This window comes from Clostridioides sp. LIBA-7602 (genome assembly GCF_056688945.1).
Genome location: NZ_CP196991.1, coordinates 3,806,314 through 3,863,984, shown reverse-complemented (window position 1 = coordinate 3,863,984; position 57,671 = coordinate 3,806,314). Strand labels below are relative to the sequence as shown.

At 28.0% G+C, this 57,671-nt stretch carries 52 protein-coding genes, 1 riboswitch and 1 other annotated feature (2 of these 54 only partly in view); of the genes, 45 read left to right on the top strand and 7 right to left on the bottom strand.

The annotated features are described in order from the left end of the window. The 23 genes from ACTG45_RS17955 to ACTG45_RS17845 form a co-directional block, all read left to right on the top strand. Window positions 1-283: the 3' end of a DUF881 domain-containing protein gene (locus ACTG45_RS17955; protein ID WP_479919522.1), read on the top strand. The gene continues 398 nt to the left of window position 1, outside the view; only the last 283 of its 681 coding nucleotides appear in the window; its start codon lies beyond the left edge, outside the window; it ends in the stop codon at window positions 281-283. Beyond that, window positions 276-1,655 (top strand): GspE/PulE family protein, encoded by a 1,380-nt coding sequence (locus tag ACTG45_RS17950; RefSeq protein WP_479919521.1) that lies wholly within the window; start codon window positions 276-278, stop codon window positions 1,653-1,655. The genes ACTG45_RS17955 and ACTG45_RS17950 overlap by 8 nt, the downstream gene beginning before the upstream one ends. A 171-nt stretch (window positions 1,656-1,826) precedes the next feature. Next, window positions 1,827-2,912, top strand: a complete 1,086-nt coding sequence (locus tag ACTG45_RS17945; protein ID WP_479919520.1) for a type II secretion system F family protein — start codon at window positions 1,827-1,829, stop codon at window positions 2,910-2,912. A gap of 52 nt (window positions 2,913-2,964) precedes the next feature. After that, window positions 2,965-3,315, top strand: coding sequence for a type II secretion system protein (locus ACTG45_RS17940; RefSeq protein WP_479919519.1), 351 nt, complete (start codon window positions 2,965-2,967; stop codon window positions 3,313-3,315). Between the two features lie 188 nt (window positions 3,316-3,503). Then, a complete protein-coding gene (locus ACTG45_RS17935) occupies window positions 3,504-4,226 on the top strand; it encodes a pilus assembly protein PilM (RefSeq protein ID WP_479919518.1) in 723 nt (240 codons plus the stop codon). Next, window positions 4,227-4,670, top strand: coding sequence for a hypothetical protein (locus ACTG45_RS17930; RefSeq protein WP_479919517.1), 444 nt, complete (start codon window positions 4,227-4,229; stop codon window positions 4,668-4,670). It abuts the gene before it with no gap. Window positions 4,671-4,684: 14 nt separating this feature from the next. Then, on the top strand, window positions 4,685-5,269 hold the full coding sequence (locus ACTG45_RS17925; RefSeq protein ID WP_479919516.1) for a hypothetical protein: 585 nt from the start codon (window positions 4,685-4,687) through the stop codon (window positions 5,267-5,269). Between the two features lie 252 nt (window positions 5,270-5,521). After that, a complete protein-coding gene (locus tag ACTG45_RS17920) occupies window positions 5,522-6,559 on the top strand; it encodes a YecA family protein (RefSeq protein ID WP_021386268.1) in 1,038 nt (345 codons plus the stop codon). Window positions 6,560-6,639: 80 nt separating this feature from the next. After that, complete coding sequence (locus tag ACTG45_RS17915; RefSeq protein WP_021386207.1) at window positions 6,640-7,005, top strand: hypothetical protein; 366 nt, start codon at window positions 6,640-6,642, stop codon at window positions 7,003-7,005. Window positions 7,006-7,009: 4 nt separating this feature from the next. Continuing rightward, entirely contained in the window at window positions 7,010-7,327 is a 318-nt protein-coding gene (locus tag ACTG45_RS17910; RefSeq protein WP_021386273.1) for a hypothetical protein, read from the top strand. Window positions 7,328-7,374: 47 nt separating this feature from the next. Further along, a complete protein-coding gene (locus tag ACTG45_RS17905) occupies window positions 7,375-8,979 on the top strand; it encodes an NAD(P)/FAD-dependent oxidoreductase (protein WP_479917626.1) in 1,605 nt (534 codons plus the stop codon). Window positions 8,980-9,103: 124 nt separating this feature from the next. Beyond that, window positions 9,104-10,732 carry a Na/Pi cotransporter family protein gene (locus tag ACTG45_RS17900; protein ID WP_021386231.1) on the top strand — a complete coding sequence of 543 codons (1,629 nt, stop codon included), beginning with the start codon at window positions 9,104-9,106 and terminating at the stop codon, window positions 10,730-10,732. 490 nt (window positions 10,733-11,222) lie between these two features. After that, window positions 11,223-12,572, top strand: a complete 1,350-nt coding sequence (locus ACTG45_RS17895) for a glucose-6-phosphate isomerase (RefSeq protein ID WP_479919515.1) — start codon at window positions 11,223-11,225, stop codon at window positions 12,570-12,572. Window positions 12,573-12,725: 153 nt separating this feature from the next. Next, a complete protein-coding gene (gene htrA / locus ACTG45_RS17890) occupies window positions 12,726-13,805 on the top strand; it encodes a serine protease HtrA (RefSeq protein WP_021386234.1) in 1,080 nt (359 codons plus the stop codon). 344 nt (window positions 13,806-14,149) lie between these two features. Beyond that, window positions 14,150-15,058, top strand: coding sequence for a trans-4-hydroxy-L-proline dehydratase activase (locus ACTG45_RS17885; RefSeq protein WP_479919514.1), 909 nt, complete (start codon window positions 14,150-14,152; stop codon window positions 15,056-15,058). A gap of 4 nt (window positions 15,059-15,062) precedes the next feature. Continuing rightward, the gene (gene hypD, locus ACTG45_RS17880; RefSeq protein WP_479919513.1) at window positions 15,063-17,432 is read left to right on the top strand and encodes a trans-4-hydroxy-L-proline dehydratase; all 2,370 of its coding nucleotides are present in this window, start codon (window positions 15,063-15,065) and stop codon (window positions 17,430-17,432) included. A 308-nt stretch (window positions 17,433-17,740) separates the two neighbouring features. Beyond that, window positions 17,741-18,544: a pyrroline-5-carboxylate reductase gene (gene proC / locus ACTG45_RS17875; protein WP_021386204.1), complete on the top strand. Its 804-nt coding sequence runs from the start codon at window positions 17,741-17,743 to the stop codon at window positions 18,542-18,544. A gap of 854 nt (window positions 18,545-19,398) precedes the next feature. After that, window positions 19,399-22,155, top strand: a complete 2,757-nt coding sequence (locus ACTG45_RS17870) for a sigma-54-dependent transcriptional regulator (RefSeq protein WP_479917623.1) — start codon at window positions 19,399-19,401, stop codon at window positions 22,153-22,155. Between the two features lie 131 nt (window positions 22,156-22,286). After that, complete coding sequence (locus ACTG45_RS17865) at window positions 22,287-22,766, top strand: PTS sugar transporter subunit IIB (protein WP_021386221.1); 480 nt, start codon at window positions 22,287-22,289, stop codon at window positions 22,764-22,766. A 15-nt stretch (window positions 22,767-22,781) separates the two neighbouring features. Further along, the gene (locus ACTG45_RS17860) at window positions 22,782-23,204 is read left to right on the top strand and encodes a PTS sugar transporter subunit IIA (RefSeq protein WP_021386238.1); all 423 of its coding nucleotides are present in this window, start codon (window positions 22,782-22,784) and stop codon (window positions 23,202-23,204) included. Window positions 23,205-23,243: 39 nt separating this feature from the next. Continuing rightward, entirely contained in the window at window positions 23,244-24,035 is a 792-nt protein-coding gene (locus ACTG45_RS17855; RefSeq protein WP_021386174.1) for a PTS mannose/fructose/sorbose/N-acetylgalactosamine transporter subunit IIC, read from the top strand. Then, a complete protein-coding gene (locus ACTG45_RS17850) occupies window positions 24,022-24,828 on the top strand; it encodes a PTS system mannose/fructose/sorbose family transporter subunit IID (RefSeq protein WP_079747075.1) in 807 nt (268 codons plus the stop codon). Before ACTG45_RS17855 ends, ACTG45_RS17850 begins: the two co-directional genes overlap by 14 nt. A gap of 51 nt (window positions 24,829-24,879) precedes the next feature. Beyond that, entirely contained in the window at window positions 24,880-25,935 is a 1,056-nt protein-coding gene (locus tag ACTG45_RS17845) for an SIS domain-containing protein (protein WP_479919512.1), read from the top strand. A 94-nt stretch (window positions 25,936-26,029) separates the two neighbouring features. On the opposite strand, the gene feoB is transcribed toward ACTG45_RS17845, so the two are convergent. Both feoB and ACTG45_RS17835 read right to left on the bottom strand, forming a co-directional pair. After that, on the bottom strand, window positions 26,030-27,976 hold the full coding sequence (gene feoB / locus ACTG45_RS17840; RefSeq protein ID WP_479919511.1) for a ferrous iron transport protein B: 1,947 nt from the start codon (window positions 27,974-27,976) through the stop codon (window positions 26,030-26,032). Between the two features lie 17 nt (window positions 27,977-27,993). Beyond that, the gene (locus ACTG45_RS17835; protein WP_021386230.1) at window positions 27,994-28,212 is read right to left on the bottom strand and encodes a FeoA family protein; all 219 of its coding nucleotides are present in this window, start codon (window positions 28,210-28,212) and stop codon (window positions 27,994-27,996) included. A gap of 206 nt (window positions 28,213-28,418) precedes the next feature. Here ACTG45_RS17835 and ACTG45_RS17830 point away from each other — a divergent pair, with 206 nt between their 5' ends. The 17 genes from ACTG45_RS17830 (at window position 28,419) to rgaR (ending at window position 48,724) form a co-directional block, all read left to right on the top strand. Next, complete coding sequence (locus ACTG45_RS17830; RefSeq protein WP_021386209.1) at window positions 28,419-28,928, top strand: Gx transporter family protein; 510 nt, start codon at window positions 28,419-28,421, stop codon at window positions 28,926-28,928. 77 nt (window positions 28,929-29,005) lie between these two features. Then, complete coding sequence (locus ACTG45_RS17825; RefSeq protein ID WP_021386276.1) at window positions 29,006-29,167, top strand: aspartyl-phosphate phosphatase Spo0E family protein; 162 nt, start codon at window positions 29,006-29,008, stop codon at window positions 29,165-29,167. 149 nt (window positions 29,168-29,316) lie between these two features. Beyond that, entirely contained in the window at window positions 29,317-29,982 is a 666-nt protein-coding gene (locus tag ACTG45_RS17820; protein WP_479917617.1) for an MgtC/SapB family protein, read from the top strand. A 66-nt stretch (window positions 29,983-30,048) separates the two neighbouring features. After that, a complete protein-coding gene (gene pepF, locus ACTG45_RS17815) occupies window positions 30,049-31,833 on the top strand; it encodes an oligoendopeptidase F (protein ID WP_479917616.1) in 1,785 nt (594 codons plus the stop codon). Window positions 31,834-32,089: 256 nt separating this feature from the next. Next, window positions 32,090-32,923, top strand: a complete 834-nt coding sequence (locus ACTG45_RS17810; RefSeq protein WP_479917615.1) for a phosphate ABC transporter substrate-binding protein — start codon at window positions 32,090-32,092, stop codon at window positions 32,921-32,923. Window positions 32,924-33,158: 235 nt separating this feature from the next. Next, window positions 33,159-33,242: riboswitch (cyclic di-GMP riboswitch) on the top strand. 573 nt (window positions 33,243-33,815) lie between these two features. Then, window positions 33,816-34,493 carry a response regulator transcription factor CmrR gene (gene cmrR, locus ACTG45_RS17805; RefSeq protein WP_021386246.1) on the top strand — a complete coding sequence of 226 codons (678 nt, stop codon included), beginning with the start codon at window positions 33,816-33,818 and terminating at the stop codon, window positions 34,491-34,493. A 71-nt stretch (window positions 34,494-34,564) separates the two neighbouring features. Next, a complete protein-coding gene (locus ACTG45_RS17800) occupies window positions 34,565-36,580 on the top strand; it encodes a sensor histidine kinase (protein ID WP_479919510.1) in 2,016 nt (671 codons plus the stop codon). Between the two features lie 49 nt (window positions 36,581-36,629). Further along, window positions 36,630-37,310: a response regulator transcription factor gene (locus tag ACTG45_RS17795; RefSeq protein ID WP_479917613.1), complete on the top strand. Its 681-nt coding sequence runs from the start codon at window positions 36,630-36,632 to the stop codon at window positions 37,308-37,310. Between the two features lie 327 nt (window positions 37,311-37,637). After that, on the top strand, window positions 37,638-38,555 hold the full coding sequence (gene pstC / locus ACTG45_RS17790) for a phosphate ABC transporter permease subunit PstC (protein ID WP_021386196.1): 918 nt from the start codon (window positions 37,638-37,640) through the stop codon (window positions 38,553-38,555). 1 nt (window position 38,556) lies between these two features. Further along, entirely contained in the window at window positions 38,557-39,381 is an 825-nt protein-coding gene (gene pstA / locus ACTG45_RS17785) for a phosphate ABC transporter permease PstA (protein WP_021386214.1), read from the top strand. A gap of 18 nt (window positions 39,382-39,399) precedes the next feature. Further along, window positions 39,400-40,164 (top strand): phosphate ABC transporter ATP-binding protein PstB, encoded by a 765-nt coding sequence (pstB, locus tag ACTG45_RS17780; RefSeq protein WP_044213975.1) that lies wholly within the window; start codon window positions 39,400-39,402, stop codon window positions 40,162-40,164. Between the two features lie 27 nt (window positions 40,165-40,191). Then, complete coding sequence (gene phoU, locus ACTG45_RS17775) at window positions 40,192-40,845, top strand: phosphate signaling complex protein PhoU (RefSeq protein ID WP_021386251.1); 654 nt, start codon at window positions 40,192-40,194, stop codon at window positions 40,843-40,845. A gap of 159 nt (window positions 40,846-41,004) precedes the next feature. Continuing rightward, window positions 41,005-41,877 carry an FUSC family protein gene (locus ACTG45_RS17770; RefSeq protein ID WP_479917607.1) on the top strand — a complete coding sequence of 291 codons (873 nt, stop codon included), beginning with the start codon at window positions 41,005-41,007 and terminating at the stop codon, window positions 41,875-41,877. Between the two features lie 83 nt (window positions 41,878-41,960). Next, the gene (locus ACTG45_RS17765; RefSeq protein ID WP_021386247.1) at window positions 41,961-43,397 is read left to right on the top strand and encodes a [Fe-Fe] hydrogenase large subunit C-terminal domain-containing protein; all 1,437 of its coding nucleotides are present in this window, start codon (window positions 41,961-41,963) and stop codon (window positions 43,395-43,397) included. Window positions 43,398-43,442: 45 nt separating this feature from the next. Continuing rightward, on the top strand, window positions 43,443-44,273 hold the full coding sequence (locus ACTG45_RS17760; RefSeq protein WP_021386271.1) for a polysaccharide deacetylase family protein: 831 nt from the start codon (window positions 43,443-43,445) through the stop codon (window positions 44,271-44,273). A gap of 311 nt (window positions 44,274-44,584) precedes the next feature. Then, window positions 44,585-44,845, top strand: a binding site (T-box leader). 76 nt (window positions 44,846-44,921) lie between these two features. Continuing rightward, window positions 44,922-47,588: a valine--tRNA ligase gene (locus tag ACTG45_RS17755; RefSeq protein WP_479919509.1), complete on the top strand. Its 2,667-nt coding sequence runs from the start codon at window positions 44,922-44,924 to the stop codon at window positions 47,586-47,588. A 425-nt stretch (window positions 47,589-48,013) separates the two neighbouring features. Next, on the top strand, window positions 48,014-48,724 hold the full coding sequence (gene rgaR, locus ACTG45_RS17750; protein ID WP_021386188.1) for a two-component system response regulator RgaR: 711 nt from the start codon (window positions 48,014-48,016) through the stop codon (window positions 48,722-48,724). Window positions 48,725-48,989: 265 nt separating this feature from the next. Here rgaR and ACTG45_RS17745 read toward each other — a convergent pair whose 3' ends face one another. After that, window positions 48,990-49,313 carry an AzlD domain-containing protein gene (locus ACTG45_RS17745; protein WP_021386202.1) on the bottom strand — a complete coding sequence of 108 codons (324 nt, stop codon included), beginning with the start codon at window positions 49,311-49,313 and terminating at the stop codon, window positions 48,990-48,992. After that, window positions 49,303-50,019: an AzlC family ABC transporter permease gene (locus ACTG45_RS17740; RefSeq protein ID WP_479919508.1), complete on the bottom strand. Its 717-nt coding sequence runs from the start codon at window positions 50,017-50,019 to the stop codon at window positions 49,303-49,305. Before ACTG45_RS17740 ends, ACTG45_RS17745 begins: the two co-directional genes overlap by 11 nt. 813 nt (window positions 50,020-50,832) lie before the next feature. Between ACTG45_RS17740 and ACTG45_RS17735 the strand changes: the two genes are divergently transcribed. Both ACTG45_RS17735 and ACTG45_RS17730 read left to right on the top strand, forming a co-directional pair. After that, on the top strand, window positions 50,833-51,852 hold the full coding sequence (locus tag ACTG45_RS17735; RefSeq protein WP_021386222.1) for a S8 family peptidase: 1,020 nt from the start codon (window positions 50,833-50,835) through the stop codon (window positions 51,850-51,852). Between the two features lie 142 nt (window positions 51,853-51,994). Beyond that, entirely contained in the window at window positions 51,995-53,293 is a 1,299-nt protein-coding gene (locus ACTG45_RS17730) for a bifunctional folylpolyglutamate synthase/dihydrofolate synthase (protein WP_021386194.1), read from the top strand. 121 nt (window positions 53,294-53,414) lie between these two features. On the opposite strand, the gene ACTG45_RS17725 is transcribed toward ACTG45_RS17730, so the two are convergent. Then, the gene (locus tag ACTG45_RS17725; RefSeq protein ID WP_021386182.1) at window positions 53,415-53,660 is read right to left on the bottom strand and encodes a TIGR03905 family TSCPD domain-containing protein; all 246 of its coding nucleotides are present in this window, start codon (window positions 53,658-53,660) and stop codon (window positions 53,415-53,417) included. Between the two features lie 148 nt (window positions 53,661-53,808). On the opposite strand from ACTG45_RS17725, the gene ACTG45_RS17720 reads away from it, so the two are divergent. After that, the gene (locus ACTG45_RS17720) at window positions 53,809-54,675 is read left to right on the top strand and encodes a YncE family protein (protein WP_021386168.1); all 867 of its coding nucleotides are present in this window, start codon (window positions 53,809-53,811) and stop codon (window positions 54,673-54,675) included. Between the two features lie 3 nt (window positions 54,676-54,678). Here ACTG45_RS17720 and ACTG45_RS17715 read toward each other — a convergent pair whose 3' ends face one another. Both ACTG45_RS17715 and ACTG45_RS17710 read right to left on the bottom strand, forming a co-directional pair. Next, the gene (locus ACTG45_RS17715; RefSeq protein WP_009891708.1) at window positions 54,679-55,215 is read right to left on the bottom strand and encodes a DUF4364 family protein; all 537 of its coding nucleotides are present in this window, start codon (window positions 55,213-55,215) and stop codon (window positions 54,679-54,681) included. A gap of 190 nt (window positions 55,216-55,405) precedes the next feature. Further along, complete coding sequence (locus ACTG45_RS17710; RefSeq protein WP_003422115.1) at window positions 55,406-55,609, bottom strand: alpha/beta-type small acid-soluble spore protein; 204 nt, start codon at window positions 55,607-55,609, stop codon at window positions 55,406-55,408. A gap of 290 nt (window positions 55,610-55,899) precedes the next feature. Between ACTG45_RS17710 and ACTG45_RS17705 the strand changes: the two genes are divergently transcribed. Next, window positions 55,900-56,664 carry a polysaccharide deacetylase family protein gene (locus ACTG45_RS17705; protein WP_021386279.1) on the top strand — a complete coding sequence of 255 codons (765 nt, stop codon included), beginning with the start codon at window positions 55,900-55,902 and terminating at the stop codon, window positions 56,662-56,664. A 388-nt stretch (window positions 56,665-57,052) separates the two neighbouring features. Next, window positions 57,053-57,671, top strand: the start of a protein-coding gene (gene prdC, locus ACTG45_RS17700; protein WP_021386223.1) for a proline reductase-associated electron transfer protein PrdC. Its footprint extends 695 nt past the window's final position; 619 of the gene's 1,314 nt are visible here — the first part of the coding sequence; the start codon lies at window positions 57,053-57,055; its stop codon lies beyond the right edge, outside the window.

Below are 57,671 nucleotides of genomic sequence, written 5' to 3'. Positions count from 1 at the left end.
AGGAAAATACATAGAAATAAATGGTCAAAGAATCAATCAGTATTCAGAAGTTGTACTTGCAGGAAGCCACATAAATATAAATGGAGTTCCTGTAGCACAACCTTATGAAATAAAATGCATTGGGGATAAAGATAAACTATCTAATTATGTAGATAAAGGCAGTAAATATTTAGATAGTATACAAACTACTTATCCAATGAAAGTAAGTATAAAAGCTGAAGAAAATATCTCTATGAAAAAAATGAATATACCTAATAAATTAAAGTATATAAAGGGTGATTAAGATTATATTAGAGGAAAGTAGTTTGCCAATGTTAATACCAGAAAAACTTGCAAAAAAATATAATGTATTTCCAGTAGAATTTCAAGATGATAATTTAGTAGTAGAAATAGAAGATGAAGATATATACGCTCTACAGGATTTAAGATTAGCTACAGGGAAAGAAATTATATTGAAAAAAGAGAAAAGAGAACTTATAAGTGAGAAAATTGATAAATATTACAATAACTTTGAACTTGATGAGGATTATGCAAAAAAACTATTTGAAAATCTTTTAGAAAAGGCTATGAAAGAAAATGCAAGTGATATACATATAGAACCATTTAAAGAGCATTTAATAGTGAGAATGAGGGTAGATGGAGAACTAAAAGAAGTATCAAAGTTTTTAATTGATATATATCCATCATTATCTACTGTCGTAAAATTAAAGGCCTCAATGGATATAACGGAAAAAAGACTTCCTCAAGATGGTAGAGTGGATGTAAAGTTAGGTGGGAACTTAATTGATATTAGGGTTTCATCAATACCAACTGTCTATGGTGAAAAAATTGTTTTAAGAATACTTAATAGAGATACTTTCTTAAAAGATAAGATAGAACTTGGATTTTCAGATGAAGCAATAAAATCTATAAATAATATAATAAATAAAAGAGCAGGGATATTATTAGTTACAGGCCCTACAGGTAGCGGAAAAACTACAACAGTATATTCCTTATTAAATGATTTAAAAGGCATAAATAAAAATATAATGACCATAGAAAATCCAGTAGAGTATAAGATGGATGGTATAAGTCAGATTCAAGTGAATTCAAAAGTAGGATTAAGTTTTGATGTGGGTCTTAGAGCGATATTAAGACAAGACCCAGATATAATAATGGTTGGAGAAATAAGAGATGCAGAAACAGCTAAAATAGCAGTAAGAGCAGCTATAACAGGTCATTTAGTTATAAGTACTTTACACACTAATGATGCAGTGTCTTCTATAGCTAGGTTATTAGAAATGCAAATACCACCATATCTTTTGAATGCATCTCTTATAGGTGTTATCTCTCAAAAATTGGTTAGAAAAGTTTGTAATCATTGCAGTCATGAGATTATGATAAAAGATAATTTTAGTGGAGATGTAAATACTAAAGTAGCTGTAGGTTGTGAGAGATGTAATGACAAAGGGTATTTTGGAAGGACGGCAATTTATGAAATATTAGAAGTCAATGATGATATAAAGACATGTATAAGAAATATGGATGATTCTAGTACTATAAAAGATGTTGCACAAAAAAATGGAATGATAACATTTGAAGATAGTTGTAAAAGATTAATAAATGAGAAAATTACTACATTAGAAGAATGTTTAGTAGTAAATGAAATGATTTAATTTAATTGTATAGTTAACTTTCATTTAAATAATTAGACTTCATTTAATCTACTTTAATTAAAGTATTTGAGTATAAATTATACTTAAGTGAGAAAAAGTTAAATGTATTAAATTAGAAAATATTAAGTTTATTTAATTATAATTAATATAATTTGGAAGGAATTATAGTACATGAGATTATCTAAAAGTATATTTTATAATTTAGAAAAGCTTTATTTAGTATTAAATAGAATTAGTGATAAAGAAGTTAGAGTAATTTGCAAAGAGATAGGTATATTATTAGAATCTGGTTGTGAGATTACGAAGATATTTGAAGTCATTGAGGGGCAGTCTAGTAAAAAGGTAAAAAATTTGCTTAACATAGTATCAAATCACATCCAAAAAGGTAATTCAATAGCAGAATCATTTCAGATAACAGGTACATTTTCTAAATTTTTTATAAGCATGATAAGAGCAGGAGAAACTAGTGGAAACCTAGATGTAATAATGAATGATTTATCTAATTATTATGATAAAGAACACAAATTAAAAATGAAAATAATAAATATTTCAATCTATCCAATAATACTTATAATATTATCTATCGTATCAATGATATTTATATTGGTATTTGTAATACCTAATTTTCAGGTGATTTTTACAAGTAATGGAATTGAACCACCTTTAATAACTAGAGTCTTAATAGTAATATCTGCAATAGTTACAAATAATCTAGGTTTTCTGATGCTCAGTTTTGTATTATTTTTAATAGTAACTATTTACTTTTTTATAACAAATGATAAAATAAAAAGATTGATTAATTCTCTGAAATTTAAGGTGCCTTTTATAAGAAGAATTAATCAGTTGGTAGCTACAACTAGATTTTCTAGAGCATTGTCTATCTTAATTAGTAGTGGAATACAAATTGTGGACGCTATAGAAATGTCAGCAAGTGTTGTAGATAATGAATTTATTTGTGAAAGACTAAAGATTTCTAATAATTATATAAAAAAGGGAAATGGTATAGGTAAGTCCTTAAATCTAGCAAATATTTTTCCTAAATTATTTATTTCAATGGCAAACACAGGAGAAGAAAGTGGAAAATTAGATAAAAGTTTAGATGTAATAAATAAATTTTATGAAAGTGAATTAAATAATAAAATAGAACAAATAATGAAATTTATAGAACCTATTTTAATTATTTTTATGGGATTAATTATTGGAATTTTTATTTTGGCGATGGTTATTCCAATGTTCGATGCAGTTACTAGTTTTTAGGATAAAAAATAAATTTTATTAGAGAAAACTTTTAAAAGGAGAGAATATTTAATTGATAAATAAAAAACGAAAAGGATTTACACTCGTTGAAATGATTGTAGTAGTAACAATTTTAGGTGCTATATCTAGTATAGCATTAGTTAAATACAGCAAGGTTCAAGAAAGTGCTAAGCTAAATGCAGATTATACAAATGCTGCAAATATAGTAACCGCAGCTAGTATGGCTATTAATGATGATGAAAATATAGCAGAATCTCTAAGTGTAGAGTCTTTAAAGGAAAAAGGATATTTAAATACTGTTCCAGTTCCTCAAAGTACATCAGGTAAATTTGAACTTGTTATAAATGATAGTGGTACAGATATAAGTGTAAATATAAATTCTAAACAATTCTATCCAAAGTAGTATTTATATCTATATATTTTAGAGTTTAATTAAAGGAGAGGATTATAATTAAAAAAATTTTAAATTTAGAGATAAATGATGATTATATAAGGATTGTATTTTTAAGAAAAAATCATAAAAAAATTTTTATAGATAAGTCAGTTACAAAAGAGATTAACTTTAATATAAAAAATGATAGTAATGAGGTTGTGAGGATTAGATACATAGAAGATGTAGTTAGACTTGTAAAAGAGGAGATAGCTAAATCAAAAATATCATATAAAAATGTATACTTTAATATTCAAATTCAAGATATAGTTATTAGGAATATTGAAGTTATAGATACTAAGAAAAAAAGAGACATATTAAATATGATTGAATTTGAAATAACACAATACATTCCGATAAATATAAATAACTATTCAATAAAATACAAAGTTATAAATTCTAGCCATGATAAATTGAATATACAAGTGATTCTTTTTCCAAAAAGTATTATTAAATTAATTAAGAGCATTTCAGAAAATCTAAACTTAAACCCAAAGGCTATAAATATAAATTTTGATATACTACAAAAACTCATAAACTTAGACTTGATAGAAGATTTTTTAGAAGAAGGAGTATTTATAGAGTGTAAAAAAAATCAGTTTATTATAAATCTAACAAGAGATAAAAAAATAGAAGAAACATACTTACTATCAAAAGAAATAAAATCTTATGAATCAGTAAAGAAGCTATTAAGTAGTTTTAAGTGCATTTATTACTATGGAATAGAAAATTATTTTGTTGAAGAATACTTTAAAGATACAGATAGGTATATTGAAATAAGTCCATTGAAATTAAAAGATAAAGTAAAAGTAGAAAATAATTATGATAGAGATTTAGAAGGTAGCAGTATAAATTATATAAGCAGTATAGGAATGATTATTTAAATGAAGCCTTGTAAAACTATAAATTTTCTCAATGGATTAAAAGAAACTAAATCATCTAATAAAGTATATAAACTAATAATAGTCTTAATTTTAATGTGTGTTATATTCAAATCGTTTATATATTTAAACTCTATAAGCGAACTTAAAAATTACATAAGTCAAAATACGTCAATAAAAGAATCAAAACAGGCTATACCAATGACTGAAGAGAATAGAGAGCAATTCTCTAAAATAAAATTTAACGAAATAAAAAAAATATATGAAACAGTTGGAATAAATAATATTACTAGAATAAAAATAGATAAAAATAAACTGGAAGTGGAAGGAGTATGTAATGATTTAGATGTTTTAAATAACCTAAGAAAAATAAAGTACATAAAATATTATCATATAGACAGCATTGTAAGAGATGGAGAATATTACAAATTTAAAATAAAAAGTTAGATGGGTGATTATTTTTGAGATTAAATAATAGAGAAAAAAATCTACTTAAAATATTGTTCATATTAATTATTATATTAGCAACTAATATAATATTAAGTCCACTAGAAAAAAACTTAACTAGTTTGAAGAAAGAAAAACAAAATTTAATAAACAAAATAAATAAGCGAGATAATTATCAAATAAAGGACAATAATTATAAAGATGATAAATATATAGAAAATGTTGAATTAAATGAAAATGAAGAATTGAAAAGTAATTTTAATAATTCATTTTTAGATAAAAAAACAAATAAAGATATGGTATTATTAGTAGAAAATGAACTGAGAGACATAGTGAACATAGAATATATTAATCAAGAGAGTGGTTTGGATAATAGCAATAAAAAACAAGTTAATTTAGAAATAAAAGTCAATGGTGAACTTGAAAATGTATTGAAACTTGAAGGTTTAATGAAGAATTTGAAGTTAAGTAATAAACTTGAAAAAGTAGAAATTAACAAATTAAAAACGAGTAATTTAGACGTCCAAAATATTTCTAATGGAGATAAACGAGGAAAAGACAATATTGTTGAATGTAAAATGACAATTAGAGTCACATAACAAAAAAGAATAGATAAAGTAAAAAACTATTATCAATTAATAAAATTTTATAGAGGAATTAGTTTTACGATAATTCATTTCTACAAGAGGGATTGTTAGTGATTTTATCGAAATCCTAATTAAAGTTAATATATTATACCAAAATATAAGTAAATTTAAGAGAATATTTACTTATACTATAGATTGATTAATAAAAAAATGGTATAATAACAAATTGTACTTTAATTTAATAATAAGGGAGTGGAAGTCATATTGTTAGGGAGAAATGAGCTATGCCCTTGTGGAAGTGGCAAAAAATACAAGAAATGTTGTTTAAATAAAGATATTGTTTCAGAAAGAGCATGCAGAAAAACTGAACTTTCACAAAAACAATATACAGATTTATATTCAAAGTTATATGATTATTCAAGACAGGATAGATTCAAAGACGAATGTGAAAAAGCTAAAGAAATGTTTTATATAATGCAAAATGATAGTGTAAATGAAAAATTTGAAAGATTTTTTAATACTTATTTAATACAAGACCACATAATGGAAAATAAAAAGGTCATGACTGTTGGGTTTCTTGAAGAAAATGGTGCAAACTTAAGCCAATCAGAAGTATCAATATTAAAAAGTTTGTTTGAATCATATGTAAGTATTTATGAAGTAAAAGAAGTTTCTTCTGGAAAAATAGTATTAAAAGATTGTCTAAGTGGGAATGAACTTTACACAGAAGATGTAAAACTTCTAAGAAGTTTTAAAAGCGGAAGTTGTATGATAGCTAGAATTATTGATATTGAAGGAACTAACATACTGATAGATGTAACTATAAGTATATCAAATGAAGTTAAAGACATAATTTTAAAAGATGTTATGAATTTATTTAATCAATATCAAGACTTATACAAAGATATGAAGACTTTCTTAATCTATCATACACATATACTATACAAGTATATACAACAGCTTTTAGACCCAAGTATAGCTGAATACTTAAAGAGAGAAAGAGATAAGAAGAAAACAAAAGTTAATTCAGAAAATGAATTAGCTGAAGTAGAGTGCAAAGTTTTAGATACTCTTAAAGAAAATGTAGAAAAAGAAAATATAGATGCCTGTATAGAGTTTTGGAATGAGTATAAGAAAAAACATGAAAATATAAAAGGAGCTGAAAATGGTTGGGCAGCTGCTGTTGAATATTATGTTAAGAAAGAAGCAGGACAACCTATAACTCAAGTACAAATATCAAAAAAATACGATATAAGTTCCAGTACGTTAGGAAAAAGATACAAAGATTTAAAAATATCTTAATTAATTATGAAAAGCTTTAAGTCATAGATAAAGAATATATAGTATAATATATGTATAATGTTGAGAAAGAGGTATTAATAATGAGTCTTAGTTTAGGAAATGCAATTGCTGTGTCAACGAACTTTATAAAATCTAATCCAGCAGTACCTGTGTACAATGGAGAAGAAATATATGCGGTTATTTATCATATAGAAATAGGATATAATAATGGTGTATCACCTGATACCAAACAATATATAATAATAGACTATAAAGAGTTCGATTTATCTATGGATAAAAAAAATGAACTAATAGAAATAGCAAAAGAATACTGTAAATCTAAAGGTATTATAGAAAATGAAAACCTTGAAATAAATCTTTTAGATAATGAAGAAGCAGAAAACTTCTTAGAAAAGGTATTTAATAACATGAAAGTTATAAGAGGCCTTATAACTAAAAGAGGATAAATAAATGGACTATGTAGGAATAGAAAATATAACACCTTATGAAAATGTATATGAATTTAGTGTGTATAAATATGATGATGAAATCACTTTAGGTAGTGAAGAGTTATATGTGTGTGAATTAAGGGTTATATTAATTAAAGTGAATTCTCTGTATGTTGAAAGATTGAATAAGTCAGTTGAAGCAATGGTCTTAGTAAAAAACTTGAAAAAAGATTTAGATAAAGCAATTGTTGTAAATAAAATAAAGAATTTTGTGTTAGACGAGATTTGGGTAGAAAATCTAGTAAAAGAGAATATAGAAGTTATATTTGTAGAAAGCTAGGAATAACCCTAGCTTTTTTATATTACAATCTAAGAGAGGAAAACAATATGTTAAGAGTATCTAATATAAAACTTGGAATTGATAAAGATATATCTTTATTAAAAGATATTGTACTTAAGAAGCTTAGAATAAAAGAAAAAAACTTAGTTAAATATAGTATATATAAAGAATCTATAGACGCTAGAAAAAAAGGAAAAATGGAGTTTGTTTATTCTGTAGATGTAGAAGTTAAAGATGAAGATAAAATACTCAGTTCAAAAATAAAAGATGTAACAAAAATAAAGGAAATCAGATATACAAATGTGACTATGGGTAATAAAAAATTGAAGAATAATCCTTTAGTAATTGGTAGTGGACCAGCAGGTTTGTTTGCAGGTTTAATTTTGGCTCAAATGGGTTATGAACCAATCATACTTGAAAGAGGTCTTGATGTAGACAATAGAACTAAAGATATAAGTGATTTTTGGACAACTAGAAAGTTTAAAAATAATTCAAATGTTCAATTTGGAGAAGGTGGAGCAGGAACTTTTTCAGATGGTAAACTTACAACTAGAATAAAGGATATACGATGCAGAAAAGTATTGGAAGAGTTAGTTCAATTTGGAGCACCAGATGAAATATTATACTCACATAAGCCACATGTAGGAACAGATATATTAAAAAATGTAGTTAAAAATATAAGAAATGAAATAATAAATCTAGGTGGTCAAGTTAGGTTTAATTCAAAAGTGACTGATGTAGTTGTATCAAATGATTCTATACAATCTGTAATGATAAATGGTATTGAAAAAATAGATACAGATACAGTTATATTAGCTGTTGGACATAGTGCAAGAGATACTTATGAAATGTTGTATTCAAGAGGTGTAAAAATAATTCAAAAACCTTTTGCAATAGGAGCTAGGGTTGAACATCCACAGGATTTAATAAATAAAGCACAATATAAGGAGTTTTACAATCATCCTAGACTAGGAGCAGCCGATTATAGACTTATAGAGCATGTTTCAAATGGAAGAACAGCATATACCTTTTGTATGTGTCCAGGAGGTAGTGTCATAGCATCTGCATCAAATGACTTTGAAATAGTTACAAATGGTATGAGCGAACATGCAAGGGACAAGGTAAATGCAAATAGTGCATTTTTAGTAAATGTAACTCCAGAAGACTTTAATAGTGATAATCCTCTAGCAGGTGTACATTTCCAACAAGAATATGAAAAATTAGCTTTTGAATTAGGTGGAAAAAATTACAATGCACCAGTTCAACTTGTTGGAGATTTTATCAATAATAAAGCATCTACAAATTTAGGCAGTGTTGAGCCATCATATAGACCTGGATATACACTTACAAATTTAAGTGAATGTTTACCTAGTTTTGTAACAGAAACTATGAGAGAGGCATTCATATCTCTTGATAAAAAATTGAATGGATTTGCAATGTACGATGCTGTTTTAACTGGAGTAGAGACTAGGTCATCATCACCAATAAGAATAGTAAGAGATGAGGATACTTTAGAGTCAGTAAGTGTTAAGAATCTATATCCATGTGGTGAAGGTGCTGGATATGCAGGTGGGATAGTCACAGCAGCAGTTGATGGTATAAAATGTGCAGAAAAAATAATACAAAAATACACTAATAATACAAAAATTTAACATAAATTTAATGATTTTTTAATATTTAACATGAATTTAACATTATCACTCCTATAATTTGATAAAATACAATAGGTTATAAAAATTTTTAGATACAGTAATCTCTTTACAAGGAGGAAATAATTTGAACATTATAATAAGTCTAATGGGTGGATTAGGTCTATTCTTATATGGTATGAACCTTATGGGAGAAGGTCTACAAAAATCTGCTGGGACAAAGCTAAAAAAGATAATAAAATTACTTACTAGTAACCTATTTATGGGAGTTTTAGTAGGTACAGGAGTTACAGCAGTAATACAAAGTTCAAGTGCTACTACTGTAATGGTTGTTGGTTTCGTAAATGCAGGCATAATGACATTAAAGCAGGCAATTGGTGTAATAATGGGTGCCAATATAGGTACTACTGTTACAGCCCAATTGGTATCTTTTGATTTAACTGGTATGGCTCCAGTAGCATTAGGTATAGGTATCATACTTTATTTATTTGGAAATAAGCCTAGGATAAAAAATATAGCCGAAATACTTATAGGTTTTGGTATATTGTTTACAGGTATGGATTTTATGAAAATGGCAGTTGAGCCATTAAGAGACTATCAAGGGTTCACTGACTTACTAGTTACATTTGGTAGATATCCACTACTTGGATTATTATTGGGATTTGGAATTACAGCAATAATACAAAGTTCAAGTGCATCTATGGGTATGTTGGTTGCACTGGCAGCAGAAGGTCTAGTGCCATTATCAGCAGCATTGCCAATTCTTTATGGTCAAAATATTGGGACATGTGTAACTTCGCTGTTATCGAGTATTGGTGCCAATAAAAACGCACGAAGAGCAGCTATGATGCATCTAATCTTTAATGTTTTAGGAACGGTGATATTCTTAATATTATTAAATAAGCCAGTAGTAAACTTGGTTACAAGTTGGGACCCAAGTAATGTTGCAAGACAAATAGCTAATACACATACACTGTTTAATATAATATCTGTCTTAATACTTTTACCATTTACAAAGCTTATCATAAAGCTAGCAATAAGACTTGTTCCTGATAAAGAAGGCGATATAGATGAAGATGAAGCTAAGACTATTAAATATATAGATGATAGAATGATAGAAACTCCTTCTATAGCTCTTGCAAATACGATAAAAGAAACACTTCGTATGGGTGAAAAGGCTAAGGAAAGTTTAAATGCTTCTATGGAGGCTTTAGTAGAACATGCAACTGAAAAAATAGACAAGACATATAGGCGAGAGAGATTAATCAATGATTTGCAGAAAGCTATTTTGAATTACTTACTTAAACTTTCAAAAGCACCTTTAGATGATGATTCGAGAGAAGTTGTGGATACCTTGTTTAACACAGTTAATGATATAGAAAGAATTGGTGACCATGCTAAAAATATAGCTGAATTATCACAAGTTGCAATAGATTCAAATATTTCTTTCTCAGAAGAAGGACAATCTGAACTTGATGTTATGTACAATAAGGTTGTTTCAGCATATACTTATGCATTAGAATCAATGAGAACTGATAATGTAGATTTGGCTTGCAAGGTTATAAAAATCGAAGAGCAAGTTGATATAATGGAAAAATCTTGTAGAGCTAATCATATGTACAGATTGAATAATAATCTATGTAGTATAGAGAATGGAGTTATTTATTTAGATGTAATAAGTAATCTAGAGAGAATATCTGACCATGCTGTCAACATAGCACAACAAGTTATAGCTAAGAGATTAGGAAATGATTAAAAATAATATAAGAATTAAAATATAAATGAAAGAGAAACTCTAAATGATAAGTTTAGAGTTTTTTTTTATTAGTTATTTATAATTCAACTATCTGATTGTATAACTATTCCAATAAGGAGACTTTAATACTGCATCATAAATTTAGTACTAGATTTTTCCATAAAAATTTTACCTACAACTTAAATCTATTTAAATTTACATGTAAGGACGTATAAACTGTATTTCAATTAATTTAAACAAAGCATTATTTCTTGTCAATCATCCATATAGCATGTTTTAATTTTCTGTGAAATACAGATGATATACTATTTTTAATAACTTTATTTGATTAAAAATTTATAATTTATAGATAGTTATAGTATTTAGAAGAATCGATTTCCTGATAACAAATGGTGATATATGTATAATTTTGTGGCAAATTTTAAAAAAAAACACCCATATTTTATGTTATAATCTCTTTAAAACGAATATGCTGAAAAGAGGGATTTAAATGGGAAAAATAAATTTTGATTATAGTAAAGCTACGGAGTTTTTTTGTCAAAACGAAATAGATGTTATGCAACCATATGTAGATGTTGCACATGACATGTTACATAATAAAACGGGTTTAGGAAATACTTTTCTAGGTTGGATAGACCTTCCTAAAAATTATGATAAGGAAGAGTTTGATAGAATAAAAAAATCTGCTGAAAAGATAAAATCTGACTCAGACGTTCTTTTAGTAATAGGTATAGGAGGCTCTTATTTGGGTTCAAGAGCTGCTATAGATATGGTAAGTCATTCATTTAGAAATGGACTTAAAAAGGAACAAAGAAAGGCTCCAGAAGTATATTTCGTAGGACACAATATAAGCTCAACATATATTATGGATTTATTAGATGTAATTGAAGGTAAGGATATTTCTGTAAATGTAATATCTAAATCAGGAACTACTACAGAACCAGCTCTTGCTTTTAGAATATTTAAAGATTATTTAGAGAAAAAGTATGGCAAAGAAGAAGCGAAAAAGAGAATTTATGCAACAACAGATTCAAGTAAAGGAGCACTTAGACAGTTAGCTACAGAAGAAGGATATGAGACTTTTGTAATACCAGATGATGTAGGCGGTCGTTTTTCTGTACTAACAGCAGTTGGATTACTTCCTATTGCTGCTGCAGGGCTTGATATTGATGCTATGATGAAAGGTGCAAGTGATGCTAGAGAAGCATTTCAAAATCCTGATTTAAAAAGTAACGATAGTTATAGATATGCTGTTGCTAGAACAATTTTACATAGAAAAGGAAAAGATGTAGAGCTATTGGTTAACTATGAACCTCAATTGCATTATGTGAGTGAGTGGTGGAAACAGCTTTATGGAGAAAGTGAAGGAAAAGAAAATAAAGGGTTATTCCCTGCTTCTGTAGATTTTTCAACAGATTTACACTCTATGGGTCAATATATCCAAGATGGGAAAAGAATTTTATTTGAGACAGTACTTAATGTTGAAAACTGTAAGAGAAATATAACTATAAATTCAGAGGAAGTAGATTTAGATGGTCTAAACTATCTAGCAGGTAAGACTGTAGATTTTGTTAATCATAAAGCTTTTGAAGGAACTCTATTAGCCCACACAGATGGAAAAGTACCTAATTTAGTAATAAATATACCTCAATTAGATGAATATAATTTTGGATATCTAGTGTATTTCTTTGAAAAAGCTTGTGGAATAAGTGGATATTTATTGGGTGTTAATCCATTTGACCAACCAGGAGTAGAAGCCTACAAGAAAAATATGTTTGCCTTATTAGGAAAACCAGGTTATGAAAAAGAAAAGGAAGAATTAGAAAAAAGACTTAAATAATTTTAAATAGTTAAGGTTTAATTAAGATTAAAATAATATAATGAAATCATCGAAAAAGAGTTTACTCAAAATAGATGATTTCATTTTTTTATGAAAAATTGGGAAAAATATATTTTGATAATTTATATTATATTAGATAGGGAGTGGTATGAGATGTCAAGAAGAAAGAAAGGTATAAGTTTAGTAATATTAGTTGCTATAATAAGTTCAATACTTAGTAGTTTACTAACAATAATTTTAGTTAAAGATAATTTAGGAAGTAAGACTACAGGAAATTCTACACCTATAGTTGTAAATGATGATGGTAAGAGTCAAAATATTTATCAAGCAGTTGCAGAAAAAGCCACACCATCTGTTGTAGGTATTACGACAACTAGCGTCGATACTAATAATATGTTTGCAATACCAACTGAAACACAAGGTGTAGGAACTGGAATCATAGTAGATTCAAATGGTTATATACTTACTAATTCTCATGTTATATCAGATGGTCAAGCTACAAGTGTAAATGTACTATTCAATGATGGTTCAACAACTTCAGGTAAAGTTGTATGGTTTGACCAACAACTTGATTTAGCTATAGTTAAAGTTGATAAAACTGGATTGACACCAGCAGAATTTGCTGATAGTGATAAAGTAAAGGTTGGAGATATATCAATAGCAATAGGTAATCCACTTGGATTAGATTTCCAAAAAACAGTTACTCAAGGGATAATAAGTGGATTAGATAGAACTATACAAACAGAAAAAACTAATATGACTGGTTTATTACAAACTGATGCAAGTATAAATGCAGGAAATAGTGGAGGACCATTATTAAATCAAAAAGGTCAAGTAATTGGTATAAACACAGCAAAAGCTTCTCAAGCAGAAGGCTTAGGATTTGCAATACCAATTAATACAGCTAAAAGTATAGTTGAAGAAGTAATAAAAACTGGAAAATATGAAAAAGTGACTCTAGGTATAAAAGGTACAGATGTATCAAACTATGAGGCAGCTACAGGAACAAAATTAAGTACTGATAAAGGTGTTTATGTGGCAGAAGTAGTATCTGGCTCATCAGCAGAAAAAGCTGGAGTAAAAGTAGGAGATATTATAACTAAAGTAGGAGATGCAAATATAACAGGTATGAATGACCTAAATAAAAAGTTATATACTTTCTCAAAAGGAGCTAGTACAAAAATTACAGTAAATAGAGGCGGAAAAGCAGTAACAATAAATGTGAATTTCTAAATATGACTAGAAAGGTGGAGACTACATGATAAAGTGTAGTCTCTATTTTTATTTAATTTTTATAGTATATATATCTAAATTAACAAAAATAATATATTGTTTATGTGATATAGCTATATTTACTTATAAAAATAAATTTAATAAATATTTAAATTTAATTTATAAAATCAGTATAAATATCATAATAAAATAAAATTTTTTAATAACACTAAAAAAATATAGACAAAATAATAACAAATATAGTATTATGTAATTGTAGAAATGCTTTTCATAGATACAACCTATGAAAATAAATTACATAAAGATGAAAAAATGGAATGGATATTATTTAGGGGTGAAAAATTATGAATCCATTAGTTATAAACTTACAAAAATGTAGTATACATGATGGACCAGGAATAAGAAGTACAGTTTTTTTTAAAGGATGTCCACTTGAGTGTGTTTGGTGTCATAATCCAGAGAGTCAAACATATACAAAACAAGTTTTGTATAATGAAGAAAGATGTTCAAGATGTGAAGCATGTATAAACATATGTCCTCATAAAGCAATCTTCAAAGGGGAAACAAAAATATGTTTAGACCAAGATAAGTGTGAATTTTGTGAAACTTGCTTAGACTATTGTGTAAACAATGCAAGAGAAATTGTTGGTCAAGAGTATTCTGTAAAAAGTTTGGTTAAAGAGATAGAGAAGGATAGAATTTTCTATGAAGAATCAGGTGGAGGAGTAACTCTATCAGGTGGGGAAGTAATGGCTCAAGACATGGATTTTATTTGTGGAGTAATAAATATGTGCAAATCAAAGGGGATTCATGTAGCAATTGATACTTGTGGTTATGCAAGGTCAGAAAATTATGAGAGAGTTGCAAAATGTGCAGATTTATTTTTATATGATATTAAGCTTATTGATGAAGAAAAGCACATAAAATTTACAGGAAAATCAAATGACTTAATATTGGAAAATGTCAAACTTCTGAGTGAATTAGGAGCTAATATAAATATAAGAATACCATTAATAGTAGGAGTAAATGTAGATGATGAAAATTTAGAGGTTAAAAAAATGATAGAATTTTTAAAGCCTTTGAATATAAAAGCTGTAAGTCTTCTTCCATATCATAATATTGGTAAACATAAGTATGATAAGATCTATAAAAAGTATGAGGGAGAAGAATTACAAAGACCAACTGAAGAAAAATTAGAAGAAATAAAAAGGCTGTTTGAAGCAAGTAATTTCAATACTAAGATTGGGGGGTAATAAAATGTCAAGAGGAACTTTTGAGAGAACTAAAAAATTAAGAGAAGAAAGTGTTAACGCAGAACCACACATATCTATTGAAAGAGCAGTACTTATGACAGAGGCTTATAAAAAATATGAAGGAAGTGTAGAAATTCCTGTACTTCGTGCTTTATCATTTAAGCATTATATAGAGAATAGAACTCTTAGCATAAATGATGGAGAATTAATAGTAGGTGAAAAAGGTGATTCTCCTAATGGAGCACCAACATATCCAGAAATTTGTTGCCATACTTTAGAAGATTTAGATGTAATGCACAATAGAGATATAATAAATTTCAGTGTATCTGAAGAAGCTAAAAAAATACAACAGGAAGAAATAATACCTTTCTGGAAAAAGAGACAAACAAGAGAAAAAATAATAAATGCAATGACACCTGAATGGTTAGCAGCATATGAAGCAGGTATGTTCACAGAGTTTATGGAGCAAAGAGCTCCTGGACATACAGTTTGTGGAGATACAATATATAAAAAAGGATTTTTAGATTTAAAGAAAGATGTAGAAGCAAGACTAAAAGAATTAGATTTTCTTAATGATTTAGATGCATATAATAAGAAAGCTGATTTGGAAGCTATGGCAATAGCTTGTGATGCAATGGTAATATTAGGTAAGAGATATGCTGAGAAAGCAAGACAAATGGCAGAAGAAGAAACAGATGAAGCTAAGAAAAAAGATTTATTACTAATTGCTGAAACTTGTGATGTTGTACCAGCTCATAAACCAGAAACTTATCATCAAGCTATACAAATGTACTGGTTTGTTCATATAGGGGTTACTACTGAACTTAATATATGGGATGCTTTTACTCCAGGAAGACTTGACCAGCATTTAAATCCTTTCTATGAAAGAGATGTAGAGAATGGAGTGTTAGATAGAGATAGAGCACAAGAATTACTTGAATGTTTATGGGTTAAATTTAATAATCAACCAGCACCACCAAAAGTTGGTATAACATTAAAAGAAAGTAGCACATACACAGACTTTGCAAATATAAACACTGGTGGAATAAATCCAGACGGTCAAGATGGTGTTAATGAAGTTAGTTATATAATACTTGATGTTATGGATGAAATGAAATTGATACAACCTAGTTCAAACGTTCAAATAAGTAAAAAAACTCCTCAAAAATTCTTAAAGAGAGCTTGTGAAATATCAAGAAAAGGATGGGGTCAACCAGCATTTTATAACACTGAAGCAATAGTACAAGAACTTATGGAAGCTGGAAAGACTATAGAAGATGCAAGACTTGGTGGAACTAGTGGGTGTGTTGAAACTGGATGCTTTGGTAAAGAAGCATATGTTTTAACTGGATATATGAATATTCCAAAAATACTTGAATTAACATTAAATGATGGATATGACCCAATTAGCAAAAAGCAAATAGGTATTAAAACTGGAGACCCTAGAAGTTTTAAATCTTATGAGGAATTATTTGAGGCATTTAAAAAGCAATTACATTATATGATTGATATAAAAATAGAAGGAAATGCTGTAATAGAAAATATATGTGCAAAACATATGCCTTGCCCACTTATGTCTACAATAGTTGATGATTGTATAGAAAAAGGTAAGGACTATCAAAGAGGTGGAGCAAGATATAACACTAGATATATACAAGGTGTTGGTATAGGAACTATAACAGATAGTTTAACAGCAATAAAATATAATGTATTCGATAAGAAAAAATTTGATATGGATACATTACTTAAAGCACTTGATGTTAATTTTGAAGGATATGAAGCTATACTTAATTTAGTTTCAAATAAGACTCCTAAATATGGAAATGATGACGATTATGCTGATGAGATAATGCAAGAGATATTCAACACATATTATAATGAGGTAACTGGTAGACCAACTGTTTGTGGTGGAGAATATAGAGTGGATATGTTACCAACAACTTGTCATGTATACTTTGGTGAAATTATGGGAGCAAGTCCAAATGGTAGACTTTGTGCAAAACCAGTTTCAGAGGGAATTTCACCTGAAAAAGGTGGGGATACTAATGGACCTACAGCAGTTATAAAATCTTGTGCTAAGATGGACCATATAAAAACTGGTGGAACATTATTAAATCAAAGATTTGCACCATCAGTAGTTCAAGGTGAAAAAGGATTGGATAATATGGCTAATCTAGTAAGAGCATACTTTAATATGGATGGGCATCATATACAATTCAATGTATTTGATAAAAATGTATTATTAGAGGCTCAAAAGAATCCTCAAGATTACAAAGACTTAATAGTTAGAGTTGCGGGGTATAGTGACCATTTCAATAATCTAAGTAGAACACTACAAGATGAGATAATAGGAAGAACTGAGCAAACATTCTAGGATTGTTTGTAAACAAAACTTCTTACTATATAAAAAAGCAACTGGTATAATAATAGTATAGACTATTAGATACCATTTAAAAAAATTCAGATTAATTATGAGCTAACTTTCTAAATTGGAAGTTAGCTCGTTAAGTTTAATGAAAAAATCGTTAAATTTATATTTAATAAGTGTTATATATATTAAGGAATAATTTATATTAATATAATATGGTTTGATTTTATGAGAATAAGATAATTTTAAGCAGTTAAAACATAGTTAATTTAGCTACTTTAAAATAAAAACTAATAGAAAAAAGGAGATTTGATATGAAAACTTTAGGATTTATTGGTTCAGGAAATATGGGAAGTGCAATGATAGGTGGTATAGTAAAATCAGGTCTAGTAAAAGCAGAAGATATAACTGTATCAGATTTAAGCCAAATTGCTTTAGATAAAGTAAAAGCAGAATTTTCAGTAAAGACTACAACTGATTCCAAGGTAGCTGTTGCAAATTCTGATGTAATACTAGTGGCACTTAAGCCTAATATATGTGAAAAAGCTTTAGCTCCACTTAAAGAATTAATAGATGCAGATAAAATAATAGTATCAATAGCAGCAGGAAAAACTATAGAAACATTAGAAAATATTATAGGTTCAGATAAAAAAATAGTAAGAGTAATGCCAAATACTCCAGCTCTTGTTGGAGAAGGTATGTCAGCTCTTTGTAAAAATAATAATGTAACTGATGAAGAACTAAATATGATTAAGTCTCTATTTGAATCATTTGGAGAGGCAGAAATAGTATCAGAGTATTTAATGGATACTGTTACAGGTGTTAGTGGGTCTTCTCCTGCATATGTGTTTATGTTTATAGAAGCTATGGCAGATGCAGCAGTATTAGCTGGTATGCCAAGACAACAAGCTTATAAATTTGCATCACAAGCAGTTATGGGGTCAGCTAAGATGGTTCTTGAAACTGGCAAACATCCAGGGGAATTAAAAGATATGGTTTGCTCTCCAGCAGGGACTACTATAGAAGCAGTTAGAGTGTTAGAAGAAGAAGGATTTAGATCAGCAGTTATAAAGTCTATTGTTGCTGCTATAGATAAATCTAAAGATATGAGCAAATAGTAAATAAGAATAATATAAAAATAAATGTCTCAAAATGACTTTCATAGCTTGTTTTGAGACATTTTTATTTTATATTTTATTTTTTAGTCCATTCATACCATGTGCAATAAATGTACTAATAGTTTTTGCAGTATTTTCTGCTACTTCTGAATTATTTTCACTATATTTTTTAGAAATCATCTCTAAACAACCATCTATAATTCCTCCTACAATACAAGCATCTAAAATGTCTACAGTTTCTTTATTTTCTATTGTGTGACTGCTTTTTTAAAGTCCTTTTTAGCATTTCGTTATATTTATAAAAAATATACATTTTACCCTTACAAGATAAATTTTTAATTGTACTTGTATATTTTGGAAAAAGATTAATGATTGATTGAGTATTTAGTAGTTAAATATTAATAGCTAGTTAGATAAAAATTTAACTATATTATAAATAAATTATAATAATAAAAAATTTATAAATATCATTTTTAGACTCTAAGTAGATTTATACAAAAGCAAATTTACTTAATGGACTTTGTAAATTTGAAATAATATTCATAGAATAATAAAATTTATAAGATTTTCTTCATTAATAAGTTCTAAAAACATATATATTACATTACTTTTGATTATAGTAAATACAATGAAACTATATTACATAGATTCTATACTAAATATTCTGTACTAAATTATAGATAGATATTTTGAATTTATGGCTAAAAGCTAAAGATTTTATCTATAAAAAATTTAATATTATTACTCCATAACAGAAAATTAAGAAAAGATAAGAATATAATCTGCTTTTTCATGAGTATATAAATGATATACTAGTGCTATAGTATTATTGATGTTTATATTGGAGGTTGAATATGAGGAATGAGATTTTAAGTTTTGTAAATGAATGTACATTATTTAACAATTTTGATGAACTTAAAAAAAAGGGTGGTATTGTAACAGAAGATATAGTGAAAAAGTTTAATTTAAGCAGAACTCAATCAAGTAGATTATTAAATGATTTGGTCAAGTCTGATAATCTTATAAAGATAAATAGTAGACCTGTTATCTTTTTACCCAAAAATAAGATAAATAATGTAATAGGACCTACGAAAAAAAGTATTTATGAAAGTGTAGATGAACTTAACAATGAGTGTAAAATATTAAAGCAAGAGGTTGTATTCAATAGTATTATAGGTCATGATAATAGCTTAAAAGAGGTAATAGAGCAAATAAAAACGGCTGTACTTTATCCAAATGGTGGACTTACAATAATGTTAACAGGTGAAAGTGGAGTAGGAAAAACCTTTTTAGCTAAGGTAATATATGAATATAGTGTAAATAGTAATATATTAGAAAAAAATGCTCCATATAATGTACTAAACTGTGCGCAGTATTATAATAATTTGGAGCTATTGTCCAGTATACTGTTTGGACATGTAAAGGGAGCTTATACTGGAGCAATTGAATCTAGAGCAGGTCTAATAGAACAATCTGATGGGGGCATATTATTCTTAGATGAGGTACATAGGTTAAACAGTGAAGGGCAGGAAAAGTTATTCACATTTATGGATACAGGTACATTTTCTAGAATTGGAGAGAATGGGGTAAGTAGAAGGGCTAAGGTAAGATTAGTGTTTGCTACAACAGAGAGTTTATCCGAATTTTTACAAACTTTTCTAAGAAGAATACCTATAAATATTTATGTACCTAATATAGAAGAAAGAGGAAGTCTTGAAAAAAGAAAGATTGTAGAACACTTTATATACGAAGAAAGTAAAGTGCTTGGTTTACCTATAGAGATAACCCAAATTACATTAAATACAATTTTAAAGATAAAATTCAAAGGCAATATAGGTGAATGTAAAAATGTAATAAAATATGCATGTGGACGAGCATACGCAAAAAACCAAAGACGAAATGAAAATATCTTTGTTACACTTCAGGACCTTCCTAGGAACATTTATATAGAAAATGCAGATGTATTTCAATTCCAAAGTGGGAAAAGCAAAAGTATTGTATTTTCTCCTAACCAATCTAGTCTTGAGATATCAGTTGGAGGAAATAAAAGAAATATAATATATCAAACTCTTATAGAGTGTTTAAATTACTTTGATAGTCTAGAAAAAAACGAAATAACAGACAAGCTATTTAGCGAAAACAGCTCCAATTTAATGATTAGATTAATGGATAATCTTATTTTTTCAAATAATGATGAAAATAAAAATGTACTTATGGATCTTATAATATCTATAATGCAGGATATATTTAGAAGTCTAGAAGTTAACAACAATATAAAATATGATGGGAATAATGTATTAGCATTTTCATCATATCTTTATCTAAAGGATGAGTCTTATCAACTGTCTGATGAATATAAGAATTTAGAAAGCAGATTACTAATGTACTTAAAAAAAGAAAATTATAAAGAATACTCTATAATAAATAAAGTATCTACATTAATAATGAACAGATTAGATATGTATCTTAATAATGCAGATATAATTATGATGACTATATTTATTAAGTCAACAGTTATAAGAATGAAGTCTAATAAAATTAATGCAATGATTATAGCGCACGGATATGCTACAGCTAGTAGTATGGCAAATGTATGTAATCGTATGCTAGGTAAAAATGTATTTACAGCTATTGATATGCCTATAGATGCTACTATAGCAGATGTATCAAATCAAATGTCTAGATACTTGGATGAAGATAGAATAAAAAATGGACTAGTTGTGCTATTTGATATGGGTTCTCTCAATTTGATATATGAAGATTTAAAGAATAAAATAAATAGTCCAATGTTATTTATAGACCAAATATCTACTATTTCTGCACTAGAGGTAGGAAATTTATTAATGCAAAGTAAAAATATTGAAGAGATTGCAGAAATTATGGATGAAGAAACTAAACCAAATATACAATTGTATTATCCTCAAAAAAATAAGGAGTATGCAATCGTATCTTCTTGTTTTACAGGAATAGGCACTGCTATAAAAATTCAGCACCTACTTTCAGATAGTTTAATGGGAATCTTTGATGTTAAGATAATACCCTATGATTATGATAATCTTGTCTCTATGGGAGATAAAGACCCAATTTTCAAGATGTATGATGTATTGGCCATAGTAGGGACTGCCAATCCAAATGTAAATGGTGTAGATTTCATACTATTAGAGGATATGATATCGGGAAAAGGAGAAGACGATGTCTTTAGGATACTTAGCAGAGTAGTAGAAAGTGAAAAAATTAAAAATATAAATGATTCTATTATAAAGAATTTTTCATTGACTAGAGTAATAGATAGCCTGACCATTTTGGATTCAAAAAAGATAATAGAACGAATAGAAGAGGGAATAAATGCTATAGAAAATATTCAAAAGAAAAAACTTCCTAATGATAAAAAGATTGCTTTATATGTTCACTTAAGTTGTATGATTGAAAGATTAGTTAGACAAGCTGAGATTGAAGAGTATAATGATATGAATTTATTAATTAAAAATCATAATAGTGAAATCAAACTAATAAAAAATGCGTTTAGTGTGCTAGAAAAAAGTTATAGTGTGCAAATACCTATTTCAGAAATAGGATACATCTATAATATTATTTATGGTCTACCTCAGTAGAATACAGGATTAAAAAATAGATAAATAAAATTAAAAAAAGTATGCCACTATTTGGCATACTTTTTGCTTTTATAGCTAAGTAAGAGAATAAATAGTAAAAATTTTAATATAGAATGGAGGATTTAAGGAAAATGATATCTTTAATGAGAATTGATGACAGATTAATACATGGTCAGGTAGCGTATGGATGGTCAACGTCACTAGGTATAAATGTAATCTTAGTTGCAAATGATGAAGCAAAAAATGACCAAATGAAAGCTATGTCATTAAATTTAGCTAAGCCTAGCAATGTAACCTTATATATAAGGGGGATAGAAGAATCTGGAGAAATAGTAGAAAAATTTGCTTCATCAAAGAAAAGTAATGTATTAGTATTAGTAAAAAATACAAAAGATGCTTTAGCTGTAGCTAAAAATTCAGGAGGAGTTTTAAAAGAAATAAATGTAGGTGGATTAAGGTATGAAGAAGGAAAGAAGAAGCTTACAGACTTAGTTGCTGTTGATGATAATGATATAAATAATTTTAAGGAAATAATTGATTTGGGAATTGATATAGAATTCAGAATGTTACCTAGAGACAAAAAGAAAAAACTATCAGACTTAATAAAATAATTTAGGAGAAAGAAAATGAAAAAATTTTTAATTGCAACACATGGAAAACTGTCTAGAGAGCTTGTTGATACAAGTAAATTAATAATTGGTTCATTAAATAATGTTGAGTACTTTTGTATGACAAAAGATAAATCAGCAGATGATGCTGAGAAAGAAATTAGAAGTATACTATCAGATAACAAAACTAATGAAGAATTTGTTGTTTTAACAGATGTATTTGGTGGAAGTGTAGCAAATATATGTACTAATTTACTTTTAAAAGGGGTCAAATTTGAGTTATTGACAGGAGTAAATTTACCAATGCTTTTATCTGTTCTTTTATCAGTTGAAGAAGATACAAAACTATTAACTAAATCAGGGTTAGAGGAAGCAAAAAATGGAATTATTTATGTAAATGAATTATTAGAAAGTCAAAATAAAATTAAGAATGTGATGTAATTAATTTAAATTTAAACTGAATTAAGAGGGAGGTTTACTATGTTAGTACAAGCTATCATGTTAGCTATTATAGCAGGTTTTGGCATATTAGATGGGCGTATATTTGGCCAGTCTATGCTGGATAGACCCATAGTTACAGGTATGTTAGTAGGGTTAGTTTTAGGAGATATAAAGGCAGGAATTATGATTGGTGCACAACTTGAGTTAATTTGGATGGGAATTGCAGGAATAGGTGCAGCTACTCCTCCAGATGTAGTAACAGGTGGTGTATTAGGTACAGCTTTTGCTATATTGTCAGGAAATGGTGCAGAAGTTGCTTTGGCAGTTGCAGTGCCAGTAGCAGTCTTAGCGCAATCTCTTGGTGTATTGGTTAGAATAATAAACTCATACTTTTCTCAAAAAGCAGTTTTTTATGCTAAACAAGCTGATTTTAAGAAAGTTACTATAATGATGTGGATACCAGTAGTACTATTCTTTTTAAGTACATCAGTTCCAACTTTTTTAGCAATCATGATTGGTGCTGATAAAGTTACAATATTAATAAATGCAATACCTAAAGTTATATTAGATGGATTAGGCGTCGCTGGAACATTATTACCAGCAGTAGGATTTGCACTTCTTATGGATATGTTACTTTCAAAAAAGATGTCTGTATTCTTCTTTATAGGATTCCTTTTAGCATCTTATGGTGGGATAGATATAACTGCAATTGCACTATTTGGAGTTTGTGTAGCAGTCGTATTAAACTTTTATATAAATAACAAAGAAAATAATCAAAATCCTCAACTGGCAATTAATACTTTAACGGAAGGAGAGATTGACTTTGAATAAACTAACAAAAAAAGAATTAAGAAGTATGTTTTGGCGCTCATTTGCTCTTCAGGGCGCATTCAATTATGAGAAAATGCAAAATTTAGGTTACTGTTATTCAATGTTACCTGCAATAAAGAAACTATACAATAATAAAGAAAAGCAAGCAAAAGCAATAGAAAGACACCTAGAGATTTTTAATACAACAACTGTAGTAGTTCCTACAATATTAGGGATAACAGCAGCCATGGAAGAAGAAAACGCTAACAATGCAGAATTTGATGAAAGTTCAATTAGTGCTGTTAAAACAGCTCTTATGGGACCTCTTGCAGGAATTGGAGATTCACTATTTTGGGGAACATTTAGAATTATAGCTGCTGGAGTAGGAGTATCACTTGCAAAAGAAGGAAATATATTTGGGCCACTATTATTCTTGCTATTATACAATATACCAGCATTTGCTCTTAGAATATTTGGACTTAAATATGGGTATCAAGTCGGAGTAAATTCCCTTGAGAGAATACAAAAAGAAGGACTTATGGAGAAAATAATGTCTATGGCTACAACTGTTGGTTTATTTGTTGTAGGAGGAATGGTGGCAACAATGTTAAGTATAACCACTCCTTTGAAATTTAACTTAAATGGTGCAGAAGTAGTTTTACAAGATATATTAGATAAAATAATACCTAATATGCTACCTTTAACTTTTGCGTTTGTAATATATTACATGTTAAAGAAAAAGGTAAGTGTAACAAAATTAACTATAGGAATTATAGCAGGAGGAATTGTTTTACATGCTATAGGTCTATTATAGAACTTAAATTATAATTTATTGAATATATTATAGATAAGGAAGGCATATAAAATGAGAATACAAGATTATATTTTAGAGACACCAACTAGAATGAGAGAAATGATATCCAATGCAGATAATTTGTTTAATGAGGTTAAAAAAGAAGATATAAAAAAGATTATAATAACAGGTTCAGGGACTAGTTATCACTCAGGGTTACAAGTACAAGCATATTTACAAAATTTATTAGACATAGATGTTGTAGTGATATATCCATTTATGATAACTGAAGATACATTTAAGTTTAACAATGAAAATACTTTAGTGGTAGGGATATCTCAAGGTGGAAGCAGTTATTCTACATATAATGCTATGAAATTAGCAGAAGACAATGGTTGTAAAATAGCATCTATGGCAGGTTGTAAAAACGCTCTAATAGATGAGATTTCTGATTATATATTAACAGTAAATTGTGGTGAAGAAAAATCTGGAGCTAAAACAAAAGGATACTACTGTACAAAGTTGAACTTAATGTTATTAGGGCTTCAAATAGCTAGAGAAAAAGGCTTAATATCTAGTAAAGGGTATAATGAGGAGATAAATAAGATATTAGATGCAATTGATAGATTTAAATCAGTGTATAAGTTATCTGAGCAATGGATTGAAAGAAACAAAGAAAAGCTAATTGACTCTAAAGAAATAAGAGTAATAGGTCATTCTGATATATATGGAGATACACTAGAATCAGCATTGAAATTATTAGAAACAATGAGAATACCTGTAACTGGATACGAGTTTGAGGAGTTCATACATGGTATATATAATGCTATAAATAGTGATTCAACTATATTTATATTAGATACAGGAAAAGAGCCTAGAGTAGTCAAGATGGTTGAAGTACTTTCTGGATGGACAGACAATGTATTTGTTATAGGTAGAGAAGTTACAGAAGATGATAAAAACTTAAAAATAGATATTACAGATAATCATTATTATCAAACATTTAACTTTATAATACCTATACAATTAATATGCGGAGAAATACCTATATTAAGGGGAGTAGACCCAAGTATTCCAAAAGATACTAAGTTCCACATGAAATTAGGAAGTAAGAAGCTGAATAAGTAAAAAAGAAGCTATCACACAGCAATTTAAAATTGTTTGTATGATAGCTTCTATATTATTCTTTTAAATTTATTTTTAAATATAAGACATCTACATGTTAGTGTGTACTACTTTTTTTATCATTATTTTCTTCGTCTGAACAAGCATTAGAACTTGGACATCCACTACAGCCAGAACATCCACTACAGCTATTTCCATTCTTTGTAGACTTGAATTTATTAAATAAAATCACAACTGCAAGAACTATAATTATTCCGCCTATCAAAGCTTCCATTATTGAATTGCCCATAAATAATACTCCACCAATACTTTTAACTATAAATGCCATTATCCATGCTAATACAAACTGATATGCAAATGATGCAAACATCATTTTATTGCCATATTCTTTTTTCATAGTTGCAAGTGCAGCTATACATGGAGTATATAAAGCAGTAAATATCAAGAAAGTATATGCAGTAACTCCATTAAATATTGTTGGCAATACAACATTTAGATTACCATATAGTATATTTAAAGAGTTTACTACGATTTCTTTTGCTCCAAGACCACTTAAAATAGCAACTGAAGTTCTCCAATCATCAAAGCCAAGGGGCTTGAATATAGGAGATATAATATGACCTAGAGTAGCCAAAAAGCTTACATTTATATCTTCTGTATATCCAAAAATATTAAATGAAGAAAGTCCCCAAATTACAACTGACATTGCAAACATAACAGTAACAACTCTTATTAAGAAACCTTTTGATTTATTCCATGTATTTTTAATAAGTGCATCTATAGTAGGAATTCTATATTCTGGTAACTCTAATATAAATGGTTCAGCCTCTGTTTTAAATGCCGTTTTATTTAAGAATAATGCAATCACTATTGCCATAACTATACCAACCAAGTATAGTGATGTAGTCACTAAGGCAGCATTATGTGGAAAGAATATAGCTACAAATAGTGCATATATAGGTAGTTTTGCTCCACAAGTCATAAGTGGTGCAATAAGAGCTGTAACTCTTCTGTCTTTTTCACTTTCTAATGTTCTAGTTGCCATTATAGCTGGAGAAGAACATCCCATACCCATAACTATAGGTATAAAAGCTTTACCAGATAGACCAACTTTTCTCATAACTTTATCCATTAAAAATGCTGTTCTTGACATATATCCACTATCTTCAAATAGTGATATACCAAAAAACAATGTAAATATTAATGGGAAGAATGGTAACGTGCCACCAACACCTCCAATTATACCGTCAACTATAAGTGACTTAAACCACGGGCTAGAGTTAGATAACATATCACTAGCAGGTGCAGAAATATAAGCTTCTATAATACCAGCAAAGCCCTCTTGTAGTGGTCCTCCAACCCAATCAAAGGTAAATTTAAATAAGAGGAACAGTACACCAATAAATATTGGATAGGCTAATATAGGATTTAAAACTACATTATCTATTTTATCACTGATAGATTTTTTGTGTGTATATGTAGTTTTTGTACATCTTGATAAAATGGATTCTAATTTTTTGTATGTTTCCGTTTCACTTCCAAAGTTTGTTTGATATATAAAAGCTTTTTGAGTAGCTCCTTTAATTTCTTCTTCTATTCTCTCAACACCGTTTTTCTTTTTTGCAATAATTGGAACAACAATTACTCCAAGTTCTTCACCTAAATTTTTAGCATCTATATTAACACCTTTAGATTCTGCAATATCTAACATATTAAGCAGTATAACTATAGGTTTGTTAAATTGCATAAGTTGAGTTGTTAAATAAAGATTTCTCGATAAGTTAGATGCATCAACTACATTTACTATTACATCAACGTCTTCATTTTCTAAATATGATTTAGAAACCTTTTCTTCATTTGAGAAAGTATCCATTGCGTATATACCAGGTAAATCTACAACTTTTATTTCTTTCCCAATAAATCCTTCTTTTTTTTCTATAGTAACACCAGGCCAGTTGCCTACATATTGATTTGAACCTGTAAGTAGGTTGAAAACAGTAGTTTTACCGACATTTGGGTTTCCTAATAATGCTACATTAATCACAGGTAGCTCCTCCTCTATTATTGTAAAGAAATATTTTTAGCATCAGATTTTCTAATAGCAAGGTCAAAACCTCTAAATCTGATTATAATTGGGTCTCCAAATGGAGCAACCTTTTTAACTTCTATTTCAGTACTATTTATACATCCAAGTGCAAGTAATCTTTTAGATAATTTAATATCTCCATCTATACTATTAATAAGTCCTTTTTCTCCTATTTTTAAATCGTAAACAGTCATTATTAGCACCTCCTAATGAAATTCATTATCATTAAAATTGTAACAAGTATGATACAAAAAGTCAAGAATTATAGAGGCAATTACACATTGAAATCACTAATGTTTATTTTAAATAAATTGAAAAATATTTTAATCTAAATTAGGTGTTTTTATATATTTTGTATTATAATGTAAGATGATAGATAAAATTTGGAGGAGTTAACTTAATGAAAACTAGAAAAATGACATTTTTAGGTCTGATGATAGGGTATAGTTTAGCTTTATATGTATTAGAGACATATATACCGAATCCTCTTATAATTATATTTCCAGGGGCAAAATTGGGTTTGAGCAATATTATAACTTTAATTTCATTAATGTTGTTAGGTGTCAAAGATACTGTTATAATTGTTACTATCAGGGTAATTTTGTCATCAATATTCGCAGGTCCTTTGTCCTATCTTCTATTTAGTATAGGAGGAGCTTATCTAAGTCTTTTATTTATGTATTTAGCAAGTAAAATAAAAGGTTTATCATTGATTGGAGTAAGCATTATAGGTGCAATAGGGCATAATATAGGTCAATTAATAGTTGCAAGTTTAATCATAGAAAATATACTTGCTATAGGATACTTACCATTTATGTTAATGGCATCGTTAGTAACGGGTATGTTTGTAGGCTTAGTGTCTAGGTATACAGTACCCAAGTTGGAGCATTTTTATAGTAAGTTTTATTGACATAATATTGACAAAATATAATATTGTTTGATAAAATGTATATAAAAATATACAAATTTGTAATAGTGGTGATTATTATGGCGAACAATGAATTAGAAACGTTAAAAAATGAGATTGAAGCAGTTAGGGAAGAGATAAATACATACATAGAATATCCAGAAATATTTCAAGAAGAGTTAGTAGAATCGAGTAAGAAAATAGATATATTAATAAATAAATACATGTACTTAAGCAAATAGCCCACAGTTGTGGGTTTTTTTGTATCAAAAATTAACAGATAGCTATATTTTACATATATTAATAATAATATTAAGATATAAAATAGTATTTCTGATGTGTAAATTATCTGTAGGACATAATTATGATTAGGTCAGGAGGGTTTTATATTATGGTTGACATAGGAAGTAAGGAGATAGCAATAAGGTTACTATTAGCTCTAATAATAGGAGGAATAATAGGTTTAGAAAGAGAAAAAATAAGACAGTTTGCAGGGTTTAGGACACATATATTAATAGCAATAGGTTCTTGTATTGTTTCAATAACTTCAATTCAGTTATTTTCTGATTATAATTTATATACAAATGCTGACCCGGCAAGAATGCCTGCTCAGGTATTATCTGGAATTGGTTTTTTAGGTGCAGGAGCAATTTTAAAAAATAAAGGTGGAGTAAAAGGGCTTACTACAGCTGCTGGCATGTGGGCAACTGCGTGTATTGGTATAGCAGTAGGTTATGGTTATTATGAACTATCAATTTTAGGTGGGCTATTTGTAATGATAGCATTATTTGTACTTAGGATAATAAATACGTTTTTATTCAGTCAAGAAAAAAATGTGTTGATATTAAAATTAAGCAATTTGGATTCGATACCTTTTTTATATGATAAATTTGAAAAAAGTCAACTTATTGTAAGAAATATGGAAATAGAATGTCGTAATGAAGAATACTGGAAAGTTAATTTTTTTGTATCTTATGGTAAGAGAATACACTTACATGATGTTATGAAGGAAATAAATATGATAGAAGGAGTAATAAATGTAGATTATTTGGACTAAAATATATACAATATATTTTGTAAAGATAATAAAATATAAAAACAAATCAAAATAGAGGTGTATTATATGGGAACTGATAGAAGTACAGTAGAAGAAAAGTATAAGTGGAAGATAGATAAGATGTATTCTAGTAAAGAAGAAATCGAAAAAGACATAAGTAAAGTAAAAAATCTTATCCAAGAGGTAAAAGAGTATAAAGGTAAAGTTTCTGAGAGTAAAGAGAATTTATATAAAGTATTAAATATTTCTGAAAATGCATCTAGAATTATTCAAAATCTATATGTATATACTCATATGAAACAACATGAAGATACTAGAATCAATGACAATCAAGGAAGAGCTACTAAGACAGAAATGTTATCGACTGATTTGGGTGTGGCTACTTCTTATATAGTTCCAGAGATACTGGCTATAGAAGAGAATAAACTAAATGAATATTTAAAGGATGAGGAGTTATCTTTTTATACAAAGTATATCAAGGATATATTAAGAGATAAACCTCATACTTTAAGTGAAAGAGAAGAAGAAATACTTGCTGCTACATCAGAGCTATCAACAGTTCCAGAAAATGTATATGATATGTTAGCATATGCTGATATGGAATTTCCTGAGATAGAAGATGAAGAAGGCAATAGAGTTAAGCTTTCTCATTCAAATTACTCTTTATTTATAAAAAGTAAAAATGACAGAGTTAGAAAAGAAGCTTTTGAAGGTGAATTTTCAACTTATGGAAAATATAAAAATACATTTGCATCAACTCTTTATGGTGGAATAAAGTCAGAGATATTTTATGCAAAAACTAGAAAATATAATTCAGCAATAGAGGCTTCCTTATTTTCAGATGATGTAAGTTTGGATGTTTACAATAATCTTATATCAGCTATAGATGAAAGTCTTCCTACTTTAAATAAATATGTTGAACTTAAAAAGAAATTTTTAGGGCTAAATGAAATACACATGTACGATTTATATGTACCTTTGACAGAAAAGTTTGATATGGATATACCATATGATAAAGCACAGAATATCATATTAGAGGCACTTAAGCCTTTGGGAGAAGAGTACTTAAAAGCTATAAAGAGTGCTTTTGAAGAAGGCTGGATTGATGTATATGATAATGAAGGTAAAAAAGGAGGAGCTTATTCTTGGGGAAGTTATGATTCGCATCCTTATATATTAATGAGCTATAAAAATGACCTTAATTCTCTATTTACTTTAGTTCATGAATTGGGTCATTCTGTCCATAGTCATTATTCAAGAACAAGTCAACCATTTTTATATTCTGACTATAAGATATTCGTTGCAGAAGTTGCATCTACTTTAAACGAATTACTTCTTATAAATTATTTGTTAGAAAATTCTAAGTCTAAAGATGAAACTATATATCTATTAAATTATTATTTAGAACAATTTAGGACTACAGTTTATAGACAAACTATGTTTGCTGAATTTGAAAAAATTGTACATGAAAAAGTAGAGAGTGGAGAACCACTTACTGCTGATGAATTTACTGATATATACTATAAATTGAATGAAAAGTATTATGGAAAATCTGCAGTAGTAGATAAACAAATAGGAATAGAGTGGGCTAGAATCCCTCATTTTTATTCAAATTTCTATGTATATAAGTATGCTACAGGATTTTCAGCTGCAAGTGCTTTAAGTCAACAGATACTTTCAGAAGGTAGTACTGCTGTAGATAGATATTTAAACTTCTTAAAAAGTGGAGGGTCAGAGTATCCTTTAGAACAATTGAAATCTGCTGGTGTAGATATGACAAAAAAAGAATCTATAGAAGAAGCCTTAAATGTATTTGCTGGTTTAGTTAATAAACTAGAAAAAGAATTATAGAATGTGGCAAATTAATAATCTTAGTGAAGGTTTGCAATAATTCTAAATGTTGCGTTATACTCATATACTTCAAAAATAACTTAAAAAAATTAATATAATTAGCAATATACTATATAAAATTAAATTTTTACATGTATTTAACAATATTTACACTTACTTAACCTCGCTCTAATATTCACTTAACAAAAAATATGTATTATTAAAATATAGAAAATATGACAACAAAAAAATTAAAATATAAGCGGGGGTAAGTGAAATGTTTAAAAAGAAAATAGGAGTTCTTTTAGCTAGTACAATGTTAGTTGGAGGTTTAGCAGTAGGATGTGGCTCTGGCTCAGGAGGTTCAGCAGACTCAAATAAAGTTTCTGTTTCAGGTTCGACTTCAATAGGTCCTCTTATGGAAACTATAGGAGAAAAGTTTCAGGAAAAAAATGAAGGTGTTAGTGTAGAAGTTCAACAGATTGGTTCTTCTGGAGGTATAAAAAATGCTATAGAAGGAACATCTGAGATAGGAATGAGTTCAAGAGACTTAAAAGATGAAGAAAAAAGTGCTGGATTAAAGGAAACTAAGATAGCAATAGATGGAATAGCATTGATAACTAATACTACTAACCCAGTAAAAAATTTAACAATGGATCAAGTTAAAGGTATTTATACAGGAAAGATAACTAACTGGAAAGACGTAGGAGGAAATGACGCTCCAATAGTAATTGTATCAAGAGAAGAAGGTTCAGGAACTAGAGATGGATTCCAAGAAATTGTAGGATTCAAGTCAGAAGAATTAACTAAAGATGCACAAATAAGTGATGGTTCAGGAAATATAAAAACTACAGTTGAGGGAAATGAAAATGCTATAGGATATATATCATTTGGATATGTTGATGAGAAAGTAAATAGTTTGAAAATAAATGATGTTGAAGCAACTGATGCCAATGTAATAGCTAATAAATATCCAATATCAAGACCATTTATACTAGTTAATAAAGAAGATAATTTATCAGAAAAAGGTAAAGCTTTAATAGATTATATATTGAGTGACGAAGGACAAGCACTTGTTTCAGAAAAAGGATTTATTAAAGTTAATCAATAATATAAATATTTAATATAAAATGAATATATAGTACCCTGCAAGATAAGCTCATAAAAATGTTGCTGTAACTTGCAGGGTATTGTCTATTATTGGTGATATGAATATAAATATTTTAATTATATAATAGATATTTTAGTACATTATCTCTAAAGAATATTGGAATATTGACAAAATAATATTACAATGTTAGAATAAAAAGGAAATTTATTAAAGTGTATTAAAATTTTTTAATAAAAATATTTTAGAAACTGAGAAGTATACCTTATTATTGGGCATCTAGAGGTATATGGAGTTAGTGGTGCAACCGGCTATGAATATAATTTTATATTGCATAGCCTTTTTTTGTTTTAAATTTAACAAAAATATTTAAAAATCTAAAGACTATTGAATTAGTAGTTAGATTTAATTTGATACGTGGAATTTTGGCTTTTAAAGTAGCCATTTGTTGGAAAATGGAGCTTAAGGTGATTTTATATTATAAATTTATTATTTTTCTAGAAACTTGTCAATCAGCCAGTTTGAGTATTGATTTATATGATTTATATAGTTATAATATAAAATAAATTGGATTATTTTGGTAAATGTATTGTTACAAAATGTTTATATTTCGCATCTTGATGTTTATAAAAACGTTATTTTCTTATTATAATTATATTATACTTTAAAAAAAATTCCCCTTTTCCAACAATCGGAGACTTTGATTAGTATTTAATAATGAATCTTAATATTTAATTCAATATTCAAGAATTATTCAAAAATACTTAAGTTTTATAGTCGAGTTTGTAAAGATATTATAAAATAATAATACTAGTTATATAAAAAATAAAACATCATAATTTGTAATAATTAAAACCTTAGACTATGATTGAAATATTTTGAATGGAGTGGTGTAATGTATAACTTACTGGTTGTAGATGATGATGTTGATATTTTAAACATAAATCAAATTTATTTTTCAAATATAGGTTTTAATGTATATATATCTAAGACAGCTAAAGAGGCTATGAAGATAGTAGAAAGTGTAGTTTTAGATTGTATAATTCTAGATATTGCATTACCAGACTTAGATGGGTATAAAGTATGCAATGTTATAAAAGAAAAGGTTAACATACCTATAATATTTTTATCTAATTATGAACATGAAGAAGAAAGAGTTCGGGGTTTTTTAGCTGGAGGAGATGATTATATAACAAAGCCATATAGCTTAAAAGAACTTGAACTTAGAATATATGCTCGTATGAGGCAATATAAAAACATTACATCAGTTCCTAATGTGTTAAAATTTTCGTCTTTAGTGATAAATGTGAACTCAAGAAAAGTAACTTTTGACGAAAAAAGTATCGATTTAACCACTATGGAGTTTGAAATATTATTGTTTCTAGCTGAAAATAAAGAACAAGTATTCTCAAAAATAGAAATATATAATCAAGTTTGGAAAATGCCTGATATTGGAGACCAACATACAGTACAGGTTCATATTGCACAGATGAGGAAAAAAATTAATTCTTTAAGCAGAGAGCATCAATACATTCAAACTGTATGGGGAAAAGGATATAAATTTGTACCGTAAGTGGGATACTGTAATCAATAAATAGTTCTTGTTTTATTTAGTACTACTATGAAAGAGATGTGATTGATGCAATGAAAAAGTATAATATACTAAAAGGAACTCTCATTGTATTGATAATCTCTCTGTTGGCAATAACAGGATTAAATCTTCTGTATAAATATGATAATAAATATACATATAAGTCTATTAGAGCAAGTAATGGAATTTTAACTATAGATAGTAATACCTTTACTAAAAGTAAACTTGTCTTTTTAATAGATGATTGGGAGTTTTATAACCATAAAATATTTAAACCAAATGATTTTATAGAACAACATATAAAACCAAAATACGTTTTTATAGGTCAATATCCAGATTTCTCTATGAGAAAAGAGAACCAATCACCATATGGCAATGCTACTTACCGTATGAGAATAAAAAATGAAGGTAGGGATAAGGTATTAAGTCTAGAGATTCCTGAAATTTTTTGTGCAAGTGAAGTATGGATAAATGGAGAAATGGTTTCTAAACTGGGAGATGTAGGAACAGAAAAGTATAGACCAAAAATTAAAAATTCAGTAGTAAGTTTTGTCGCAAAGAAAGATACAGAAATTATAATCAATGTATCTAATTTTTCACATTATTATAGTGGTTTGTATTATCCACCTGCATTGGGGGAAACAAAAGACATAAGTAATATGGTATTTTATCGATTACTTTTTTATAGTATAATTTGTTTCACAACTTTTGCAATAGCTATATTTTCACTAGCTGTTTGGTTTTTTTCAAAAAAAAGTAAACTCTACTTTTATTTTGGATGTATGTGTATTTTCTTTGCAATACATGTATCATATCCTTTTGTGCATCTATTGGGGCTTCCTTTAGTAAACTTTACATATGCAGTTGAGGATTCATCATATTTTATAGCGGTCTTATGTATTATTTGTATAAATGGAAGTATATCCAAAATAGAAGAAAATAAAGGATATAGATTTTTAATTTTACCATTAGGGATTACAATGTGTATTATATCTATTGTAATACCAGTTGTTCTTCTTCCATATTATATAGATTTTGTTGATATATATGGAAAATTAATAGATATATATAAATATATTGTATTTATTTATATCTTAATGTCTTCACTAGTTTCAATCTATAAAAAGACATGCTCTGAGCATATAAGTTCCTATATTTTAGTTTCAGTAAATATTGTGTTTGGTATTAGTGTATTATTCGATGCAGTGACTAGTAACAGGTTTGAGCCTATATTTACAGGATGGCAAACAGAATACTGTGGGTTTATAATTGTTATTTTATTTTCTATTATGATGATACATAGGAACAAGATGATAATAAAAGAAAATGAAAAACTCACAAAGAATCTTGAACATGAAGTTGAATTAAGAACTAATGAACTTATGACACTATTAGATGAACGTAAAAAGTTCTTGGCTGATGTGGCACATGATTTAAAAGCACCTGTTTCAGCTATACAGGCATTTATAGATTTAATAAAGGTTGGTAATATTCATGTAGATGAAGAGACAAAAACTTATCTATCTGCGATAAATCAAAAATCAAATGAAGTACAAAGTAGAGTACGTAGTCTACAAGAATTTACATCACAAGATAAAGAAATTGGTCTTAGTGAGAAGATATGTCTAAATGATTTCATCAAAGAGATATATGAAAATAACTTGCCAGACACACAAGCATGTGGTGTAAACTTTGAACTCTCTCTATTAGATAAAAAAATATATGCAAAGATAAATAAAGAAAGATTGGCTAGAGCATTTGAAAATCTAATTTACAATGCTTTAAGCTTTACTTCATTTGATGGTAGGATAAGTTTGTCAATGAATAAAGAAGATGAATTTGCAGTTATTAAAATTTCTGATAATGGTAAAGGAATACCACCAGAAAATATACCAAAGATATTTGAACGGTTCTTTACAGCAAGAGATACTGACATTTCAACAGGGCAAGGGTTAGGGTTATATATTGTAAAGTCCATTGTAAAAGAACATGATGGAGAAATTTTTGTAGATTCAGAGTTAGGAAAAGGAACCGTTTTTACAATAAAATTAAATCTCTGTTTTTCATAATAATGGGTTGTTTAATATAAAAGAATAATGATATTTAGGAGTGATTATAATGCAAACTAAGATATTGATAATAGATGGAGACAAGAATAATTGCCAGGAATTGAAAAACTTTTTAGAAGGAAAAGGGATAACTATAGATTTAGCATATAGCTGTGAAGAAGCTATTGGAAAAATATTTAGTAATAGATATGATTTAATATTTTTAGAGATAATCCTAACTGATGGTGATGGATGGACTCTCTGCAAGAAAATAAGAAATGTAACTACTTGTCCAATTGTTTATATGACTTACATAAATGAAGACCAAAGTATTTTAAATGCCTTAAATTCTGGTGGAGATGATTATTTGATTAAACCTCTAAATTTGGAAATTTTATATGCAAAAGTAAAAGCAATTTTAAGAAGAGTAAATTCATATATAAATAGCAATGAAAGTAATTCAAAATTAGAGGAATACAATAGAACTAGTGGAGTAATAAAATTAGAAGACAAAATAATAAAATTAACTCCAACAGAAAATAAATTATTAAATTATTTTATAGAGAATCCTGAAAAGACATTGACTACTAAAGAGATATATGAACATGTGTGGTTAAATGAATATTTAGAGGATAATTATAGTGTAGTAGTTGCAGTGAACGGATTGAGAAAGAAAATAGAAAAAGATTATAAAAATCCTCAAAAAATTATAACAATAAGAGGAGCAGGTTACTATTTTAATAAGGAATAATATGAATGTATATGTTATAAAGGACTAAATTTAATTAATAAATATCAATAGCAGATATAAGTAATGAGTTACATGAGAAATGTATTATTACTTATATCTGCTATTTTAATATAAGCAAATACCATCATAATGTAAACTAAATGTCAAAAATAGTTCTAAAAGTAAAATCGATGTTAAAAAAGTGAATATAATTTTACACTTGTTTAACTTAATCCTAATATAGATTTAACTTAAAAAAAGTAGAATAAAAGTATAGAAAATTTAATTGATACGAATTATAAAAATTTAAATTTTGAATACAGAATAAAAATCGATTGGGAGGATATTATGATAGTAAAATCTAGGTTAGTAGGTTTAGAAAAAAACAACAATAATGGCAACAAGACAAAATATATAATTGAAAAAGTAGCAAAAAATATTTTTTTACTTAGTGCTTTGGTAGCAGTTGCAAGTTTACTTTTGATAATAGGATTTGTATTTTATAAAGGACTAAGACCATTTATATTTGAGGGATACTCATTTATAGATTTTTTAACTGGTGCAGATTGGGTTCCTTCTGCTAATAAATTTGGAATATCATCTATGATAGTAGCATCAATATTTGCAACACTTGGAGCACTTGTGATAGGAGTACCAGTGGGTATATTAACATCTATATTTATAGCAGAAGTAGCGCCTAAGAGGTTAGCAAAAATAATGTCACCAGCAGTTGAGCTTCTAGCAGGTATACCTTCAGTATTATACGGTGTATTTGGTCTTGCAGTGATAGTTCCAATGATACAAAATATGTTTAATCTTCCAAAGGGTCAAAGTTTATTAGCAATAGTAATAGTACTAGCAGTAATGATGTTACCAACAATAATATCTGTATCAGAAACAGCTATAAGAGCAGTACCAAAAGCATATAAAGAAGGTTCATTAGCACTTGGTGCATCAAAAATAGAAACAATCTTTAAAGTTGTATTACCAGCTGCGAAATCTGGAGTATTAGCTGCAGTAGTATTAGGAGTAGGAAGAGCTTTAGGAGAAACAATGGCAGTAATACTTGTTGCAGGAAACTCACCAGTTATGCCAACTTCAATAACAGACAGTGTAAGACCACTTACAACTAATATAGCACTTGAAATGGGATATGCATTTGGTACACATCAAGAGATGCTATTTGCAACTGGAGTAGTACTGTTTACATTTATATTAATCTTAAACTTAGTTTTAAATAAACTTTCAAATAAGGCGGTAAATTAAGATGAGAAAGTTCAGAGAGAATACATTAAAATTATTAGTATACCTATCAGCACTATTTACAATAGTATCGTTAGTAGTCATAGTAGGATTTATATTTATAAAGGGAATCGGAAATATGAATTTTAATTTCTTATTCAGCAATTATTCAGCATCAGGTGATGGTGGTATACTTCCAATGATAATTACAACATTATACACAGTAGTAGTTTCTATAGTCGTAGCAACGCCTATAGGAATCTTAGCTGCTATATATTTACAAGAGTATGCAAAAAAAGGAAAAGCAGTTACAGCCATAAGATTCGCAACTGAAAGTTTATCAGGAATACCATCTATAGTGTATGGATTATTTGGAGGAATTTTCTTTGTTGTTACATTAAAAATGGGGTATTCAATAGTTGCAGGTTCGCTTACAGTAGCAATAATAATATTACCAGTAATAATTCGTACAACAGAAGAAGCTTTAAAGACAGTTCCTCAAGCGTATAGAGAATCATCATTAGCACTGGGAGCTACTAAATTTCAGACTTTATATAAAGTAGTACTTCCAAGTGCAATACCAGGAATCTTATCAGGAATAATCTTATCAGTTGGTCGTATAATTGGAGAATCAGCTGCGATATTACTTACAGCAGGTACTGTAGCTAAGATGCCAGGTGGAATATTTGATAGTGCAAGAACATTAACTGTACACTCATATTTACTGACTAAAGAGAGTGGAGATATAGCAACAGCAGCTAGTATAGGAATTGTTTTAATAGTAATCGTATTAGCACTAAACATGCTAGCAAGATTTGTTGCTAAGAAGTTAAATAAGGCTAATTATTAAATTTAAGAGGTGTGAATGATGGAATTAATCGATAATATAAAAATGAGTGTAAAAGATTTGGATTTATTTTATGGTGACAAACAAGCATTAAATAAAATAAATATGGACATAAAAGAAAATAAAGTTACTGCTTTAATAGGACCATCTGGATGTGGGAAATCAACCTTTATAAGAACTTTAAATAGAATGAATGACTTAATAGAAGATGTAACAATTAAAGGAAATATTTTTGTGGATGGAGAGGACATATACATTTCAGATGATGTCATAAATCTTCGTACTAAAGTAGGGATGGTATTTCAAAAACCAAATCCATTTCCTATGAGTATATATGATAATGTTGCCTATGGCCCTCGTACACAAGGGCTAAGAGATAAGAAACAATTAGATAAAATTGTAGAAGAGAGTTTGAAAGGAGCAGCTATTTGGGATGAAGTTAAAGATAGGCTTAAGTCATCTGCATTAGGACTTTCTGGTGGACAACAACAACGTATATGTATAGCAAGAGCAATTGCTATGAGACCAGAAGTTATTCTTATGGATGAACCTACATCTGCTTTAGACCCAATTTCAACATTAAAAGTTGAGGAACTTATAGAGGATTTAAAAAAAGATTACACAATAGTCATAGTTACTCATAACATGCAGCAAGCTGCTCGTATATCAGATGAAACAGCTTTTTTCTTAAATGGAGAGGTTATAGAATTTAGTGATACAAAAACTATGTTTACCACTCCTGTGGATAAAAGAACAGAAGACTATATAACAGGTAGATTTGGTTAAAATATATAACTATAAAGGAGTTAGACAATGGTCAATAATAGCTTAGATATAAGTATTGATACTTTAAAGGAACAAACAGTACTTATGATGGAAAAATGTGAAGAAGCAATAGAAAAGTCTGTGACTTGTATGATAGAGAAGGATTTAGAAGGTGCAAGAAACGTAGTAGAAAATGATGAAGAGATAAATAAATTAAGAGAAGAGATAAGGGATAAAAGTATAGAGCTAATAGTATTAAAGCAACCAATGGCAAGGGATTTAAGATTTATTTATTCATTAGGAAATATATCAATAGAATTAGAAAGAATAGGAGATTATGCAGCTAACATAGCTAGAGAAATGCTGAAAATAGGTGGAGAAGCTTATATAAAAGAGCTGATAGATATTCCTAAGATGGCAAAAGAATGTAAATCTATGATGTCTCAGACTAGAGAAGCTTTAATCTTATTTGATGCAAGTATAGCTTATGATGTAGGAACTAAAGATGATATTGTAGATGGTTTGTATGAACAAGTACAAATTGATTGTTTAAAAATAATGCATGAAAATACAAATACCATAGACCAAGGGGTAAAACTTTTACTTATAGGAAGATACCTTGAAAGAATTGGAGACCATATAACAAATGTGTGTGAAAAAATAATTTTTGCAATTGAAGGTAAAATGGTAGAGATAGGATAAAAAAACTGCTTTAAAGCAGTTTTTTTTATTGTCTAAATTAAGAAGTAATTGATAAAAAAATATGATTAATGGGTAAATTTAAAAAATTGTGATATACTAGGAACATATTAAATTTGAGGATGCGTATTTTATAGAAAGTGCTTTTTAGGAGGTGGAACTTTGAAACTTCAAAAGATGGGTATGAGAACTATAAAAACAGGAATTAGTGTAACGTTATGTATGCTTTTAGGAGACTATTTAGTTGAGAATATGTTTTATTCTCTGGTAGCATGTATAATTTCTGTCCAAGATACAGTAAAAGGTTCTTTAAAAACAGGAATCAATAGAGTAGAAGGTACTATTTTAGGTGGTATAATAGGATTCATCTTTGCCATCACTAAAGCTGGAGACCCTTTTTTATGTGGTCTAGGAGTAATGTGCTCAATATATTTATGCAATCTGTTTAAAATAAAGTCAGTAGTAGTTGCCTGTGTAACTTTTCTGGCTATACATCTAGGTGTAGGAAACAATGACCCTGTATATTATTCTTTACATAGGGTACTGGATACATCTGTAGGTGTCTTGTTTGGGGTACTTGTTAATTACTATGTTGCTAGACCAAATTATCTAAATAGTGTTATAGATGAGTTTAAAAAGATAGAAGAACTGTCAATGTTACTTATTGAAGACAAAATACTTAGAAAAAATAATTTAGATGTAGAGAGATTTGAAGAAGAAGTAGAAAAATTAGAAGAAATATATTCAAAACTTATTGATGAATTGGATTATAGTTTGAGTGAAACTAATATAGAAAAAATTGAGAATGCCTTAAGGATATGTAGAGAAATACATTTTCATATGCAGTCTATAGAGTTATTAGAAAATAAACTTTATTTAAAGGAGCATACATATAAATACCTTAAGAAAACATATAATGTGGATGAATTAGACTGGAATATAGATGAAGAAAAAAGCCCTGTATTTAACTATCATTTAATGAAAATAATGCTTGAAATAGAGATGTTAAAGAAATTAAATAAATTATATCAATAATAGTAAGTAAATAATAAATAAAAAATAGTATCTTTGTAAATATTAAACATATATAAGTTTAATTTACGGAGGTACTATTTTTTATGAATACTAGAAATGATAATTCTAAAATATTAGAAATATATAAGATGAAGCTTTTTGGAGAACTTGTAAAGGCAGTGTGGAATGATAATACAGAGGATATTGAAAATCTACCTGAAAAAATTTTAAATGATAATTTGAATAATAATTTAAAAAATGATTTTAATGAGGAATTTGATAAAGATACCATGGTAAATCTAATTAGAGTAACTATGGGATTAGATGTAACAGGAGACACAGATAAAAATTTAAAAGATGCATTACATGAAGCTATAAATTTAGATGAAGTCAAAAGACCAATAATATCTATAATATCAGATGCTTGCAAATATTGTGATGAAAATAATAAGGAAGATGAGTCATGTAAAATAAAAAGCAAGCATATTAATTGTAATGAGGAAGATGTATGTAGTGCTTGTGGTGATTGTGTATCAAGATGTAAGTTAGGTGCAATATCAGATAAGATAGAATTTATACCAATGATAAAGTTGTTGAAAGATATAAAGAGTCCTGTATATGCAATAGTCGCACCAGCTTTTGTAGGGCAGTTTGGAAAAGATGTAAGCCCTGGTAAATTAAGAACTGCATTAAAAAAGATAGGATTTGAAGATATGATAGAAGTTGCTTTGGCAGCAGATATGCTTACTGCAAAAGAAGCATATGATTATTATGAACATATGAAAAAGGATGAAGAAGGATGCTTTATAACTAGCTGTTGCTGTCCTATTTGGGTAAGCTTGATACAAAATAGTTTTCCTCAAATATTGGAGAATGTATCACCATCTGTTTCTCCTATGATTGCCTGTGGGAGAGCTGTAAAAATTTTAAATCCAGATGCTAAAGTTGTATTCATAGGTCCTTGTATGGCAAAAAAGAAAGAAGCAATGTTAGAAGATATAAAGGATGCAGTTGATTTTGTGCTTACATTTAAAGAGTTACAAGAAATATTTGATGCATTAGAGTTAAATCCAGCTATAATGGATGAAAGTAATAGAGTAGAGGCATCCCTTTCAGGTAGAGTTTATGCTAGAACAGGAGGTGTAAGCAAAGCAGTTAAGTTATCAGTTAGAAGAATTGACAAAAATATAAAATTTGAAGAAAAAGCATTTGAGGGAACAAAAGAATGTATGGACGGTTTAAAGAAAGTTTTAAATAAGGAGATAGAAGCTACCTTTATAGAAGGAATGGGGTGTGTAGGAGGCTGTGTAGGAGGTCCTAAGCGTATTTTAAGTGTAGAAGAAGGTACTAAGAATGTTGATGAATATAGTGAAAGCACAAATATGGAAACTCCATTTGATAATTTAAATGTGTTGCAATTTTTAACTTCTTTGGGAATCAAAAGAGTAGAATCTCTAGGAGAAAAGGAAGAAGAAAAAGTTAAAAAAATATTTAGTAGAGATATAAAAAGTAATAAGAAAGAGAATAAGTATAAAAAGTAATTTTTACTCTTAAACTTATTCTTTTATAAAAGGGAGATATGGGGGATGAAAATTAAAGATAATAAGGCTACTTTTCATGTAATGATAAGGTTATTTCTTATAGCTGTTTTAATTTTAACTGGGACATTATTGGAAGAAAAAATCAATAATGTTCCAGTCCAAAATATAAGCACAAAAGGTGAAAATACACTAGAATTACTTTCTCAAGGGAATACATTAGGAGAAATTATGTATAAAGCATCTCAAGAGGAAACAAAAGGACCAGGGGCTACTTCTGAAAAAGTAGCGTACATAACGATAGATGATGGACCATCAAAATATACAAATGCACTTCTTGATATTTTAAAAGAGAACGATGTCAAAGCGACATTTTTTATGCTTAATCAAAACATGAAAAATCATAAGGAAGAAGTAAAAAGGGTATTAGAAGAGAAAAATTCAATAGGTTTTCATAGTGTAAGTCATGATATACATAAGCTATATAAAAGCCCAGAGGTAACAGTGGGGGAGTTCAATACATGTAATGATACTTTACAAGATATAACTGGTCAGAGTTCAAAATTAATAAGATTACCCTATGGAAGTAAGCCATATATGCCAGAAGGTTCATATAGTAAACTTATGGAGAATGATTATTTAATTTGGGACTGGAATTTGGATACACAAGACTGGAAATCTTCTACAAGTCAAATTGTTAGTAATATATTGTACTATGGAAGAAAAAGAGATGAATTAGTAGTGCTGATTCATGAGAAAGAACAAAGTTTAAACGCTTTAAACAATATTATAAGAATTTTGAAGGAGAGAGGATATACAATATTGCCAATTACAGAGAATATCACACCTAAAAATTTCTGGCAAGAAAACTTACAATAAATTCAATTATAGTAAAAAATAAAGTAAATTATTTAGGAAATAAAACATATAATTTATAAAATAGAATATAAAAAATAGAACATAAGAAAGATAATGTAAATAGAATGTAATCTAAAATAAATAACATGGCGTTAAAATTTAAACAAAAAATAGTATAGTTATTGACATTATAAGATAAAATAAGTTGAAAAAAATAGTATAGAATATAATAATCAGCATATAATATAAAAAAATAATTAAGAAAATTCAGAAAAAATAAAATAAAAATAATTGACAAAGAGAATAATATTTGTATATAATAATATGTAATATTAAAGACTGAGAAGAAGAGGAGTAAGTAAATACTACTAAAAGAGAGGAAAATTCACTGGCTGTAAGATTTTCTAAGTATAAGGTTTGCTGAACGTAGCTTTGGAGTTTCTAAACTGAACTGTTAGTAAGTTTAGACGGTTAGAACCGTTAAATTCTTTGAGAGTCAAAGTTGATGAAATAACATTAAACAATATTTGATTAATGTTATTGTATTTTAAACTTTGGAATTAAGGTGGTAACGCGAGCTTTTCGTCCTTTTAAAGAGGATGAAGGGCTCTTTTTTATTTCTAGATATATTTTAAAAAATTTATTTATAAAAATACAGGAGGCAAGACAATGGAAAATACGAACTTATCAAAAACTTATAATCCAAAAGATTTTGAGGCTAGGTTATATAAAAAATGGATGGATGAAGGGTATTTTAAATCTAAACCAAATCCAGATAAAAAGCCATTTACAATAATGATGCCACCACCAAACATAACAGGGCAATTGCATATGGGACACGCTCTTGACCATACACTTCAGGATATATTAATAAGATGGAAGCGTATGGATGGGTATGAAGCTTTTTGGCTTCCAGGAACTGACCATGCTTCTATAGCAACTGAAGTTAAAGTTGTTGAAAGAATAAAAAAAGAAGAAGGTAAGACAAAGTATGAAATAGGTAGAGATGAATTTTTAAAGAGAGCTTGGGACTGGAAGGATGAATTTGGAGGAAAAATATCTAACCAACTTAAACAATTAGGAGATTCTTGTGATTGGGATAAAGAGAGATTTACCATGGATGAAGGGTGTAATGAAGCAGTTATAGAATTCTTTGTAAAACTATATGAAAAAGGTCACATATACAGAGGGAATAGAATAATAAACTGGTGCCCAGATTGTAAAACTACTTTATCAGATGCAGAAGTTGAGCATGAAGAACATGACGGAAACTTTTATCATATAAAATACCCACTAAAAGATAGTGAAGATTTCTTAGAAATAGCTACAACTAGACCTGAGACGATGATAGGGGATACTGGTATAGCAGTAAATCCGGAAGACGATAGATACAAACACTTAATAGGAAAAACAGCAATACTTCCATTAGTAGGAAGAGAACTTCCAATAGTTGCAGATAATTATGTTGACTTAGAGTTTGGAACTGGTGCAGTTAAAATGACTCCAGCACATGACCCTAATGATTTTGAAGTAGGATTAAGACATAATCTTGAGCAGTTAAATACTATGAATGAAGATGGAACTATGAATGAAGTTTGCGGAAAATATGAAGGTATGGATAGATTTGAATGTAGAAAAGCTATCGTAGCAGACTTAAAGGAGCAAGGTTACCTAATTAAGATAAAAGAGCATAATCATAATGTAGGAACTTGTTACAGATGCCATACAGTGGTTGAGCCTAGATTATCAGAGCAATGGTTTGTTAAGATGGATGAACTTGCAAAACCAGCTATAGATATTCTTAAAAATGGAGAACTAGAATTTGTTCCAGAAAAATTTGATAAAACTTATTCACAATGGCTAGAAAATATAAGAGATTGGTGTATATCAAGACAATTATGGTGGGGTCATCAAATACCAGCTTACTATTGTCAAGAATGTGGAGAAATAGTAGTAGCAAAACAAATGCCTGATAAATGTCCTAAATGTGGAAGCACTCATTTTAAACAAGATGAAGACGCATTAGATACTTGGTTTAGTTCTGCACTATGGCCTTTCTCTACTCTAGGATGGCCAAATAAAACTGAAGCTTTAGACTACTATTACCCAACAAGTGTACTTGTTACAGGATATGATATAATATTCTTCTGGGTAGTTAGAATGGCTTTTGCAGGGATGTTCTGTATGAATGAGAAGCCATTTGACCATGTATTAGTTCATGGATTGGTAAGAGATTCTCAAGGTAGAAAGATGAGTAAATCTTTAGGAAATGGTATCGACCCATTAGAGATAATCGAGCAATATGGAGCTGATGCACTAAGATTTACATTAACAACTGGAAATTCCCCAGGAAATGATATGAGATTCTATATGGAAAGAGTAGAATTTGCTAGAAACTTTGCCAATAAATTGTGGAATGCATCAAGATTTGTATTTATGAATATTGATGAAGATATAATTAAAAACATAACTAGAGAAAGTGTTAAAGATAACTTAACTTTAGCAGATAAATGGATAATATCAAGAGCAAATAATATTGTAAAAGAAGCAACTAATAATATGGATAAGTTTGATTTAGGAATAGCACTTCAGAAGATATACGATTTCACTTGGTCAGAATACTGTGACTGGTATATTGAAATGGTTAAACCTAGATTATATGGAGAAGATACAAATGCTAAATCTGCAGCATTATATACATTAACTTATGTTCTTGAAAAGATATTAAAATTATTACATCCATATATGCCATTTATAACAGAGGAGATATACACTTACCTTCCTACTGTTGAAGGATGTATAATAGTATCTGAGTGGCCAAAATATAATGAAGAAGATAATATGGCTGAAGAAGAAGAAATGATGAATTTATTGATGGAAGGTATAAGAAGTATAAGAAATGTAAGAGCAGAAATGAATGTACCACCTTCTAAGAAAGCTAAATTGATAATAATACCAAGTGAGGAAAAGATAGAAGCTATTGAACTTGGTAAAGATTATTTCATAACTTTAGCATCTGCTTCAAATGTTGAGGTAGCAAAAGACAAATCTAATGTACCAGAAGATGCAGTTGGAGTAGTTATTGATGGTGTTGAAATATTTATACCTCTTAATGAGTTAGTTGACTTTGAAAAAGAAATTGAAAGATTATCTAAAGAAAAGAAAAAATTAGAAGGAGAAATAAAAAGAGTTAATGGAAAACTTGCAAACCAAGGATTCCTAGCAAAAGCTCCTGAAAGTCTAATTGAAGAAGAAAAAGCTAAAAAAGAAAAATTTGAAGAGATGATTAAATCTGTTGAGGAAAGACTAATAAATTTAGAATCTAAAATAAAATAAATGAAAGTGTTAATAAAAACATACAAAAAGTACGTAATTTGTACTTTTTGTATGTTTTTCTTTCTATATATACAAATATGATGTTATAATTCATTACAGATGTGTTATATTTTTATCTTATTTTATGATTATATTAATCTTACATTTAAAAAATTTATGAGTAATAAAAATTTGCTGTATTATGATATTTAACATAGCATAATAAAATACATATTACATTTGTTTTCATATATTTTTTACACAATATAACTAGAAAAATAGATGAATTTATCATAATTTAAGTTTATGTATCAAAGATAATTACTAGAAGTAGTTTAATCGACAATTTAAACTTGTAAAAAAATTTGAATAGAAAAGTCAATGAGTACAGTTTGGAAATTGAAATAAAGTAAACTAAATGATATTTTAGATTTGGAGGTGATATTATGTTCAGGGTAGTTATATGTGATGACGAAAAAATACAAAGAAGCATACTGAAGGAATTTGCAGAAAAACTTTTGTCTGAAAGGTGTCTAAATTATCAAATACTGGAATTCTCCTGTGGAGAAGATTTAATATCCAAATACCCAGAAAAAATTGACATTATATTTTTAGACATCCAAATGAAAGATATCAATGGAATTGAGGTGGCTAAAAAAATAAGAAAGTTTGATGAAAAAGTAGAAATTATATTTACAACAGCTTTTTCAGAGTATGCTCCCCAGGGTTATGAAGTACGTGCTTATAGATATTTAGTAAAACCTATAGAGTATAGTAACTTTGCAATGGGTGTAAATCTTTGTATTGATAACCTTCAAAGAAAGAAGGAGCGTTATATAGTTTTAAATAGTAAAAAAGGATTTAATAGAATACTGATAGATTCTATTTTATATGTTGAAACTGTAAAGAGAGATTTAGTTGTACATACATTAGGGAGAGATTATAAAGCTAATATGAGCATGAAACAAGCAGAAAAATTATTATGTGAAAATGGATTTTTCAGATGTCACACAAGTTTTATTGTCAATTTGAGAAGAATAGAAGATCTTGGGGATAATATGATTACTATTAATGATAAATTTATACCTATTAGTAAGTACAGGCTCAAAGATTTAAAAGTAGCATTAACAAGCTTGTTATGTGATATAATGTATTAATTTTGAAAAAGGTAAAGTAAAATATTTTGAAAAATATTTAAAGTCATCACAGAGCTATTAATTTAAAACTGTCTTAATATAGAAAAAATTCTCTGTATTAAGACAGCCCTTATTATGATGTAAAATAGTAGCTTATAGATTATTGATATTGTTTTAGATGTAGAGTACACAATTATAATAGATTAATTATTAGTATATTATGACTGATTTTTATATGCAGTATTGTACAGTATTTCAGTTTTTTACTGTATAGTGACATAAAATTTTAAAAGATGACTCCAAAAAAGCATATAGATATTGCACCTACAGCTATTGAGATAGCAATAGATTTAAATTTATAAGCTACTAATAGTACTATGATACCTGATATAATTTTGGGATTGGTGAATGACAAATATATACTATCTCCATTAAAAAAAATATCCTTTGCTATTAGTGAACTAAGTATAGCGATAGGTATAAATTTCATAATGTCTTTAATAGAATCAGGCATATCATTTTTTGAAAGTATTATCATAGGTAAAATCCTTGGAATATAAGTAACAATTGCCATACCTAAAATAACTATAAGTATGTAATTAGTATTCATAGACTTCCTCCTTTTTATGAGTTAATTTTTGTATATAAAAGCCAAATAAAGCAGATAAAACAGAGGCTATTATGATAACTAAACTGCTTTTAAAGAAAGTATATAAAACTATTGATAATAGGATAGAAAGCATTGAAACGAGTATATATACTTTACTTTTAATTTGATTAACTACTAATGTGATGAACATTGCTGTAAGTAGGAAGCCTGCAACAGAATCACTGATAGTAACAATTTCTCCAAGAAATGCTCCTAAGAAACAACTACCAGCCCATACTATTATACAAAGATTGTTTAGGTATAATGCGTGTCTATCTGTCCAAGTACCATAAGTATATTTTTCTAAGTTTATAGCGAATGTTTCATCTGTAACACCATGGCAAAAATACATTAAAAATCTCATATTTTTATTTTTTATATGCACATGTAGGTTGGAGCTCATTAAAAAGTTACGAAGATTCAATATAAATGTAGTTAATACTATTGAAGCTATACTTCCATTTGAAGCTAGCATTGAAGCTGCTACAAATTGTGAACTACCCGCAAATACCATAAGTGACATCATTAATATGTAAAAGGCAGATAAACCTGCTTTTTGAAGCATAATACCACAAATAAGTCCTAATGGAATATATCCTAGAAATATTGGGATTGATGCCAGAAAACTTTCTTTTAAGATTTCTTTTTTTGATGTTTCTTGTTTCAAATACAATCACCCCTTTAAAATAATGAATATTTATAAAATTCTATAAATATTTGTTTCATTTTATTATATCTATTTTGATTGGTTATATCAATGTTTGAGGCAACACAGTATATACATTAAAATAATTATTTATAATTTGTAGAACTTATAGTAATAAATTAATAGATAGTTTAATTCTATTAAAAGACTTCCTTTTATGCGATTTATTTATTGAAATATGATATAATGTATAAGGGTGTAGGTATTGCTTCTTAGGATAATACCTATATAAATTTTTAGAGTGTACTTGGTACAAATTTTTACATAGTAATTTAAATTTATATTTATTCGCAGTTCTTGGTGTTTTTTTACACTTTGATTCATACTTTGTAGAATGAATAGTATGTTTTGTAAGATAGATTACAAGACGATTATATTTAAATTAATTTTCTTATAGTATATAAATAATTATTCCCCTAAATAAAAATGAGATTTATGTAATCTAGATTGAAAAGTATAATATACAATTGATAGTTAATTATGAATAAGTATTAATAAAGTATACAAGGGGATTGTCTAATAAGAAGGATAATCTCCTTTTTACAAAAAATTCTAAATTGTGATATAAATCTAAAAATTTTATCTTAATTTTTAACTATTTAATGATAATAATTGATATAATGAATATAAATTGAATATATAGTATACTTAATTTGTGTTTTTAGAAATAAATATAGCATTTAAAAGATAAATTGTGCAACTTAAATTAAAGTTTAAGATGAACTATTAGCATAGATATATTAAAAACTTTTAGTAATGGAGAATATATGTGATATGAATAATAAAGTTAAGGTTGCAGTATTAGATACAGGAATAGATAAAGAACATGATTACTTAAAGGATAACTTAGTTGGAGGAATTGCTTTTGAATGTATACATGATTATATTTTTATATCAGATAAATTTGATGATGAAGATGGTCATGGAACTGCTTGTGCATCAATAATAAAGAAGGAATATGAAGATGTAGAGCTATTTGTCATAAAAGTTTTAGGAAAAGATAGCATTGCAAATATAAAAGTTCTTGAAGAAGCATTAAAATATCTTCTAGATACTAACATAAGATTGATTAACTTAAGTTTATCAGTCATAGGAGTAGAAAGTGTCAAGGGATTATTTGAAGTATGTTATGAATTGTTTAGAAAAGGAAAAATAATAGTATGTTCATTGTCTAATAATTTTGACTTAAGTTATCCAGCAATGTTTAATAATGTTATAGGCGTGAGAGGATTTACTTTAGATGTAGAAGATTCTTTTTGGTACAATAAAAAATATGATGTTCAATGTGTAATGGATAGTAATTCATATATAAGTTGTGACATAAACAACTCCTACAGGTTACCACCAAAATGTAATAGCTATGTAGCAGCGAAGTTTACTGGAAAAATAGCTAAGATATTGTCGGAAAATCCAGATATAGAGATATCTGATTTAAATGATAAACTTGAACTATTAGCAACTAAAAACCATTGGGATAGTTTTGAGTTTGATGAGTATAGTAGAATTCCAAACTTTAAATTGGATTTGTATGACAAAGAAAATACTCTTCTTATGAAAGTTGCTGATGTTGTTAGAGATTGTTTAAACATTAAAGCTGATAATGAAAAATTATTTCAATGTAGTCTTTTTAATAAGGAGATAGGATTAGTTTATGATAATTGTTTTAATTTACTTCAAAAATTAGAGCAGGTATTTAACATAAAATTTAATTATATGGATATCTCAAAGTATGATTTAGTTTCGATATATACATTAACTGAGTTAGTAGAAATGTATAAAAATAAAAATTTATAAATAAAGAAAATAAAGAAGTAGTAACTAGATTTAATGTAGAAGGTATTAGATTATATGTATTCTTTGTCAGTAGATTAAAAGTAGAAAATATACTATAATTAGATAACATAAAAGAAAATGCCGATACAGGGGGAATTAGATAATGAAATATGAAGAAGCATTGGAGTATATATCACAAACCAATAAATTTGGTATAAGATTAGGTCTAGAGAATATTGGAAAATTATTAGAATTATTGGGGAATCCACAAGAAACTTTAAATATAATACATGTAGCTGGAACTAATGGAAAAGGCTCAGTGTGTTCTTTTGTTTCTAATATACTAAGAGAGTGTGGATATAAAGTCGGTTTATATACATCTCCGTATTTAGAAACCTTTACTGAACGTATAAGAGTAAATGGAGAAAATATACCACAAGATGATGTTGCTAGGATAATTGAATTAATAAAAGAAAAAATAGATATTATGGTAGGACAAGGCTATGAGTATCCAACAGAATTCGAAGTAGTTACTGCAATGGCATTTTATTACTATTCAGAACAAAAGGTGGATTTTGTAGCTTTAGAAGTTGGTTTAGGTGGAAGATATGATGCTACCAATATAATAACAAAATCACTTGTAAGTGTAATAGCATCTATAAGTTTAGACCATACAGGTATACTTGGAGATACAATAGAAAAAATAGCATATGAAAAGGCTGGTATAATAAAGGAACGTGGAGTAGTACTAGTATATGACCAAACTGATGAAGCCAAAAATGTTATAAAGTCAGTTTGTAAGGAGAAAAAAGCACAATATATAGAAGTTAATTTTGATGATGTAAATATAAAAAAATCAGATATAGACTCTCAAATATATGACTGTACTGTAATGAAAGAAATTTACAAAGACCTTGAAATAAAGTTGATAGGTGAACATCAAATAAATAATTCTATATTGGCGATGAGTGTAATAAAATATCTAAAAGATATAAATAAACTAGAAAATATAAGTGAAAAATCTATAAGAAAAGGACTTATAACTACTCAGTGGCCAGGAAGAATAGAAAAAATAAAAGAAAATCCAATTTTTATAATAGATGGTGCACATAATGAAGATGGAGCAAAATCTTTGGCAAAAGCACTTGATAAAAATTTTAAAGAGAGAAGTTTAACTCTATTGATAGGTATGCTAGAAGATAAAGATATTGATAGTGTTTTAAATATATTATTGCCACGTTTTAATAAGGTAATAACAACAACACCTAACAATCCAAGGGCCATAAATTCAGATATACTAAAAGAGAAAGTATTAAAATATGTGGATGATGTAACATCAAAACACGAGATAGAAGATGCAGTAAATTACACACTAGAAACAGCAAATAAGGATGATGTGATAATAAGTGCAGGTTCTTTATACATGATTGGCACAGTGAGAACTTTAGTAAAGAAATTATAATTTTATAAATAAATACAGGAATATAAATAAAAATATAAAAAAGAGTTGTCTAAGATGGTAGACAGCTCTTTTTATGTAAAGTAAGTTTTTAATAAATTTTATTGATGTTATATAGTAGTAATTATATAGATTGACGGATAGCCTTAGATAACTGGTCTGGGCAAGAAGTACCTTTTCCACCGCAATCAATACCATTTAATTTATCAGCTACTTCAAGAGCATTTTGACCAATTATTAAGCTTCTAAGTCCTGATAAATTACCATTACATCCTCCTACGAACTCAGCATCAACAATCATATTATTTTCATCAACTTCAAAAATCATTTCTCTACAACAGACACCACTTGGGTTAAATGTTACTTTCATTAAAAAGACCTCCATTAAATATTATTTCATTTTTTTAACATTAATAATAATACCAAATATATGCGTAATAATGCAACTATAAAGCATAATACAAGCTAATGAAATAATATATTATTGTAGTATATGTATTGTGGAGAGGAGGGGTTATGTGAAAATCTATATTTCTAACTATCTATCAAAGAGCATTAGCATAGTTGATTATTCTACACTTGAGCTAGAAAAGGAAATAGTATTAGAAGATAATATATATCCACATCATTTTTGCATAGAAAAAGAAAAAAATTTAATATACATACCTAGCTCAAGTAATGGTATACTCTATGTCTTAGATTTAAGTAATGATAAAATAATTGACACTGTTTCCATAGGAGGAAGTCTTAGTCAAGTTGTACTTAGTGATAATGAATTATTTGTAGCAAATGAAGATTCTAATAGTATATATGTATTGGATAAAGACACATTAAATCCAATAGGAATTATTGGTGTTGATAATATGCCACATGGATTTGACTTTGACAGAGAAAGTAAAAAATTATATGTACCGTGTATAAATTCAATAGTATGTATAGATACAATAAATAAAAATATACAAAAGAAAATTAATATGGACTTTAGAGCATGGCATATAGAACTTGATAAGCAAAAGAAAGAAATGTATATATCAACACTTGATGGAAAGCTCATAATAGTTGATGAAGTAAGCATGGATATAAAAAAGGTATTATATGAATTCTTATTACCAGTGGAAATAAGATTTAATTATAGTGGCAAAAAAGTTTATGTTGCTGACTTGGGTTATAATAATGTGAGAATTTTAGATTATACAACAAGTAGATATATTGGAAATATTGAGATAAATGGAATTCCTCAGGGATTAGAAGTATCTAAAGATGAAAAGTTATTATTTGTATCAGACACACAAGAAAACTCAGTGAAAGTTTACGAAACCGCAAATAATAAATTAATAAAAGAAATCAAGGTAGGAAAAGAGCCTACAACTATAATTTGTTTGTAGGCTTTAATGTATGTCTCTTATAAGTAAGTCGATAACTTCGGCATACATATAAGATGCATTATTTTTCCAGTTGTTGCAAATAAGTTTTGCTTGTTTCTCTGATGAAACATTTAGATTTAAATCTATTAAGTTAGACTGATTTTCTATGACTCTAAGGTTTACAATAAATTCATTATCACTTTGCTTTACGAAACTAGACTTTACTTGAGTATCTGCTAGTAAATTTTCTTTATTAGAATCTATATACTTGTCTATTTTTTCTGTAACACTAGTAGGTATTCGATTAAAGAAGTATTCTAGACTTTCTACGCCTCTTTGAGTAAGAGCATAATATTCTCTGTCAGAGTCTTTATATGTAGTCAAAAACTTAGATTCCATAAGCTGAGATAAAAGCTGTTGTAATGAGAAGTAATTCATCATTTCAGTCTCTAATACTACTTGAGTTATTTGAGAATTAGTTAAATCCATTTTAATTTTTTCTAAGATATATAAAATTAAAAGTTTATGATACGCTAATTCTTCAGACGAGTTTTCAAACATAAATATCATCCTCCGTCAAACTATTTCTATATATAATATATTAAACTAATTTATACAAAATTAAAAGAACAATTTGTATAGTATTATTAATCTTTAACAAATCATATAAAATTAATTTTATAAATAAATACAGAGAAATAGGGCTGCTAATTAGCAGCCCTGTTGATACCCAGGTGTCAAAATTTACTATCTATTTTCCAGCCATTTGTCTTTCAGCCATTTCAACTAATTTCTTAGTCATGTATCCACCAACATATCCATTTTCTCTAGCTGTTAAGTTACCTTTGTCTATGTTCTCATAGTTAGATAAACCTATTTCGTTAGCTATTTCTAATTTCATTTGGTTTAAAGCAGCTTTTGCTTCTGGCACTACTGTTCTGTTTGAATTTGACATAGTAAATTTCCTCCTCAAATAATTAGTTTATGATGTCTAACAACACTTTTATTTATGTGATGTTAATACTAATTTCTCCAAAATAAAAACAATATATACAGAAAAATAAAGGTAAAAATGTAAAAAATATAAAAAAATTAAATAAATGAGTATTTTAGAGCATTTAACTGGGTCAAGATAGACTTTGTTTTTTTCTTTATTGTCCTATAAATTAAATATTACAGTACTTTTTTGAGCTAAAAAAAAATAAATTTTAAATATAGAAGAAATTATCTAAAAGGGGGAATAGTATGAAAAGAGAAGTTAAAAGAACTAAAGCTTTGATATATAGTGTTTTATTTTTTTCATTATTATTAGTATTAATATTTGCTTTTGTTTGTGGAATAAAGTACATATGTTCTAAATCTGACAACTCAAAAATGCCTATATATAAAGTTGATACAAATGAGAAAAAAATAGCTTTAAGTTTTGACGTGGCATGGGGAACTAATAATATGGATGAAATTCTAAATACTTTAGATAAACATAATATAAAAGCTACTTTTTTTCTAGTTGGTAGTTGGGTTGATGATAATGAAGATATTGTAAAGGCTATAGATGAAAGAGGTCATGAAATTGGAAACCATTCAAATACCCATGCTAATTTGAAAGAAATATCAAAAGAAGATATAACAAAAGAAATAGAAACGACATCGGGAAAGATATTTAATATAACAGGGAAAAAGACCAATCTGTTTAGACCACCTTTTGGAGATGTAAACAACAAAGCTATGGACATTTGTAGTGATTTAGGTTATAAAGTAATTAAGTGGGATGTGGATTCTATAGACTGGAAAGAGCTTGGACCAAACCACGTAATTGAAAAAGTAATAAAAGAATCTCAACCTGGTTCAATAGTTTTATTTCATGCTAATATAAATGATGTAGATAACTACTTGGACACTATAATAAGTAAACTTAAAAAAGATGGATACAATTTAGTAAAGGTATCAGACTTACTATATAAAGATAATTACATAGTTGACTCTAATGGAGTGCAAAAACCTAGGAATTAATAAGTAATAAATGTATATTTTAAGTAAAGTTGTGGTAAATTATATAATATATGTTAGAAAAGTGTCGATAAAAAGACGGTGTCTATTTTTTGACACTTTTTATGCATGTATGCGATATCAATAATTATAGATTAAATTAATTAAAAAAGTGTCTAATAATTGACTTATTTAAAATAAGTTTAAATATTTTAAATAAGTTATGAATGCTGTAAGACAGTATTTTCAAAGGATATAAGTTTGTTTAAAAGTTGGCATAGAAATTGCTTTGTTAATAAGCGATATGTTCTATAGAAATAAACAATATGTTAAGACATTGTAATAGAAAAACAACATTAACATTATTTGAACAGCTTATAAAAAAATTAATATACTTAAGGGGGCGTACTAGTTGAACAAACTATATTCTATTTTATTAAAACAACACGTTGGTGGTCCAGATAAACCAGTAGTAAGTGTTGGAGATGTAGTAAAAAAAGGAACTCTAATCGCAGAACCAGCTGGATTAGGGGCAAATATTTATGCCAGTGTTAGTGGAAAAATAAGTGAAATAAATGACCAAGCTATAGTAATCGAAGCTGATGAAGTACAAGATGATACTTTTGAACCATTAAAAGGAGAAAGTATACTTGACTTAATTAAAGAAGCTGGAGTTGTAGGAATGGGTGGAGCAGGATTCCCTACTCATATAAAATTAAACATAGATTTAAAAGGTGGAACAATATTAGCAAATGCAGCTGAATGTGAACCTTTATTAGCTCACAACATAAAAGAAATAGAAGAAAGACCAGAAATAGTTTATCAAGGTATAAAATACGCTATGGAAGTTACTAATGCTGGAAAAGGTATGCTAGCAATAAAAAGCAAGCATCCAGAAGCAATAGCAGCATTCAAAAAAGTAATAAAGCCAGGAGATAACATAGAAGTTGCAGAACTAGTTGACATGTACCCAATGGGAGAAGAGAGAGCGATAGTAAGAGATGTTCTAGGTAAATTACTTGAGCCAACTC

What these genes read in the sequence shown, in the direction of transcription:
- ACTG45_RS17945 (WP_479919520.1), top strand. Translation starts at nt 1,827, where the DNA reads ATGAGATTATCTAAAAGTATATTTTATAATTTAGAAAAGCTTTATTTA.
- ACTG45_RS17930 (WP_479919517.1), top strand. Translation starts at nt 4,227, where the DNA reads ATGAAGCCTTGTAAAACTATAAATTTTCTCAATGGATTAAAAGAAACT.
- ACTG45_RS17915 (WP_021386207.1), top strand. Translation starts at nt 6,640, where the DNA reads ATGAGTCTTAGTTTAGGAAATGCAATTGCTGTGTCAACGAACTTTATA.
- ACTG45_RS17910 (WP_021386273.1), top strand. Translation starts at nt 7,010, where the DNA reads ATGGACTATGTAGGAATAGAAAATATAACACCTTATGAAAATGTATAT.
- ACTG45_RS17905 (WP_479917626.1), top strand. Translation starts at nt 7,375, where the DNA reads ATGTTAAGAGTATCTAATATAAAACTTGGAATTGATAAAGATATATCT.
- ACTG45_RS17895 (WP_479919515.1), top strand. Translation starts at nt 11,223, where the DNA reads ATGGGAAAAATAAATTTTGATTATAGTAAAGCTACGGAGTTTTTTTGT.
- htrA (WP_021386234.1), top strand. Translation starts at nt 12,726, where the DNA reads ATGTCAAGAAGAAAGAAAGGTATAAGTTTAGTAATATTAGTTGCTATA.
- ACTG45_RS17885 (WP_479919514.1), top strand. Translation starts at nt 14,150, where the DNA reads ATGAATCCATTAGTTATAAACTTACAAAAATGTAGTATACATGATGGA.
- hypD (WP_479919513.1), top strand. Translation starts at nt 15,063, where the DNA reads ATGTCAAGAGGAACTTTTGAGAGAACTAAAAAATTAAGAGAAGAAAGT.
- proC (WP_021386204.1), top strand. Translation starts at nt 17,741, where the DNA reads ATGAAAACTTTAGGATTTATTGGTTCAGGAAATATGGGAAGTGCAATG.
- ACTG45_RS17870 (WP_479917623.1), top strand. Translation starts at nt 19,399, where the DNA reads ATGAGGAATGAGATTTTAAGTTTTGTAAATGAATGTACATTATTTAAC.
- ACTG45_RS17865 (WP_021386221.1), top strand. Translation starts at nt 22,287, where the DNA reads ATGATATCTTTAATGAGAATTGATGACAGATTAATACATGGTCAGGTA.
- ACTG45_RS17860 (WP_021386238.1), top strand. Translation starts at nt 22,782, where the DNA reads ATGAAAAAATTTTTAATTGCAACACATGGAAAACTGTCTAGAGAGCTT.
- ACTG45_RS17855 (WP_021386174.1), top strand. Translation starts at nt 23,244, where the DNA reads ATGTTAGTACAAGCTATCATGTTAGCTATTATAGCAGGTTTTGGCATA.
- ACTG45_RS17845 (WP_479919512.1), top strand. Translation starts at nt 24,880, where the DNA reads ATGAGAATACAAGATTATATTTTAGAGACACCAACTAGAATGAGAGAA.
- ACTG45_RS17835 (WP_021386230.1), bottom strand. Translation starts at nt 28,212, where the DNA reads ATGACTGTTTACGATTTAAAAATAGGAGAAAAAGGACTTATTAATAGT.
- ACTG45_RS17830 (WP_021386209.1), top strand. Translation starts at nt 28,419, where the DNA reads ATGAAAACTAGAAAAATGACATTTTTAGGTCTGATGATAGGGTATAGT.
- ACTG45_RS17825 (WP_021386276.1), top strand. Translation starts at nt 29,006, where the DNA reads ATGGCGAACAATGAATTAGAAACGTTAAAAAATGAGATTGAAGCAGTT.
- ACTG45_RS17820 (WP_479917617.1), top strand. Translation starts at nt 29,317, where the DNA reads ATGGTTGACATAGGAAGTAAGGAGATAGCAATAAGGTTACTATTAGCT.
- pepF (WP_479917616.1), top strand. Translation starts at nt 30,049, where the DNA reads ATGGGAACTGATAGAAGTACAGTAGAAGAAAAGTATAAGTGGAAGATA.
- ACTG45_RS17810 (WP_479917615.1), top strand. Translation starts at nt 32,090, where the DNA reads ATGTTTAAAAAGAAAATAGGAGTTCTTTTAGCTAGTACAATGTTAGTT.
- cmrR (WP_021386246.1), top strand. Translation starts at nt 33,816, where the DNA reads ATGTATAACTTACTGGTTGTAGATGATGATGTTGATATTTTAAACATA.
- ACTG45_RS17800 (WP_479919510.1), top strand. Translation starts at nt 34,565, where the DNA reads ATGAAAAAGTATAATATACTAAAAGGAACTCTCATTGTATTGATAATC.
- ACTG45_RS17795 (WP_479917613.1), top strand. Translation starts at nt 36,630, where the DNA reads ATGCAAACTAAGATATTGATAATAGATGGAGACAAGAATAATTGCCAG.
- pstC (WP_021386196.1), top strand. Translation starts at nt 37,638, where the DNA reads ATGATAGTAAAATCTAGGTTAGTAGGTTTAGAAAAAAACAACAATAAT.
- pstA (WP_021386214.1), top strand. Translation starts at nt 38,557, where the DNA reads ATGAGAAAGTTCAGAGAGAATACATTAAAATTATTAGTATACCTATCA.
- pstB (WP_044213975.1), top strand. Translation starts at nt 39,400, where the DNA reads ATGGAATTAATCGATAATATAAAAATGAGTGTAAAAGATTTGGATTTA.
- phoU (WP_021386251.1), top strand. Translation starts at nt 40,192, where the DNA reads ATGGTCAATAATAGCTTAGATATAAGTATTGATACTTTAAAGGAACAA.
- ACTG45_RS17765 (WP_021386247.1), top strand. Translation starts at nt 41,961, where the DNA reads ATGAATACTAGAAATGATAATTCTAAAATATTAGAAATATATAAGATG.
- ACTG45_RS17760 (WP_021386271.1), top strand. Translation starts at nt 43,443, where the DNA reads ATGAAAATTAAAGATAATAAGGCTACTTTTCATGTAATGATAAGGTTA.
- ACTG45_RS17755 (WP_479919509.1), top strand. Translation starts at nt 44,922, where the DNA reads ATGGAAAATACGAACTTATCAAAAACTTATAATCCAAAAGATTTTGAG.
- rgaR (WP_021386188.1), top strand. Translation starts at nt 48,014, where the DNA reads ATGTTCAGGGTAGTTATATGTGATGACGAAAAAATACAAAGAAGCATA.
- ACTG45_RS17745 (WP_021386202.1), bottom strand. Translation starts at nt 49,313, where the DNA reads ATGAATACTAATTACATACTTATAGTTATTTTAGGTATGGCAATTGTT.
- ACTG45_RS17735 (WP_021386222.1), top strand. Translation starts at nt 50,833, where the DNA reads ATGAATAATAAAGTTAAGGTTGCAGTATTAGATACAGGAATAGATAAA.
- ACTG45_RS17730 (WP_021386194.1), top strand. Translation starts at nt 51,995, where the DNA reads ATGAAATATGAAGAAGCATTGGAGTATATATCACAAACCAATAAATTT.
- ACTG45_RS17725 (WP_021386182.1), bottom strand. Translation starts at nt 53,660, where the DNA reads ATGAAAGTAACATTTAACCCAAGTGGTGTCTGTTGTAGAGAAATGATT.
- ACTG45_RS17715 (WP_009891708.1), bottom strand. Translation starts at nt 55,215, where the DNA reads ATGTTTGAAAACTCGTCTGAAGAATTAGCGTATCATAAACTTTTAATT.
- ACTG45_RS17710 (WP_003422115.1), bottom strand. Translation starts at nt 55,609, where the DNA reads ATGTCAAATTCAAACAGAACAGTAGTGCCAGAAGCAAAAGCTGCTTTA.
- ACTG45_RS17705 (WP_021386279.1), top strand. Translation starts at nt 55,900, where the DNA reads ATGAAAAGAGAAGTTAAAAGAACTAAAGCTTTGATATATAGTGTTTTA.